Annotated in this window: 62 protein-coding genes and 1 tRNA gene (1 of these 63 running past the window's edge); 58 read left to right on the top strand and 5 right to left on the bottom strand. The window is 36.9% G+C overall.

Annotation, left to right across the window (positions count from 1 at the left end):
- From EGT49_RS04050 to EGT49_RS03975, 16 genes are all read left to right on the top strand, one after another.
- Positions 1-2,363, top strand: the 3' portion of a protein-coding gene (locus tag EGT49_RS04050; RefSeq protein ID WP_135371760.1) for a PolC-type DNA polymerase III. The gene continues 1,942 nt to the left of window position 1, outside the view; only the last 2,363 of its 4,305 coding nucleotides appear in the window; its start codon lies off the left edge, out of view; its stop codon occupies positions 2,361-2,363.
- A gap of 118 nt (positions 2,364-2,481) precedes the next feature.
- Positions 2,482-2,955 (top strand): ribosome maturation factor RimP, encoded by a 474-nt coding sequence (gene rimP / locus EGT49_RS04045; RefSeq protein WP_179949617.1) that lies wholly within the window; start codon positions 2,482-2,484, stop codon positions 2,953-2,955.
- A 10-nt stretch (positions 2,956-2,965) separates the two neighbouring features.
- Positions 2,966-4,168 (top strand): transcription termination factor NusA, encoded by a 1,203-nt coding sequence (nusA, locus tag EGT49_RS04040; protein WP_135371756.1) that lies wholly within the window; start codon positions 2,966-2,968, stop codon positions 4,166-4,168.
- A gap of 11 nt (positions 4,169-4,179) precedes the next feature.
- A complete protein-coding gene (gene rnpM / locus EGT49_RS04035; protein WP_179949616.1) occupies positions 4,180-4,488 on the top strand; it encodes an RNase P modulator RnpM in 309 nt (102 codons plus the stop codon).
- 3 nt (positions 4,489-4,491) lie between these two features.
- Positions 4,492-4,788: a L7Ae/L30e/S12e/Gadd45 family ribosomal protein gene (locus EGT49_RS04030; RefSeq protein ID WP_135371754.1), complete on the top strand. Its 297-nt coding sequence runs from the start codon at positions 4,492-4,494 to the stop codon at positions 4,786-4,788.
- 13 nt (positions 4,789-4,801) lie between these two features.
- Entirely contained in the window at positions 4,802-7,600 is a 2,799-nt protein-coding gene (infB, locus tag EGT49_RS04025) for a translation initiation factor IF-2 (RefSeq protein ID WP_135371752.1), read from the top strand.
- A gap of 9 nt (positions 7,601-7,609) precedes the next feature.
- Positions 7,610-7,969 (top strand): 30S ribosome-binding factor RbfA, encoded by a 360-nt coding sequence (gene rbfA / locus EGT49_RS04020; protein WP_135371750.1) that lies wholly within the window; start codon positions 7,610-7,612, stop codon positions 7,967-7,969.
- Positions 7,970-8,074: 105 nt separating this feature from the next.
- Positions 8,075-8,977 (top strand): tRNA pseudouridine(55) synthase TruB, encoded by a 903-nt coding sequence (truB, locus tag EGT49_RS04015; protein ID WP_135371748.1) that lies wholly within the window; start codon positions 8,075-8,077, stop codon positions 8,975-8,977.
- Positions 8,978-8,990: 13 nt separating this feature from the next.
- Positions 8,991-9,920: a riboflavin biosynthesis protein RibF gene (gene ribF / locus EGT49_RS04010; protein ID WP_135371746.1), complete on the top strand. Its 930-nt coding sequence runs from the start codon at positions 8,991-8,993 to the stop codon at positions 9,918-9,920.
- Positions 9,921-10,079: 159 nt separating this feature from the next.
- Complete coding sequence (gene hrcA, locus EGT49_RS04005; protein ID WP_135371744.1) at positions 10,080-11,126, top strand: heat-inducible transcriptional repressor HrcA; 1,047 nt, start codon at positions 10,080-10,082, stop codon at positions 11,124-11,126.
- 16 nt (positions 11,127-11,142) lie between these two features.
- On the top strand, positions 11,143-11,715 hold the full coding sequence (gene grpE, locus EGT49_RS04000) for a nucleotide exchange factor GrpE (protein WP_135371742.1): 573 nt from the start codon (positions 11,143-11,145) through the stop codon (positions 11,713-11,715).
- Between the two features lie 35 nt (positions 11,716-11,750).
- Complete coding sequence (dnaK, locus tag EGT49_RS03995) at positions 11,751-13,607, top strand: molecular chaperone DnaK (protein ID WP_135371740.1); 1,857 nt, start codon at positions 11,751-11,753, stop codon at positions 13,605-13,607.
- Positions 13,608-13,731: 124 nt separating this feature from the next.
- The gene (gene dnaJ, locus EGT49_RS03990; protein WP_135371738.1) at positions 13,732-14,868 is read left to right on the top strand and encodes a molecular chaperone DnaJ; all 1,137 of its coding nucleotides are present in this window, start codon (positions 13,732-13,734) and stop codon (positions 14,866-14,868) included.
- A 366-nt stretch (positions 14,869-15,234) separates the two neighbouring features.
- Positions 15,235-17,082 carry a translation elongation factor 4 gene (gene lepA / locus EGT49_RS03985; protein ID WP_135371736.1) on the top strand — a complete coding sequence of 616 codons (1,848 nt, stop codon included), beginning with the start codon at positions 15,235-15,237 and terminating at the stop codon, positions 17,080-17,082.
- A gap of 60 nt (positions 17,083-17,142) precedes the next feature.
- A complete protein-coding gene (locus tag EGT49_RS03980; RefSeq protein ID WP_135371734.1) occupies positions 17,143-18,447 on the top strand; it encodes a dihydrolipoyl dehydrogenase family protein in 1,305 nt (434 codons plus the stop codon).
- Positions 18,448-18,635: 188 nt separating this feature from the next.
- A complete protein-coding gene (locus tag EGT49_RS03975; protein WP_135371732.1) occupies positions 18,636-20,573 on the top strand; it encodes a hypothetical protein in 1,938 nt (645 codons plus the stop codon).
- A 233-nt stretch (positions 20,574-20,806) separates the two neighbouring features.
- Here EGT49_RS03975 and galE read toward each other — a convergent pair whose 3' ends face one another.
- Positions 20,807-21,796: a UDP-glucose 4-epimerase GalE gene (gene galE, locus EGT49_RS03970; RefSeq protein ID WP_135371730.1), complete on the bottom strand. Its 990-nt coding sequence runs from the start codon at positions 21,794-21,796 to the stop codon at positions 20,807-20,809.
- A gap of 164 nt (positions 21,797-21,960) precedes the next feature.
- Between galE and EGT49_RS03965 the strand changes: the two genes are divergently transcribed.
- The 4 genes from EGT49_RS03965 (at position 21,961) to EGT49_RS03950 (ending at position 26,377) form a co-directional block, all read left to right on the top strand.
- The gene (locus EGT49_RS03965; RefSeq protein ID WP_135371728.1) at positions 21,961-22,620 is read left to right on the top strand and encodes a class A sortase; all 660 of its coding nucleotides are present in this window, start codon (positions 21,961-21,963) and stop codon (positions 22,618-22,620) included.
- A 788-nt stretch (positions 22,621-23,408) separates the two neighbouring features.
- Complete coding sequence (recJ, locus tag EGT49_RS03960) at positions 23,409-25,715, top strand: single-stranded-DNA-specific exonuclease RecJ (protein WP_135371726.1); 2,307 nt, start codon at positions 23,409-23,411, stop codon at positions 25,713-25,715.
- Positions 25,716-25,737: 22 nt separating this feature from the next.
- On the top strand, positions 25,738-26,256 hold the full coding sequence (locus EGT49_RS03955; protein WP_135371724.1) for an adenine phosphoribosyltransferase: 519 nt from the start codon (positions 25,738-25,740) through the stop codon (positions 26,254-26,256).
- 31 nt (positions 26,257-26,287) lie between these two features.
- Positions 26,288-26,377, top strand: a tRNA-Ser gene (locus EGT49_RS03950).
- 251 nt (positions 26,378-26,628) lie between these two features.
- Here EGT49_RS03950 and EGT49_RS03945 read toward each other — a convergent pair.
- The 4 genes from EGT49_RS03945 to EGT49_RS03930 form a co-directional block, all read right to left on the bottom strand.
- Positions 26,629-27,768, bottom strand: coding sequence for a tyrosine-type recombinase/integrase (locus EGT49_RS03945; RefSeq protein WP_167849749.1), 1,140 nt, complete (start codon positions 27,766-27,768; stop codon positions 26,629-26,631).
- 223 nt (positions 27,769-27,991) lie between these two features.
- Complete coding sequence (locus EGT49_RS03940) at positions 27,992-29,086, bottom strand: acyltransferase (protein WP_135371720.1); 1,095 nt, start codon at positions 29,084-29,086, stop codon at positions 27,992-27,994.
- A gap of 137 nt (positions 29,087-29,223) precedes the next feature.
- Positions 29,224-29,658 carry an ImmA/IrrE family metallo-endopeptidase gene (locus tag EGT49_RS03935; protein WP_135371718.1) on the bottom strand — a complete coding sequence of 145 codons (435 nt, stop codon included), beginning with the start codon at positions 29,656-29,658 and terminating at the stop codon, positions 29,224-29,226.
- Entirely contained in the window at positions 29,648-30,016 is a 369-nt protein-coding gene (locus EGT49_RS03930) for a helix-turn-helix domain-containing protein (protein ID WP_135371716.1), read from the bottom strand. The genes EGT49_RS03935 and EGT49_RS03930 overlap by 11 nt, the downstream gene beginning before the upstream one ends.
- Positions 30,017-30,162: 146 nt before the next feature.
- Here EGT49_RS03930 and EGT49_RS03925 point away from each other — a divergent pair, with 146 nt between their 5' ends.
- The 38 genes from EGT49_RS03925 to EGT49_RS03750 all read left to right on the top strand — a co-directional run.
- Positions 30,163-30,429 carry a helix-turn-helix domain-containing protein gene (locus EGT49_RS03925; RefSeq protein WP_135371714.1) on the top strand — a complete coding sequence of 89 codons (267 nt, stop codon included), beginning with the start codon at positions 30,163-30,165 and terminating at the stop codon, positions 30,427-30,429.
- A gap of 87 nt (positions 30,430-30,516) precedes the next feature.
- Positions 30,517-30,999: a hypothetical protein gene (locus EGT49_RS03920; protein ID WP_135371712.1), complete on the top strand. Its 483-nt coding sequence runs from the start codon at positions 30,517-30,519 to the stop codon at positions 30,997-30,999.
- Between the two features lie 5 nt (positions 31,000-31,004).
- The gene (locus tag EGT49_RS03915; RefSeq protein ID WP_135371710.1) at positions 31,005-31,337 is read left to right on the top strand and encodes a DUF771 domain-containing protein; all 333 of its coding nucleotides are present in this window, start codon (positions 31,005-31,007) and stop codon (positions 31,335-31,337) included.
- Positions 31,338-31,571: a hypothetical protein gene (locus EGT49_RS03910; RefSeq protein WP_135371708.1), complete on the top strand. Its 234-nt coding sequence runs from the start codon at positions 31,338-31,340 to the stop codon at positions 31,569-31,571.
- Between the two features lie 12 nt (positions 31,572-31,583).
- Positions 31,584-31,790 carry a hypothetical protein gene (locus tag EGT49_RS03905; protein ID WP_135371706.1) on the top strand — a complete coding sequence of 69 codons (207 nt, stop codon included), beginning with the start codon at positions 31,584-31,586 and terminating at the stop codon, positions 31,788-31,790.
- Between the two features lie 61 nt (positions 31,791-31,851).
- A complete protein-coding gene (locus EGT49_RS12710) occupies positions 31,852-31,977 on the top strand; it encodes a hypothetical protein (RefSeq protein WP_281275446.1) in 126 nt (41 codons plus the stop codon).
- Complete coding sequence (gene bet / locus EGT49_RS03900) at positions 31,977-32,894, top strand: phage recombination protein Bet (protein WP_135371705.1); 918 nt, start codon at positions 31,977-31,979, stop codon at positions 32,892-32,894. Before EGT49_RS12710 ends, bet begins: the two co-directional genes overlap by 1 nt.
- Positions 32,824-33,720, top strand: coding sequence for a PD-(D/E)XK nuclease-like domain-containing protein (locus EGT49_RS03895; protein ID WP_135371703.1), 897 nt, complete (start codon positions 32,824-32,826; stop codon positions 33,718-33,720). The genes bet and EGT49_RS03895 overlap by 71 nt, the downstream gene beginning before the upstream one ends.
- Before the next feature lie 476 nt (positions 33,721-34,196).
- On the top strand, positions 34,197-34,514 hold the full coding sequence (locus tag EGT49_RS03890; protein ID WP_135371702.1) for a hypothetical protein: 318 nt from the start codon (positions 34,197-34,199) through the stop codon (positions 34,512-34,514).
- 9 nt (positions 34,515-34,523) lie between these two features.
- A complete protein-coding gene (locus EGT49_RS03885; RefSeq protein ID WP_135371700.1) occupies positions 34,524-35,285 on the top strand; it encodes an AAA family ATPase in 762 nt (253 codons plus the stop codon).
- An 11-nt stretch (positions 35,286-35,296) separates the two neighbouring features.
- A complete protein-coding gene (locus EGT49_RS12430; protein WP_167849748.1) occupies positions 35,297-35,587 on the top strand; it encodes a hypothetical protein in 291 nt (96 codons plus the stop codon).
- Positions 35,523-35,786 carry a helix-turn-helix domain-containing protein gene (locus EGT49_RS12805; RefSeq protein ID WP_135371698.1) on the top strand — a complete coding sequence of 88 codons (264 nt, stop codon included), beginning with the start codon at positions 35,523-35,525 and terminating at the stop codon, positions 35,784-35,786. Before EGT49_RS12430 ends, EGT49_RS12805 begins: the two co-directional genes overlap by 65 nt.
- 96 nt (positions 35,787-35,882) lie before the next feature.
- Positions 35,883-36,314, top strand: coding sequence for a RusA family crossover junction endodeoxyribonuclease (locus EGT49_RS03875; protein WP_135371697.1), 432 nt, complete (start codon positions 35,883-35,885; stop codon positions 36,312-36,314).
- On the top strand, positions 36,311-37,042 hold the full coding sequence (locus EGT49_RS03870) for a phage antirepressor KilAC domain-containing protein (RefSeq protein ID WP_135371695.1): 732 nt from the start codon (positions 36,311-36,313) through the stop codon (positions 37,040-37,042). Before EGT49_RS03875 ends, EGT49_RS03870 begins: the two co-directional genes overlap by 4 nt.
- The gene (gene ssb, locus EGT49_RS03865; protein WP_135371694.1) at positions 37,043-37,552 is read left to right on the top strand and encodes a single-stranded DNA-binding protein; all 510 of its coding nucleotides are present in this window, start codon (positions 37,043-37,045) and stop codon (positions 37,550-37,552) included. It abuts the gene before it with no gap.
- Between the two features lie 235 nt (positions 37,553-37,787).
- A complete protein-coding gene (locus EGT49_RS03860) occupies positions 37,788-37,973 on the top strand; it encodes a hypothetical protein (protein ID WP_135371692.1) in 186 nt (61 codons plus the stop codon).
- 9 nt (positions 37,974-37,982) lie between these two features.
- Positions 37,983-38,195, top strand: a complete 213-nt coding sequence (locus tag EGT49_RS03855; protein ID WP_135371690.1) for a hypothetical protein — start codon at positions 37,983-37,985, stop codon at positions 38,193-38,195.
- Positions 38,196-38,276: 81 nt separating this feature from the next.
- Complete coding sequence (locus EGT49_RS03850; RefSeq protein WP_135371689.1) at positions 38,277-38,717, top strand: ArpU family phage packaging/lysis transcriptional regulator; 441 nt, start codon at positions 38,277-38,279, stop codon at positions 38,715-38,717.
- 463 nt (positions 38,718-39,180) lie between these two features.
- A complete protein-coding gene (locus EGT49_RS03845; protein WP_135371687.1) occupies positions 39,181-39,420 on the top strand; it encodes a hypothetical protein in 240 nt (79 codons plus the stop codon).
- Positions 39,413-39,616 carry a hypothetical protein gene (locus EGT49_RS03840; protein ID WP_025025091.1) on the top strand — a complete coding sequence of 68 codons (204 nt, stop codon included), beginning with the start codon at positions 39,413-39,415 and terminating at the stop codon, positions 39,614-39,616. Before EGT49_RS03845 ends, EGT49_RS03840 begins: the two co-directional genes overlap by 8 nt.
- A 149-nt stretch (positions 39,617-39,765) precedes the next feature.
- A complete protein-coding gene (locus EGT49_RS03835) occupies positions 39,766-40,677 on the top strand; it encodes a terminase small subunit (RefSeq protein WP_135371685.1) in 912 nt (303 codons plus the stop codon).
- Positions 40,631-41,974, top strand: a complete 1,344-nt coding sequence (locus EGT49_RS03830) for a PBSX family phage terminase large subunit (RefSeq protein ID WP_135371683.1) — start codon at positions 40,631-40,633, stop codon at positions 41,972-41,974. Before EGT49_RS03835 ends, EGT49_RS03830 begins: the two co-directional genes overlap by 47 nt.
- 72 nt (positions 41,975-42,046) lie before the next feature.
- Positions 42,047-43,528, top strand: coding sequence for a phage portal protein (locus tag EGT49_RS03825; RefSeq protein WP_342772228.1), 1,482 nt, complete (start codon positions 42,047-42,049; stop codon positions 43,526-43,528).
- Positions 43,525-45,021: a phage minor capsid protein gene (locus EGT49_RS03820; RefSeq protein ID WP_135371680.1), complete on the top strand. Its 1,497-nt coding sequence runs from the start codon at positions 43,525-43,527 to the stop codon at positions 45,019-45,021. The genes EGT49_RS03825 and EGT49_RS03820 overlap by 4 nt, the downstream gene beginning before the upstream one ends.
- 1 nt (position 45,022) lies before the next feature.
- Positions 45,023-45,223 (top strand): hypothetical protein, encoded by a 201-nt coding sequence (locus EGT49_RS03815; protein ID WP_057815939.1) that lies wholly within the window; start codon positions 45,023-45,025, stop codon positions 45,221-45,223.
- 102 nt (positions 45,224-45,325) lie between these two features.
- Complete coding sequence (locus EGT49_RS03810) at positions 45,326-45,898, top strand: phage scaffolding protein (RefSeq protein ID WP_135371678.1); 573 nt, start codon at positions 45,326-45,328, stop codon at positions 45,896-45,898.
- 22 nt (positions 45,899-45,920) lie between these two features.
- The gene (locus EGT49_RS03805; protein ID WP_057815943.1) at positions 45,921-46,808 is read left to right on the top strand and encodes a hypothetical protein; all 888 of its coding nucleotides are present in this window, start codon (positions 45,921-45,923) and stop codon (positions 46,806-46,808) included.
- Between the two features lie 28 nt (positions 46,809-46,836).
- Positions 46,837-47,256 carry a head-tail connector protein gene (locus tag EGT49_RS03800; RefSeq protein ID WP_135371677.1) on the top strand — a complete coding sequence of 140 codons (420 nt, stop codon included), beginning with the start codon at positions 46,837-46,839 and terminating at the stop codon, positions 47,254-47,256.
- A gap of 22 nt (positions 47,257-47,278) precedes the next feature.
- On the top strand, positions 47,279-47,602 hold the full coding sequence (locus EGT49_RS03795) for a putative minor capsid protein (protein WP_135371840.1): 324 nt from the start codon (positions 47,279-47,281) through the stop codon (positions 47,600-47,602).
- Entirely contained in the window at positions 47,603-47,965 is a 363-nt protein-coding gene (locus tag EGT49_RS03790; protein WP_135371675.1) for a minor capsid protein, read from the top strand.
- Positions 47,949-48,344, top strand: a complete 396-nt coding sequence (locus EGT49_RS03785; protein ID WP_135371673.1) for a phage tail terminator protein — start codon at positions 47,949-47,951, stop codon at positions 48,342-48,344. The genes EGT49_RS03790 and EGT49_RS03785 overlap by 17 nt, the downstream gene beginning before the upstream one ends.
- A 12-nt stretch (positions 48,345-48,356) precedes the next feature.
- Positions 48,357-48,917, top strand: a complete 561-nt coding sequence (locus EGT49_RS03780) for a phage tail tube protein (protein WP_135371672.1) — start codon at positions 48,357-48,359, stop codon at positions 48,915-48,917.
- A gap of 83 nt (positions 48,918-49,000) precedes the next feature.
- Positions 49,001-49,396 carry a hypothetical protein gene (locus EGT49_RS03775; RefSeq protein ID WP_057815952.1) on the top strand — a complete coding sequence of 132 codons (396 nt, stop codon included), beginning with the start codon at positions 49,001-49,003 and terminating at the stop codon, positions 49,394-49,396.
- 10 nt (positions 49,397-49,406) lie between these two features.
- A complete protein-coding gene (locus EGT49_RS03770; RefSeq protein WP_057815953.1) occupies positions 49,407-50,039 on the top strand; it encodes a Gp15 family bacteriophage protein in 633 nt (210 codons plus the stop codon).
- A 32-nt stretch (positions 50,040-50,071) separates the two neighbouring features.
- Complete coding sequence (locus tag EGT49_RS03765; protein ID WP_135371670.1) at positions 50,072-54,853, top strand: tape measure protein; 4,782 nt, start codon at positions 50,072-50,074, stop codon at positions 54,851-54,853.
- Positions 54,853-55,680 carry a phage tail domain-containing protein gene (locus EGT49_RS03760; protein ID WP_135371668.1) on the top strand — a complete coding sequence of 276 codons (828 nt, stop codon included), beginning with the start codon at positions 54,853-54,855 and terminating at the stop codon, positions 55,678-55,680. The genes EGT49_RS03765 and EGT49_RS03760 overlap by 1 nt, the downstream gene beginning before the upstream one ends.
- A gap of 12 nt (positions 55,681-55,692) precedes the next feature.
- Positions 55,693-56,883 carry a phage tail protein gene (locus EGT49_RS03755; protein WP_135371666.1) on the top strand — a complete coding sequence of 397 codons (1,191 nt, stop codon included), beginning with the start codon at positions 55,693-55,695 and terminating at the stop codon, positions 56,881-56,883.
- A partial coding sequence (locus tag EGT49_RS03750) for a hypothetical protein (RefSeq protein ID WP_135371664.1) occupies positions 56,876-57,671 on the top strand: 796 nt, incomplete at its 3' end. The genes EGT49_RS03755 and EGT49_RS03750, both read left to right, overlap by 8 nt.

The following is a 57,671-nucleotide window of genomic DNA, read 5'->3' as shown; positions in this document are numbered from 1 at the left end:
AGTATCGTGAAGGAATTATTGTTGGTTCAGCTTGTGAGAATGGTGAAGTATTTACTAGTATGATGCAAAAGGGTTATGACGATACTCGTGAATTGGCTCAATATTACGATTATTTAGAGGTCATGCCTAAGACTTTGTATCAACATCTGATTGATATCAAAATTATCAAAGATGAAGATGCACTTGAACAGATTTTGAAAAATATCGTTAAATTAGGAAAAGAATTGAATAAACCAGTTGTAGCAACTGGGGATATTCATTATCTTGATCCACATGACAAAGTTTATCGTGATATTGTCATCAAAGCTGTTAAGAGTAACGCTTTGGCTCGTCGACCAGAGTTGCCAGATGTTCAATTTAGAACGACTAATGAGATGTTTGATGAGTTTAGTTTTATGGATCAACAGACGGAACAAGAAATCATTGTCGATAATCCCAAGAAGATCATGGATTCAATTGATGAAATGTCACCCGTCAAGGATAAACTGTATACTCCAAAAATGGAGGGTGCGGAAGATGAAATTCGCAGTTTGACGATGAATAAAGCACATGAATTATATGGTGATCCACTGCCAGAACTAGTTCAAAAGCGAATGGATAGAGAATTGAAGAGTATCATTGGTAATGGGTTCTCAGTTATTTATTTGATTGCTCAACGGCTAGTTTATAAATCTAACAAAGATGGTTATTTGGTTGGTTCCCGTGGTTCCGTTGGCTCAAGTTTCGTTGCGACGATGACAGGAATTACGGAAGTTAATCCTTTGCCACCACATTATCGTTGTCCTAAGTGTAAGTATTCAGAATTCTTTACCAAAGGTGAAGTAGGTTCTGGGTATGATTTACCAGACAAGAAATGTCCTAAATGTGGTGCTGAATTGGCCAAAGATGGTCAGGATATTCCTTTTGAAACTTTCTTAGGTTTTAAAGGTGATAAGGTTCCTGATATTGATTTGAACTTCTCTGGTGATTATCAACCTGTTGCCCATAATTATACGAAAGTATTGTTTGGGGAAGATCATGTTTTCCGTGCCGGTACGATTGGTACGATTGCTGATCGAACAGCGTTTGGTTACGTTAAAAATTATGAAGAGCTAACTGGTCAAAACTTCAGAAACGCTGAGGAAGAACGTTTGGCTATGGGATCGACTGGTGTTAAACGAACAACTGGTCAACATCCAGCTGGTATCATTGTTGTGCCAGACTACATGGATATTTTCGACTTTACGCCAATCCAATATCCAGCTGATGATCAAAGTGCACTTTGGAAAACGACTCACTTTGATTTCCATTCGATCCATGATAATATCTTAAAGCTTGATATCTTAGGACATGATGATCCGACGATGATTCGTATGCTACAAGATTTGTCAGGAATCGATCCAAAGGGTTTACCAGTTAAGGATCCTGGAGTTATGCAATTGTTTAGTGGTACCGAATCACTCAATGTTACGCCAGAACAAATCTTTTCTAAGACCGGTACACTAGGAGTTCCCGAATTTGGTACTAGATTTGTTCGAGGCATGTTAGAAAAGACTCATCCAACTACTTTTGCTGAATTGCTCCAGATCTCAGGTTTATCTCATGGGACGGATGTTTGGTTAGGTAACGCGGAAGAGTTAATCGACAAAGGGGTCGTTACTCTGAAAGATGTTATTGGTTGTCGTGATAATATCATGATGGATTTGATTCACTATGGAATGGATTCACAGATGGCCTTTCAAATTATGGAACATGTTAGAAAAGGTCGTGGTATTCCAGATGACTGGAAACAAGCCATGAAGGATGCCGATGTACCTGATTGGTATATTGACTCTTGTTTGAAGATCAAGTATATGTTCCCTAGAGCCCATGCGACTGCTTATATCATCATGGCGCTCAGAATTGCTTACTTTAAAGTCCATTATCCACTTTATTATTATTGTGCATATTTCTCAGTTCGAGCTGACGATTTCGATTTAGTTGCCATGACGACCGGAAAAGATGCTGTTAAGGCTTCAATGAAAGCTATCAACGATAAAGGGATGGACGCATCAACTAAAGAAAAGAACTTATTGACAGTTTTGGAATTGGCTAATGAATGTTTGGAACGTGGTTTTAAGATCAAGATGGTTGATTTAGAGAAGTCAGATGCGTTTGATTTCAAGATCATCGATGACAAGACGCTTCTAGCACCTTTCAATGCCATTCCTGGCCTAGGTGATAACGTTGCCAAGCAAATCGTTGCTGCCCGTGAGGAACAACCATTCTTATCTAAACAAGATTTAGGTACTCGCGGAAAAGTTTCGAAAACTATTATCGAATACATGACAGAAAATCATGTTTTAGATGGAATGCCCGACGAAAATCAATTGTCATTGTTCTAGGTATGGTTGTTATAAGTTGCTTTAATAGTTAAAATATGTTAAATTAACTACTAGTTAATTACTGATTAATGAGTGAGCAGAAATGCTCACTCTTTTTATTGCCGATTACTTTGGAGGAATGTCCTTGGATACAAAAGTTGAAGAATTAAAAGCCATTTTACAGCCAATCTTGGATCAACATGATTTCTTTTTAGTTGATCTTGAATTTGTACACGAACGTGGAGATTGGTATTTGAGAGTTTATGCGGATAAGAAGGGCGGAATCAGCATCGATGATTGCGCGCTTATTAGTGAGGAATATGGTGAAAAGTTGGATGAATTGAATCCAATTGAACCTGCATATTACCTGGAAGTTTCATCTCCAGGTGCAGAGCGCCCCTTAAAAAACGATGAGTCTCTTTTAGATTATGTTGATGACTACGTACACGTATCACTCTATCAAAAACAAGATGGTCAAAAAGCTTTTGAAGGAACCTTATTAGAAGTAACAGATGCGAAGATAACTTTAAATGTAAAAGTTAAGAATTTAAAGAAACAAGTAGAGATTAGTCGTGACAACATCGCTAAGATCAGACTTGCAATCGAATTCTAAGGAGAAAATCATGAGTAAAGAAATGGTTGAAGCACTTGATGCACTTGAAAAAGAAAAAGGTATCAAGAAAGAATATGTTATTGAATCATTGGAAGCTGCTCTAGTAGCTGCTTATAAGAGAAATTATAACCAAGCTCAAAACGTTGATGTTGAATTTGACGCAAAAAAGGGTAATATACATGTTTATGCAGTTAAAGAAGTAGTTGAAGAAATCGCTGATGAACGTTTAGAAGTTAGTTTGGAAGATGCACAAAAGAAGAGTAAGGGTTATGAAATCGGTGATCACATTAAAGAAGAGGTCACACCAAAAGATTTCGGTCGGATTGCTGCTCAAACAGCTAAGCAAGTAATCATGCAACGTGTTCGTGAAGCTGAACGTGACATTATTTACAATGAATATAGTCAATATGAGCATGAAATTATTCAAGGAACAGTTGAACGTTCTGACAATCGCTACGTCTATATCAATTTTGGTAAAATCGAAGCTGTTATGTCAAAAAATGATCAGATGCCTGGCGAAGTTTACAATTCACGCGACAGAATTCGTGTGTATGTAACAAAAGTGGAAAATGCTACTAAAGGCCCACAAGTATTCGTTTCTAGAACTGATCCAGGTTTGGTCAAACGTTTATTTGAACAAGAAGTCCCAGAAATATATGATGGAACTGTAGAAATCGTCTCGATTGCTCGTGAAGCTGGAGATAGAACTAAGATTGCCGTTAAATCAGATAACCCTGATGTTGATCCTGTTGGAACTTGTGTTGGACCAAAGGGTGCTCGTGTTCAAGCCGTTGTGGATGAATTAAATGGTGAAAATATCGATGTTGTTCCTTATGTCGATGATCCAGTTGACTTCATCGCCAATGCTTTGAATCCAGCTGAAGTGATTGCTGTTCAATTCGATGAAAATGATAAGAAACAATGTATTGTAATCGTGCCTGACTATCACTTGTCATTAGCAATTGGTAAAAAGGGTCAAAATGCTCGTTTAGCAGCCAAATTGACTGGCTATAAGATTGACATCAAACCAGAATCACAAGTTGAATTCGTTGATGACAGTGACCAAGATGTTGATATTGAAGACGTTGAAAGTGGCAAGATCGATATCGATAAGACTAGAGAAAATGCTGCCAATGCAGATGATGCACATAATCCCGCTGACGACATCCAAGATGATGACGACAATGGTGACGACAATACATCACAAGAATAGGGGTGATAGATTTGGCAACTCGTAAGATACCTATGCGTAAAGATATTTTAACGAATAAGATGTATCCAAAAAGAGAAATGGTTCGGATCGTTAAAGACAAAGAAGGTAATATTTCAATTGATCCAACTGGCAAGAAGCCCGGACGTGGTGCTTATGTCGGTCTAGATCCTGAAGCCGTTAAAACTGCAAAATCTAAGAAATCACTTGAGAAAGTATTTTCTCATGCAGTACCAGAAAACTTTTATGATGAACTATTTGAATTTGTTGATCATCAAAAGGCAAGAATGGATCTTTTTGGAGATCTAGGAAAGAAACATTAATTAATGGAATCATTTTTAAATTTATTAGGCTTAGCTGTTCGAGCTGGCAAATATATTAGTGGGACTGACTTAACACTTAATGGAGTGCGTTCCGGAAAAATCAAACTGGTTATTATGGCCGAAGACTGCAGTCCAAGAACTAAAAAAGATTTGCACAATAAGGCAAACTATTATAATGTACCAGTGATAGATACGATAAGTAGTAATTCATTAAAAATGGCTATAGGAAAAGACAGAAAAGTTATGGGAATAACAGATTTTGGATTTGCTAAAAGGTTAGAAGAAATTATGGACAATTAAGGAGAGTGATAGGATGGTCAAAAAGAGAATTTATACTATTGCAAAAGAAAACGGTGTTGAAAATCAAGTAGTTCTTGATGCCGCCGCAAAATTGGGTGTGGATGTGAAGAATCATATGTCATCAGTAGATGAGAATGCTGAAAAGAAAATCGTAAGTAATTTAAAGGGTGCAAAGAAGCCAAGTAAGCCTTCAACACCAAACAAAAACCAATCACAAAGTAATCATTCACAAAATAGTGGTGAGAAACGTGAAAATGGTAATCACAATTCAGGTGATCACAAAACAAAAATTAAGATCACCGCTGTAAGAAGAGATACTAATAAGGGTAAAGGTCACTTTGACCGTCGTAACAACAACCACAACTCCAATGGTAATCGTCCAAACAGCAACAATCACCGCCCTAACAACAATAGTAATAATAGTGGCAATACTAACAATCGCAACAATAACAATAGCAACCACAATAATCACAACAATGAGAATCGTCGCGACAATCGCAATTCTCAAAATCGTGATAACAGAAATAGAAACAACAATAGACGTGATCGTTCTACTGTCCAAGGTCAAGCTCCACGTCCAAGACAAAGTGCAGGTAATAAGTATCTAGAACAATTTAAGACGAATATTCAAGATGCTAGTCGTATTCCTAGTCACCCAACTAGAAATAACAACCACAACAATCGCAATGGTGAAAACAATAATAACCATAAGAACAATCACCGTCCTAACAATAACGAAAATCGTTATAAGAACAATAACAACCATAACAACGATAACCGTAACAACAATTCTCAAAACAGAAAACCCAATAACAATAACAACAACATTGCTGCTAAGGCTAAAGCCACTCCAAAAGCAACAATGAAACCTGTTGAAGTTCCAAAGCCAGAGTACAAGAAGTCAAAACCTACTAATAACAACCGTGACTTTGGTCACAAGCAAAACCTTGCTAATCCATTCGGAAGTCGTAAGAAGAAGAAGGAACGCAAGCGTCAACAAAGACAACGTACTGAACCTAAGAAGCCAATGCCACAAAGAAAGGAACGTCCATTACCAGAAACACTTGTTTACACAGTTGGTATGAACGCTCAAGACATTGGTAAGTTGATTCATAGAGAACCAGCCGAAATCGTTAAGAAGTTGTTTATGCTTGGTATTATGATCAATCAAAACAAGTCTTTGGATAAGGATACAATTGAATTATTAGCTGAAGATTACGGCATTAAAGCTCAAGAAAAAGTTCAAGAAGATGTTGCCGATATTGACAAGTACTTCGAAACAGAAGTTAATACAACTGATAATCTTGAAACTCGCCCACCAGTAGTTACTATCATGGGACACGTTGATCATGGTAAGACAACCTTACTTGATCATTTGAGACATACTCATGTTACTGCCGGTGAAGCAGGTGGTATCACACAACATATTGGTGCTTATCAAGTTCGTCTAAAGGACAGATTGATTACATTCTTGGATACTCCAGGACATGCTGCCTTTACTAACATGCGTGCTCGTGGTGCTGATATTACTGATATCGTTATCTTGGTTGTAGCTGCTGATGATGGTGTTATGCCACAGACAGTTGAAGCTATCAACCATGCTAAGGCCGCAAATGACCCAATTATCGTAGCTATCAATAAGATCGATAAGCCAGGTGCTAACCCACAACATGTTACTGAAGAATTAATGAAGTATGATCTTGTACCAGAAGATTATGGTGGGGATACTATCTTCGTTAATATTTCAGCTAAGATGGGTACAAACATCGACGAATTGCTCGAAATGGTTCTTTTGGAATCTGATGTTTTGGAACTTAAAGCAAATCCTAAGCAAAAAGCTGTTGGTACAGTTATTGAAGCTAAGTTGGATAAAGGCCGTGGACCAGTTGCATCACTATTGGTACAACAAGGTACATTGCATGTCGGTGATCCAATCGTTGTTGGTAATACCTTTGGTCGTGTTAGAACAATGACAAACTACAACGGTAAAGAAATCAAGAATGCTAAACCTTCAGAACCAGTTGAAATTACTGGTCTAAACGAAGTCCCTGAATCAGCTGATAAGTTTGTTGTCTTCGATGATGAAAAGACAGCTCGTGCTGCTGGTGAGGAACGTGCTAGTCGTGCCCTTCAAAAGGAACGTCAAAACACTAACCCAGTTACACTTGATAACTTATTTGAGACAATGAAAGAAGGAGAACTCAAGCAAGTTGACGTTATTATTAAGGCCGATGTACAAGGTTCTGCTGAAGCCATTGCCGGAAGTTTGAAGAAGATCGAAGTTAAGGGTGTTCGTGTCAATATCATCCATTCTGCTGTTGGTGCTATTACTGAAAGTGATGTTAACCTTGCTGCAGCAAGTAACGCTATCATCATTGGATTTAATGTTCGTCCAACTGCTCAAGCTAAAGTACAAGCTAAGGATGAAAATGTTGATATCAGACTTCACCGTGTCATTTACAAGGCTATCGATGAAATTGAAGCTGCCATGAAGGGTATGCTAGAACCAGTTTATGAAGAAAAAGTTATTGGTAACTTGACAGTCCGTGAAACATACAACGTTTCTAAGATTGGTACAATTGCTGGTTGCTATGTCAATAGTGGTAAGATTCAACGTGATAGTGGTGTTAGACTTATCAGAGATGGCATCGTTATTACTGAAGGTAAATTAGCTTCACTTAAACGTTTCAAGGATGATGTCAAAGAAGTTGGTTCTGGATTCGAATGTGGTATCACAATCGAGAACTACAATGACATCAAGATTGGTGATGAAATTGAAGCCTATGTAATGGAAGAAGTTCCAGTTAAATAGGAGGAGAATATGGTAAAACATCGAATTGGTCGAGTTGAACAAGAGATTCAAAAAGAAGTTAACGATATTCTTTTAAAGCGTGTGCGTGACCCACGTGTACAAGGCGTAACAGTCACAGGAGTCGAAATGACTGGAGACTTGCAACAAGCTACGATTTATTTCAGTATTCTTTCTGAAAAAGCTAGTGACGTTGAAAAGACTCAAGCTGGATTAGACAAAGCTAAAGGCTTAATTCGTCGTGAACTAGGTCAAAAGTTAACACTTTATAAAGTTCCTGAATTGGAATTTAAGCAAGATCAATCTGTTCGCTATGGTGAAAAGATTGATAAATTGATTGCTAAATTGCATCAGGACGAAGCAAATCGTTAAGCAAATAGGAAAATCCATTCGGATTTTCCTATTTTTTTTTGCTTTCTATTCGACAAAAAGACTAGTAGAATTATTCTTAATGATATTTTAGAGATGAGGATTATTATGGACGGAGTTATTCCATTAAATAAAGAAATTGGACAAACTAGTTCTGATTACGTTTATAAATTACGCAAAATTTTACATACGAGAAAGATTGGTCACACTGGAACTTTAGATCCATTAGTGAATGGTGTTTTACCAATTTGTGTTGGTCAAGCTACCAAGTTGGTTAATACTTTGACTGGCTCACCGAAGGAATATGAAGGCGAAATCACTTTAGGCAAGTCAACCACGACTGAAGACCGAGAAGGTGAAACGGTTGAAGAAAAGAAGTTGGAGAAAGCCTTTGAGGTTTCAGAACTAAATGAGATTTTCCAAAAAATGACTGGTGAACTGACTCAAATACCACCGATGTTTTCGGCAGTACGTGTGAATGGCAAAAAGTTGTACGAGTATGCTCGAGCTGGGATTGAAGTTGAAAGACCACAAAGACAGATTCACATTTACGATTTTCATATTATGGATGAACCAACTTTCGCTAATGGCTATCAAAAAATCAAATTTCACGTTAAATGTTCAAAAGGAACCTACGTTAGAACGTTAGCGGTCGAATTTGGAAGAATGTTAGGACTGCCGGCCTTTATGTCGCAATTAACTCGGGTTAAGAGTGCAGGATTCAGAATTGAAGAAACTTTTACCATTGGTGAAATCGAACAAATGTTGGATCAAAATGATCATAGTTTTCTAAAGTCGATCGACGAGGTACTACAGGATGTTCCGAGTCACGAGTTAACTGATGAGGAATGGGAAGTCAGAGTCCTTCATGGAGGCTTCTTAGAGCTTAAAGGACTAGATGAATCTAAACAGTTGCGGGTACTTCGTGACGGCGTTACCAAAGCAATTTATAAGTATGATAAAATACGGGGTATGTGGATTCCTAATTTAATGTTATTAAATAATAAATAAAAGAGATTTAAAAATGCAGATTATTAATGTCAAACATCCGTTAAGTGTTAAGGACAGACCTAAAGAAAAAATCGTATTAATTATGGGCTTTTTTGATGGTGTCCATTTAGGTCATCAAAAAGTGATTAAAACCGGGGTAGAGTTAGCCAAAGAACAAGGTTTGAAATCAGTTTTGCTAACCTTTGATCGTTCACCACGGACGGTTTATCAACATGAAAAAAATTATAAATACTTATCGACAACCCAACGTAAAGCTGAACTAGTTCAAAATTTAGGAGTCGATGCTTTGTACTTTGTCGAGTTTAGTCAAGATTTTGCCCAATTGAAGCCACAAGAGTTCGTTGATCAATACATGATTGATTTACAGGCAAAGTTTGTCGTGGCCGGATTTGACTATACCTACGGAAAAAAAGATGTCGCAAATATGCAAAACTTGCCTAAATACAGTCGTCAAAAGTTTGAAACAATCACAGTACCAGAACAGTTGATCGATGATCGAAAAATTGGTTCGAGTGCAATCAAGGACTTTATTCAAAAAGGACAAATTGAAGCAGCTAATCGTTTCTTGGGATATCGTTATCAAAATCAAGGTACAGTAATTCACGGATTGCAAAGAGGTCGAACCCTTGGTTTTCCGACGGCCAATTTATCGGTTTCAAACGATCAATTACTCCCTGGGATTGGTGTTTATACAACTAGAGTTGAAGTTGACGGTAAATGGTACGGAGCTATGACCTCAGTTGGTTACAACGTTACTTTTAAAGAAAATACTGGCATTACGGTTGAAACCAATATTTTTGACTTTAATCAAGATATTTATGGTCAAGAGATTCGTTTAGAGTGGGTCAAAAGATTACGTGGTGAAGTAAAATTTGCTGGAGTAGAAGGTCTGATTGCCCAATTGAAGCAGGATAAAAATGATTCTTTGAATAACTTAAAATAAAAAATTCATCTCATTAGCAGATGAATTTTTTAAGTTAGTAAAAAATTTTCATTAAAATACTAAAAATAAGCTTGCAGACTTGACACCATAAGGATAGATTGTTATATTTTACATTGTTAGCACTCAGGTATGAATAGTGCTAAAAAGGAGGACGGTATAATGCTATCACAACGTCAAGATGCAATCTTGAGAGAAGTCGTGCGCATTTTTACAGATACCGGCCAGCCGGTTGGTTCAAAAACATTGATGAATCAATTACCTTTCCATGTCAGTTCGGCAACGATCAGAAATGAAATGGCTGTTCTTGAAGAAGTGGGTTACCTCGAGAAAACTCACTTGTCATCAGGAAGAATTCCTTCAGCAATGGGATACCGCTATTATCTTGATCACTTGGTACAGCCAACTAGCGTACCGCAAGATATTGCACAAAGAATTGACGAAGATTTTGGTAAAACATATCATCAGATTGGTGATATCATTGAACAATCTGCCAAAATTTTATCTCATCTAACTAGTTACACAGCAATCACGCTGGGTCCAGAGAGTAGCACGATTCGATTAACTGGATTTCGGATCGTCCCTTTGAACTCGCATCAACTTATGGCAATCATTGTCACAAGTGATAATAATGTTGAAAATAATATTTATACAATTGATGATGACTTTGATAGTTCTTTGATTGAAAAAATCGTTAATATTGTTAATGATAAATTGGTTGGACAACCTTTACCAAAAGTTATCAAGATGTTGCATACAGATGTTCCAGCAATTCTTTCGGATTACATGTATTCAACTGATGGTCTCTTGGACATGATGGATACATTATTCAAAAAGGCTGGTTCGGAAAAATATTATGTTGATGGTCAATTGAATCTTTTAAATTATGCTAATAATGATGATTTATCACAAGTCCAATCACTATTCTCATTAATGAATCAAAGTACCGATTTAAGAAAGTTATTGGATCCAAGCATTTCTGACGATGCTATTAAAGTTCGTTTGGGAAGTGAACTTGGGAGTGATGCATTAAAGAATTACAGTATTATTACCGCTAGTTATGATGTTGGACATCATGGTAAAGGAGTAATTGCTTTACTTGGTCCGACTACCATGCATTATTCACAATTGATTGGTTTACTTGGAGAATTCAGAGTTGAATTAGCGAAGAGATTGATTGATTATTATTCAAGGTATGATGATTCTTGAAATTTAGGAGGAAGTAATGGCAGATAAGAACAAAGATCAAGATTTGAAGCAAAAGCCAACTAAAGACGAAGCTTCAAAGACTGATAAGAAAGCTGAAAAATCAGCTAAGGAAGAAAAAGCAAAGGTTGATCCTCGCGATAAAGAGATCAAAGACCTTCAAGCTAAGAATGCGGATTTGGAAGATAAATTCTTGAGAAGCCAAGCTGAAATTCAGAATATGAATAATCGTCATAAGAAGGAAGTTTCCGGAATTCTCAAGTATGATGGTCAAAAGCTAGCAACTGAGATCCTTCCAGTCTTGGATAATCTTGAACGAGCTCTTGATGTTAAAGCTGACGATGAAGCCAGCAAGCAACTCAAGAAGGGAATTGAAATGGTTCAACAGCACATGGTTAAAGCCTTAGATGATAATCATGTTACTGTAATTGACAATGTTGGTGAAGCTTTTGATCCAGCAGACAGTCAGGCCGTTCAAACTGTTCCTGCAGATAAAGATCATAAGAAGGATACAGTCGTTCAAGTCTTACAAAAAGGTTATAAATTAGAAGATCGTGTTTTACGTCCAGCAATGGTTGTCGTTGCTCAATAATTTAAATAAAAGAAATTAAAAAAAGAGGTTTTATTATGTCTAAAGTTATTGGTATTGATTTAGGTACTACAAACTCAGCTGTAGCCGTCTTGGAAGGTGGATCTCCAAAGATCATCACTAACCCAGAAGGTGCTAGAACTACTCCATCAGTTGTTGCTTTTAAAGATGGTGAAATTCAAGTTGGTGAAGTTGCCAAGAGACAAGCAATCACAAATCCTGACACAGTTTCATCAATCAAGCGTCATATGGGTGAAGCAGGATACAAAGTTTCAGCTGGTGGTAAGGATTATACACCACAAGAAATTTCTGCTTTCATTCTTCAGCACATCAAGAAGTTCTCAGAAGACTACTTAGGTGAAAAGGTTACAGATGCTGTTATCACAGTTCCTGCATACTTCAATGATTCACAAAGACAAGCAACAAAAGATGCTGGTAAGATTGCTGGTTTAAACGTTCAACGTATTGTTAACGAACCAACAGCTTCAGCACTTGCTTATGGTCTAGACAATGACAAGGGTGACGAAAAGATCCTTGTTTATGACCTTGGTGGTGGTACATTTGATGTTTCTATCCTTCAATTAGGTGACGGAGTCTTCGAAGTACTTTCAACAAATGGTGATACACGTCTAGGTGGAGATGACTTTGACCAAAAGATCATCGACTGGCTAGTTGCTCAATTTAAGGAAAAGAACGGCGTTGACTTATCACAAGATAAGATGGCTCTACAAAGATTAAAGGACGCTGCTGAAAAAGCTAAGAAGGACTTGTCGGGTGTTGCTCAAACATCAATCAGTCTTCCATTTATTTCATCAGGTGCTAATGGCCCACTTCACTTGGAAGAAACTTTGACACGTGCTAAGTTTGATGAATTAACAGCTGATTTAGTTGAAAGAACAAAGATTCCAGTTGACAATGCTTTGAAGGATGCAAATCTAACAAATGCTGATATCGACAAGGTTATCCTAAATGGTGGTTCAACACGTATCCCTGCTGTTCAAGATGCTGTTGCAAAATGGACTGGTAAAGCCCCAGATCACTCAATCAACCCTGATGAAGCCGTTGCTCTTGGTGCTGCTATTCAAGGTGGTGTTATCTCTGGTGATGTTAAGGATGTTGTTTTGCTTGATGTTACACCTCTATCACTTGGTATCGAAACAATGGGTGGTGTCTTCACTAAGTTGATCGATAGAAATACAACTATCCCAACAAGCAAGTCACAAGTCTTCTCAACTGCTGCTGATAACCAAAGCGCTGTTGATATCCATGTTCTACAAGGTGAACGTCCAATGGCTGCTGACAATAAGACCTTAGGTCGTTTCCAATTGACAGATATTCCTGCTGCACCTCGTGGCGTACCTCAAATTCAAGTTACATTCGATATTGATAAGAACGGTATCGTTAATGTATCTGCCAAAGATTTGGGCACAAACAAGGAACAAAAGATTACTATCAAGAGTTCATCAGGTTTGAGCGATGAAGAAATCGACAAGATGATGAAGGAAGCTAAGGAACACGAAGAAGAAGATAACAAGCGTAAGGAAGAAGTCGACGTTAAGAATGACGTTGAACAAACATTGTTCGCAACTGACAAGACTCTAAAAGACGTGAAAGGTAAGGTTTCTGATGATGAAATCAAGAAAGCCCAAGATGCTCGTGATGCTTTGAAGAAAGCTCAAGACTCAGGTGATCTTGAAGACATGAAGAAGAAACGTGACGATTTGAATAAAATCGTTCAAGATTTGTCTGTAAAACTTTATCAACAAGCTCAACAAGCACAACAACAAGCTGGCGGCGACGCTAAAGATTCAACTGATGGTAAGAAGTCAGACGACAACACTGTCGATGGTGACTTTTCAGAAGTAGATCCTGATAAAGATAAGGATAATAAATAATAATTGTGATAAAGAGCAGTCATTTAATTACTAAAACCAGTTATGGTATAGTAAGAACATAACTGCTCTTTTGAGCGTTAAAAAGGAATAGGACAAAATTGTCCTGTCATACAAAGGTGATTTAATGGCAGATAGAAATCCATATGACGTACTAGGCGTTGATAAAAATGCTTCTGATGATGATATCAGAAAGGCGTTTCGTAAACTTTCAAAAAAATATCATCCTGATTTGAACAAAGCTCCCGATGCGGAGGCTAAGTTTAAGGAAGTTAATGCAGCCTATGAAATCTTAAAAGACCCACAAAAGCGTGCTCAATATGATCAATATGGTTCTGCCGGTATGAATGGTGGCCAAGGTGGATTTGGTGGCTTCGGAGGAGCTGGTGGAGATCAGTTCGGCGGCTTTGAAGATATCTTTAGCCAATTCTTTGGCGGTGGCGGTGCTGCTCGTCAAAATCCTAATGCCCCAAGACAAGGTTCCGACCTTCAATACCGCATGGATTTGACTTTTGAAGAAGGAGTTTTCGGTAAGAAGACTAACATTTCTTATAATCGTGAAGAGGAATGTTCTACTTGTGGTGGTTCTGGTGCCAAGCCGGGAACACATCCAGAAACTTGTTCAAAATGTCATGGTTCAGGTTATGTTGAAGTTGATCGTCAAACTCCACTTGGCCGTATGCGTACAAGAGTTGTCTGTGATGTCTGCAATGGTACTGGTAAAGAAATTAAAGAAAAGTGCAACATTTGCCACGGTTCAGGTAAGGTAAATGAAAAGCATGAATTGAAGGTTACTGTACCAGCTGGTGTTGAAGATGGACAACAAATGCGCCTTGATGGTCAAGGTGAAGCCGGAACTAACGGTGGACCTTATGGTGATCTTTATATCGTCTTCCACGTTGCTGCAAGTAAGGAATTTAGACGTGATGGCTCAACAATTTACGCCTCAGTAAATATCAGTTTCCCACAAGCTACTTTGGGTGATGAAATCAAGGTTAATACGGTTCATGGACCAGTTAAGTTGAATATCCCAAGTGGTACGCAAACTGGTACAACGTTTAGATTACGTGGCAAAGGTGCTCCAGTTCTTAATAGTAAGAGTATCGGGGACGAAAAGGTCACAGTTAATATTGTTACGCCAAGAAAGCTTTCCGCTGAACAACGCAGTGCTTTGAAGAAATTTGCTGAAGCCGGTGGCGACAAAGTTAAGGAAAAAGATAGTAACTTTTTCAATAAAGTAAGAGACGCCTTTAAAGGTGAATAACAAAGAGAGTGGAACAAGCCGGTTAGACTCAGACAGATAGCCTAATTTCACGAATTGCACGCCGATCTTGCGTGTGATTTGGGGAATGTAACTATATGGCTGAGTCTGGCTTGTGCAACTCATTTCAGATAGAGAGTGGAACAAGAGCGCTCAGCTCCCGGAGGATAGTGGAACTTCATAAATTGTTCGCGCACTTTGCGAGCGGTTTGAGAAGTTTTACTATCTCGTAGGGAGTTGCTCTTGTGTAACTCGTTTAAGTTAAAAAGAAGGGGTAAAAAACCTCTTCTTTTTTGTTGTCTAGAAGATAGTAGTAGAATAGTGTAAAATAGAAAGAATGATAAATTTCTGATAGAAAGGAAATAATTTATGGGTTTAGATCTCGATAAGTTAAAAGAAAGACAAAAAAGGATTCGTAATTTTTCTATCGTAGCGCATATCGATCATGGTAAATCAACGATTGCTGATCGAATTTTGGAAAGAACAAAAACTGTAGCCAAGCGTGATATGAAGGCACAAATCCTTGATGATATGGATTTGGAGCGTGAACGTGGAATTACGATCAAGTTGAATGCGGTTGAATTAGAGTACGAAGCCAAGGATGGAAAAACTTATATTTTCCATTTGATTGATACTCCAGGACACGTGGACTTTTCTTATGAAGTTTCACGGTCACTAGCTGCTTGTGAAGGGGCCTTGTTGGTAGTTGACGCCGCTCAAGGTGTTGAAGCACAAACTTTAGCCAATGCTTATTTGGCAATTGATAACGATTTGGAAATTGTTCCCGTAATTAATAAAATTGACTTGCCATCAGCTGAACCAGACAAAGTCAAAGAAGAAATTGAAGAGATGATCGGAATTGATGCTGAATCATCAATTTTGATGAGTGCTAAAACTGGTATTGGTGTCGATGAGTTACTCGAAAGAATCGTGTCTGATGTTCCAGCTCCGGAAGGGGATTTGGATAAACCTTTAAAGGCTTTGATCTTTGATTCAGTTTACGATAGTTACCGTGGAGTTGTTTTGGATGTTCGTGTTCGTGAAGGCGTTGTAAAGGTCGGAGACACGATTGAATTGATGAGTAATAAGAAGACCTTTGAAGTTACAGAAGTCGGTGTGATGTCTCCTAAGGCCGTTAAACGTGATTATTTGATGGCTGGGGATGTTGGTTATATCACTGCTAGCATTAAAACTGTTAAAGATACACAAGTTGGTGATACGGTTACTTTAGCTGATAATCCAACTGATGCACCTTTGACAGGTTATCGTAAGAGTACACCGATGGTTTATGCCGGTCTTTATCCAGTTGATAACGCTAAGTATGAAGATTTGCATGAAGCACTCGACAAGTTGCAACTAAATGATGCCGCTTTGGAATACGAGCCAGAAACTTCCCAAGCTTTAGGCTTTGGATTCCGGGTTGGTTTCTTAGGATTATTGCATATGGATGTGGTCCAAGAACGTTTGGAGCGTGACTTTGATCTTGATTTGATTACAACTTCACCATCAGTTGATTATCACGTTACAACAACTGACGGTCGAGAAATTATCGTTGATAATCCGGCTGAGTTACCAGATGCTTCAGAAATTAAAGAAGTGCGTGAACCGTTTGTGCGCGCAGAAATTATGGTTCCAGAAGACTTCGTTGGTCCAGTAATGGAATTGTGCCAAAGAAAACGTGGTGAGTTCGTAACCATGGATTACTTGGATAAATATCGCGTGAACGTTATTTACAAGTTGCCACTACTCGAAATTATCTTCGATTTCTTTGATGATTTGAAGTCAAATACTAAGGGATATGCATCTTTGGATTATGATGTTGATGATTATGAGCCAAGTGAATTGGTCAAGATGGATATTCTCTTGAATGGTGAACCGGTTGATGCTTTGAGTTTCATCGTTCACAAGGACTTTGCTCAAAAACGTGGTCGTGATATCGTGGCTCGTTTGAAGGAAGTTATTCCAAGACAAATGTTTGAAATTCCAATTCAAGCTGCAATTGGTAATAAAATCGTGGCTCGTGCCAATGTTAAGGCTTATCGAAAGGATGTTACGGCTAAGCTTTATGGTGGTGATCGAACTCGTCGTGATAAGTTGTTGAACAAGCAAAAAGCTGGTAAGAAGCGAATGAAGGAAGTCGGTAAGGTTTCGATTCCTCAAGAAGCGTTCATGTCAGTCTTGAATCTTAACCGAGGCAAAGAAGACACTAATAATTAAGGAATTGCTTATAATGAGTTTATATACTCGTTATAAGCTTTTTTATTTGGAGGTCTTGTTATGGAAAAATTTGATACGATTATCATTGGTGCTGGCCCAGGTGGATTGGCGGCTGGGTCGAAGTTAGCTGCGGCCGGTCAAAATGTTACTATTATTGAAAATAATCTCTGGGGCGGAACTTGTCCTAATCGTGGCTGTGATCCAAAGAAGGTTTTCATAGCTGCCGTTGAAGCTCGAGACAAAGTGGCTCAATTAAAAGGCAAAGGTTTTAGTGATGTACCATTTGTTAATTGGTCCGAAATTGAAAAATTTAAGGAGACCTTTACTGATCCAGTATCTAAAGGTAGCAAAGACGGAGCTATCAATGCTGGTATCACAACGATCGATGGTGAACCTAAGTTTATTTCGGAAAATGAATTAGTCGTCAACGAAGCAACATATTCTGCTGATCATTTCATCATCGCTACTGGTCAACGTCCTAGTTATTTGGATATCAAAGGAAAAGAAAATTTGCTTTCGAGTACTGATTTCTTATCGTTGAAGCAAATGCCTAAAACGGTTGCTATTATTGGTGCTGGTTATATTGCCTTTGAAATGGCAACGATTGCTAATGCAACTGGAGCAAAGGTCCATGTGATCCATCATAACGGCCATCCATTGAAGGCCTTTGATCAAGATTACGTTAATGAATTAGTTAAACAGCTTGAACAAAAAGGAGTGGAATTCCATTTCAACGTTGATACCAAAGAGATTGTTAAGGATAACGATCAATTCACGATCAAAGCCGACAATTTGAATTTGCCAACTGATTTGGTGATTGGCGCAACCGGAAGAATTCCTAATACTGATTTCTTAGATTTAACCAAAGCTAATGTGAAAACTGACAAACACGGGGTAGTTGTGAATTCTAAATTGCAATCCAGCAATGATAAGATTTTTGCTATTGGGGATGTTGTTTCAACTAAAGCTCCTAAGTTGACTCCGGTAGCAGGCTTTGAAGCTAACTACGTCAGTGAAGTTATTTTGCAAGAGACTACTGAAGATCTTCAGTTGCCACTTATTCCAACTGTTGTTTACGGCAGTCCTAAACTTGCCAAAGTTGGTGCACAAACTGGCAGTAAGGTGGTTGACCAGGACGTTACCGGTTGGTTCTCATATCGTCACAGCAATGAACCTGTCGCTAAAGTGAAAATCTTTTTAAATGAACAAGAACAAATTATTGGGGCAACTGTTTTGAGTCAAGAAGCTGATAGTTTTATCAATCTATTAACTAAAGCGATTGAACAAAAGATGACGCATCAGGATGTTCAAAAAGAAATTTTAGCTTACCCAACTGCAGCTAGTGATTTAGAATATTTATTTTAAAAAATATTACTATATTTTGATTGTCAAATAAAATGTACTGGTAATAAATCTATTTATTTAAAAATATTTTGTTAAATTTGACTTTTGTACATATTTTTGGATGATATAATCCTTATAGAATGAAAGAAAGGGTATTCATAAATATGCGCAAATCAACTAATTTTAAAAAATTCCTTATTTGCATAATTATGTTTTCTTTTTTTGCAGGACGCTTAGTACTCAAGAAAAATAAAGAAATTGAAGCCGCTGAAATTGCTACCGAAGTAATTGATAACCGTGACGAAGTTAATATCGTTCCCAAACACGAACCAACTGGCGATGTTAAAAAGTTTTTAGGGATGTGGATGACTTCTGGTTACAGCCTTCAACCGGAAGAACATGTCTATACGATTGAAGGAAACCCAGTGACGCTATATACCGATGCTGGTCGTGCGCTAGTAACAAAGATTTTAACGTTTACTTCTTGGCAGCATTATCAATGGTATGAAAGTTCCGACGGAAGAACTTGGAGCAAGGTCAGTGATAAAAATGGCGGAAGTAATCGCAATTTAACTGTCACGCCTAAGCAGGTTGGAGTGAAGTATTATCAGTTGAGAACGGCCTGGTATATGTTACTTGGACCTTCTTTTTTAGATCCACAGGTTTGGACTAAAGTTGCTACTGTCCACGCTTTAGATAGCGATGTTGATATACAAGATTTAAGTGTAACGACTGATGATGACTACATTTATAATTTAGAGAATGAAATCACTACGACTTCAACTTATGCTAGAGCAAAAATTTCTCCAGCGGATTTCACTGGTACTGTAAAGTGGAGTATTGATAAACCTGAAATTGCTACCATTGATGAAGATACCGGTTTAATAACCGCCAATAATCGAGCTATTACTGGTGAAGTTAAGGTTACTGCCACTGCTATCAATAGTTCTGATGGCAGTACTAAGGAAGCAAGTACCACGGTAATGGTTGGTGGCGGTCTTGATGACCAAACAGTTTATGCCGGAGAGAGTGCTACTTTCAAGTTGCTAGGAAATATTGGTGAATTTGAAGAACAAGAAGATTTAGTTTATTCGATTCGTTGGTTCAAAGAAGATCCAATTAATCATGAACAATCTGAAATTGAAATTGGTAATAATTCAGTTTCTCACACCACGCCAGTGACAACTCTAGATGACGATGGAACTGAAATTTTCGCTCATATTGAAGTTAAAAGTGGTGGTAAAAAGTATGAATATGACACTAACAAAGCTAAATTGACCGTTTTATCAAAAGATGGACCAGAGATTGATATTGAAGATACTTTAACTAATCAAACTGTGAGTGATCGCAATGATTCGCCAACTATGTTGTTCGACGTAATTGGGGATGACAATGTAGTTTATAACACAGAAATTGCTAACAAGAGTACTGGCAGCCGGTTAAAGAATGCGACTTATTATTTGCCAATTCGTAAGGGTAGCAAGGTTAACGAAGTTTTAGTTGATGGAACTGCAGTAGATTTTAAAATCAATACTGATAGTAAATCTGAAGATGTGGTGGAAATTTCTGATTTGAATTTTGGCATCAATCAGAGTCACGCTATCGAAGTAAGTACCACGATTAGTGACGTCAATAAGCGTGAAACTTATCGTTCAACCGGATACGTGCATGGTGTCGATGACAATGGGTCTGCATATCAAAAATTTGGTGACACGAGAACAATTAATTTAATTACGAATAAATTGGAATATTCAGTCAACGATATTGATTACGGTAATATCAAACCGATTGCCAATGAAAAATTGATTTATCGGCAAGCAGAAACCAATTGGCCAAACAATATTTTAGAAATCGACGATATGAGACGCAATAAAACCGCACTGAAGCTCTTTTTGTCACAAGAAGCTCCACTAAAGGATGACCAAGAAAATGAGCTCCAAGGGCATCTAAAATACATTAACGACGATTCTGAACTAGACCTGTTGGGAAATACAGCCTTAGTTTCCGAAACAGCTGGTGGTCAGATGATGAATTCACTTTCCTGGCGGACTGATAAAGGCGTTTTGTTAGAAATGAATAATAAGTTAAATAAATCAGGTACCTATCACGCAAAGTTAGATTGGACTTTCGTTGACAGTGTAGAATAATAAAAAAAGCTTACCGGAATTTTCCGATAAGCTTTTTGTGTCCTGTTCTAATTGAAACGAGTAGGCTATCTGTCTGAGTCTAACCAGGCTTGTTCCACTCTCTATCTGAAACGAGTTGCACAAGAGCAACTCCCTCCGAGATAACAAAATTTCATGAATCACTCGCAAAGTTCGACGAGCAATTCCTGAAATTACGTTATCCTCCGGGAGCTGACCGCTCTTGTTCCACTCTCTTAGTCTTCATAGCCATTTAAGTGTTTTGATTTAAAGTTCCAAGCGTCAGTGATAACTTTTTCAACGTCATCATACTTAGGTTGCCATTTCAAAATAGTTCTAGCTTTTGTAGAATCAGCAATCAAAGTACTTGGATCTCCAGCACGTCTTGGACCAATCTTGGCAGGAATTTCTTTACCAGTAGCTTTGCGAGCTGCTTCGAGGATTTCCTTGTTAGAAAAGCCTGTTGAAGAACCGAGGTTAAAGACATCACTGTCATTACCAGCACGCAAGTACTCCATAGCTAAGCGATGTGCTTCGGCTAAGTCTTCAACGTGGACGTAATCACGAACGTTAGTACCATCTTTTGTATCGTAATCATCACCGAAAATTGTCAATTCATCACGTTGTCCAGCAGCAACTTGAAGTACAACCGGAATCAAGTGAGTTTCGGGATTGTGATCTTCACCAATAGTACCATCTGGTTTGGCACCACCAACGTTGAAGTATCTCAAAGCAACAAATTTGATGCCATAAGCAACGTCACACCAGTGCATGATTTTTTCCATGGCGAGTTTACTTTCACCATAAGGGTTAGTAGGTACGGTTGGATCAGTTTCCTTAATTGGAATTTGTTTAGGTTCGCCGTATGTTGCGGCTGTTGATGAGAAGACGATGTGTTCTACACCAAAATTGTGCATTACTTGGAGTAAAGAAATCATCCCACTAGTATTGTTGTCAAAGTACTTGAGTGGGTCTTTCATTGATTCTGGAACAACTGAGAAAGCCGCAAAGTGAATTACATCAGTAATATCTTCGTTTTGGAAAAGTTTGATCAAAAATTCCTTATCACGGACATCGCCTTGATAAAACTTAGCTTTTGAATTAACAGCTTGTTTATGTCCTGTTGATAGGTTATCTGCTACAATGACGTCGTAACCTAGTTCACACAAGTGATCAACTGTATGTGAACCGATGTAACCGGCACCACCTAAAACAAGAATGCTCATAAAATTACCTCCAGATTTGTTTATAATTATATTATAACTTATTTATTAAATTTGACATTGCTTTCTAAAGAACTCGCAAAAAATTAAAAATCTTAACTTTATTACTTCAATGCATTAGTATATTAACTATATTGCATAATTTAATGTGAAACGGAATGGAAAAAATGAAGAAATTTTTCTCGATTTTTGGAACGATCCTCTTACTATTGGTTGCGTTAGTTTTGATATTTAATCAACCAATTAAGGAATACGCAGTTAAACAGATTGCACACAAAAATTATACTTCACTGACAGTCGAAAAAGTGAAAGCTAATCAGAAAAAGAAGGGTGAATTCAACTTTAAAAAAGTTAAACCAATCTCAGCTGGACAAGTAGCAAAAGCTGCCGTTAATAACGATGCTGCCGTAATTGGAAAAATGGCAGTCCCTTCAGTTAATTTGAAATTACCAATCGTCGTAGGTCTGAGTGATAATGCTCTTTCAACCGGTGGTGGCACGATGAAGGAAGACGAAAAAATGGGTAAACAAAATTATGCGCTAGCTGGTCACTATATGACTAACAAGGGCGCCTTGTTCTCACCATTAGAAAATGCCAAAATTGGTGATTTAGCCTACATCACTGACATGAAACGAGTTTATACGTATAAAATTTTCTACAAGAAAATTGTTCCACCAACAGCAGTTTATTTGTTAGACGATGTTGAAGGTCAAAGTTTGTTAACATTAATTACTTGTGCAGACGGAGGTACCAATCGCTGGGCCTTGCAAGGTTCACTAGTCAGCAATAAGCCAGCGAATGAGCAAACATTAGCAGTCTTTTCTTAATTAAGGCTTATAAGATTTGATAGCTAAATCTGTAGTTTGGATGGTGGTTAGCTGCCGTCTTCCGTAACAGCTCTGGGAAACGCCGGAACGCTGTGGGCGGACTTGGAGCCAATTCCAAAATCGGGAATTGTCTTCAAGCTCCACCTTTGACTAGGCGCTAAAGCGCCAAGACAAATTTCGCAGCTGAATTTCCCAGATCTGTTACTCCAGACTAGAGGTCAAATCTATGCAATGTTTTGGTGAACTTTGAATGGAATGCTTTTCTATTCAGGATAAGTATAAAATTACTTTATGGCCTGGATACATCATGATTATTTGATTTTTAGTTAGTAAAACTTTATAAAAAAAACAATAGAAGACATTACTAGAAATGCAGGATATTGCAGTAAATTAGTAGTGTCTTCTTTTTTGTACTGTTTATATTTCTATTCTGAATGGGAAAGTAATTCAACTATAAAAATACCAAGCACCGCATATGAATAGAATTAGTATCCTTAAATGAATGGAAAGTAAATAAAATATAGATCCGTTATTCAGTCCGGAATAGCAAAGCCGATTTGGCTCAGATGTGAAATTATTCTTAGCGCTTTAGCGCTTAGAATAAGGCCAAGCTTTGAGATTTTGCGCACTTTGCAAAAGCTCAAAGTTGTGCCCACATCGTTCCAGCCAAAATCGGCTTTGCTATGGAGGACGGCATACTACAAAAACAACAAAAACAAACATAATCCTGTCAAGACTTTTTTTTTACACTCGATAATTGATATAATTAGTTGTTAGTAGGTGATGGATTGACATTAATTAATTGGGAGAAACGTAAGAATCCCACAAAACAAGAGATAGAAAAATTTGCTTCCGAAAAACACGTGAATGAGATAGTGGCACAACTATTGATTCAAAGAGGCATTACCGATAACTTAGAAATCGAATCTTTTCTACACAGTAATGTAGATGAATTACAAGATCCGTTCGGTTTGCATGACCTCGATAAAGCTTTGGAAATTATTGATGATGCCGTCAGCAATCAACAAAAAATTGCGATTTATGGCGATTACGATGCCGACGGTGTGACAAGTACTTCGATTATGAAGTTAACTTTGCAAAAATTAGGGGCTAAGCCGATCTTTTATGTTCCGGACCGTTTTAAAGATGGCTATGGTCCAAATCTTGACCGTTACAAGGAATTGGCTGACAAGGGAATTGACTTATTGATTACAGTTGATAACGGTGTTAGTGGTAAAGAGCAGATCAAGTATTTAAAAGATCGTGGCATCAAAGTTATCGTAACTGACCATCATGATTTGCCAAAAGAACTGCCAGAAGCCGATGCAATCGTTCATCCTAGTATTCCTGGTTCAGAGTATGTTTGTCCATACTTATCCGGCGCCGGAGTGGCTTTTAAGATTGCTGATGCGTTATTAGGCGATGAAGCTTTGGAATTGATTGACTTAGCCGCTATCGGAACGGTTGCCGACTCGGTGGCTTTAAAAGGTGAAAATCGTGTCATCGTCAATGTCGGTTTACAACAGATGCAAAAAAATCATCACGTTGGTTTAAGCGAATTGATCAAGAAATGCAAGATCAAGTTGAGTGATATCAATGAGGAGGACATTGGTTTCAAAATAGCGCCAAGAATTAATGCGTTAGGACGCTTGGACAATGCCTCTTCAGGAGTTGAATTGTTGACGACCGGTGACGCCAGCTTTGCTAAAGAAATCGTCAATGAAACTGAGGATATTAATGCCAAACGTCAAGATTTGGTCAATTCGGCTTTTGTCGACGCTCAGAGTCAAATTGCTGCTCAAAAAGATCATGGTGTGATAGTTTTAAAAGGTAACGATTGGCATCAAGGTGTTTTAGGAATCGTTGCTAGCCGGGTGATGGATCAAGAGAATAAGCCAGTGCTGGCTACCCAATTTGATAAAAATAGTGGCGTGATGAAAGGGTCTGGTCGTAGTCCTGAAGGCTTCAATCTGTTTACTGCTTTGCAGCAATATCAGGACTTATTTACGGCCTTTGGTGGTCATGCCCAAGCTTGTGGTTTTTCAATTGAGGAAAGTCAATTGGATAAATTAACCGAATTGGTGCAAACAGAACCTCAAAAGCAAGGCTATGATTATCAAGCACCAGTCGTTAAAAATTATGATCTTGATTTGTCGATTGCGGATTTAAATTTTGACTTGATCAAAGATATTAATCAGTTGGCACCGTTTGGGATGGGTAATCCGAAGCCAGTCATTAAGTTGACTAATGTCGAGTTGGCACAAATGCGTTCGATTGGAAAAGACGGCAGTCACCTGAAGACCTTTGTTGAAGACAACAATCATCAAATCGATGCGATTGGCTTTGGCATGTTCGAGCAAGCTCAAGAAGTTAAAGACGCACCTTGCGATGTTTATGGCGAACTGAGTATCAATGAATGGGCCGGCCGAAAAAATTTGCAATTGATGTTAGATGATTTGCAAGTGTCACCCGAAGCTAAAAAGATTCAAGCTTTGAAAAAAGTTTACTTAGATTACCGTCATAAACGAATATCGGCTTCGATTATGGAACATTTCGACGCTTTGGTTTTCTTCAATGATGCTTATTATGAAGCTGCTAAACGTTCAAAGGTCAATGTCAAAATGGTCAAGTATGATGAAAAATTCGATGGTGAAAATATTTTAGTTTATGATCGACCACATAACTTACAATTGTTTGAAAACTTTTTAAAGACGAATCAAGCAACACATACGGCATTATTTTTCCATACTAATTTAACTAGTGGTTATTTAAAACCCGATATGACAAGAATGAAAACGCTCTTGAAATATTTGTATACCCATCAAAACATTCGTGAAGACAAAATGGATTTAGTAGCTAAATATTTAAATTTTGAAAAAAATGACGTAGATTTTTATTTAAAAGTGTTTTTTGAGTTAAATTTTGTTAAAATGGTAAATGGCTTTGTTGAAAAGGCTGATGCTCAACAACGCAAATTGATTGAATCTCCGACTTACATGAAGAGATTACAACGCAATGATGTTGAAAAAATATTAATTGAATCCAACTTTGACGATCTCTTATCTTGGATGAGTGATTTTGATTGCCACTGTTAGATTGAATGGGGAATTTAAAAAAATGGATATTGATTTTAAGAAATACGTTGCTAATGTTCAAGATTTTCCAGAACCTGGTGTACTATTTCGAGATATTTCACCATTAATGGCTGATGGCAAGGCATACGCTGCAGCAACCGATAAGATTGTTGACTATGCTAAAAGTCGTGGTGCAGAAATGATTGCAGGACCTGAAGCACGTGGATTTATTGTAGGCTGCCCAGTAGCATACAAAATGGGGATTGGCTTTGCGCCCGCACGTAAAAAGGGCAAGTTGCCTCGTGAAACGGTTTCGGTCACATATGACCTCGAATACGGGCAAAGTTCATTGTATATGCAAAAAGATGCCATCAAACCAGGTCAAAAAGTTTTAGTAGTTGACGATTTAATGGCAACAGGTGGCACATTAGCTGCTACAATCAAGTTAATTGAAAAATTAGGTGGGGTAGTTGTTGGAACGGCCTTTCTAATTGAGTTAACTGATTTGCACGGACGTGATAAAATAAAAGGGTATGATATGTATACCTTGATGCAATATTAATTATAAAGGGGTCTGAGAAGACCTTTCTTATGGAGAGTTGGCAGAGTGGTAATGCATCGGACTCGAAATCCGACGAACCTGTTTTATAGCAGGCGCGCAGGTTCAAATCCTGTACTCTCCTTTTTTAGAATAAAAGAGAATGAAAGTTCTCGAAATAATTAAGAGGAACACCGTTAAATCGGTGTTCCTCTTTTTTTGTTTTATATAAAATGCAAGAGAAGTTAAAAGTCCTTTGCGCAAAGTTTTGCGCAGGAATGATATTTTGATGATTTTTAGAGGTATACCAATTTCAATAAAAAAAGCCTGCGCAAAGAGAAATTGTCGAAAAATAGGTTTGCGCAAAAAATACTATTTGTCGTTGGTATCATTAGGTTAACGCTCTTTTGTTATGTTATCAAAGATATCCTTCAGCTCATTATTTTGCTCAAGAGCGGTCTTATTGAATAAATGGGTATAATACTTCAAAGTGGTTTTTAACTCCTTGTGGCCTGCATGTTGCGATACGAATTTCGGATTCATACCGCTGTCCATTAGATAAGATATGTGAGTATGTCTAATATCATGAAAACTAACCATCTTTTTAGCACCGATCAAAGTCAATAAATCTTTAAGGGAATCGTTAACGGTTTTAGATTGAACCAGGGTTCTATATTTTGTCCTAAATACAAAGTTGCCCTTATCAATGTAGCCAATTGATTTGAAATAAAGTTGCTGCTCAAGTTTGTAGTTTTTTAGTACATCTAAACATTCATCGGATATAGTGAGTGTTCTTACACTAGAAGGTGTCTTAGTCTTTTGAAGCTCTATTTCATCACGCCTGTAGGCTTTATCAACTCTAATAGTAGAATCATCGAAGTTAATCTTGTCCCATGTTAGGGCAGTTATTTCCTCATATCTCATACCAGTTTCGGTAGCAAGATAGATCATAGTTGCCGAAATGTTTGAATATCCAGATTTGGCTTTTGAGATCTTTATCAAATTGACATAATCATCAGGCTCAAGAAATTTATCAGATTCTTTTTTTGAATCACGTCCTGCAATTAATTCAACGCTCCTAGTAAAATCTTTGTGGATAATGCCTTCCTCGATTGCTTCAACAACCATTTGATGTATAAAGGATTGATACTTCTGCATAGTAACCAAAGTTCTTTTCTTTCCGAATTTATTCATGAATGTTTGGTATTCTTTTTTGGTTACATCAATAAGCCGCTCATCAGGAAAGTTCTCTTTAATTACTTTATGTGTGAAGTAATATCGATTAACGGTAGATTTAGATCGTCCTTCAATCTTGTATGTATCGACCCATTCTTTAAAGTAATCAGAGAAGAGGACTTCTTTTTTAGATAAGTTTACATTGTTTGATTTGTCCATTTCGATTATTCGGGCAGCTTCCTCACATTCTGTTTTCCTGACGAACCCACCCTTTGTTCTATTTCTATATTTGCCAGTAGTAGGATCTTTATAGGAAACACGATATTCCCACTTGCCATTACGTTTATGTATTGAGGCCATAAATTGACAGTTTCCTTTCATTGGTAAACTTTTAATTGAGCTTTACCTAGTATTATTGAGTATTTAATTATTAAATTGACAGATAATGAATATTCGTCAATATTCATGGGCACGTATGTTCTTTAAGAACTAAAAATAAAAAGCCAATTTAGGCTTTTACTAAATTATTTCAATCATTAGCATATTTTCTTCTTGGGTAGAATTGTATTTTTCTTAATGCTGTTTATTTTTTTATGTTATTTACTTTCTTCTTTTTACTCTTATTGCCTAGCAATGCATAATTGATAACAGGAATTAGATTCAAAATCCAGATAATTCCAATTGAAAGAACTGCCACAATGAAATAACGCATCAATGTAGCAATGACACCATGAATTGTAATAGTTTTCATAAGCAAGGGTTCAACGTTAATGATCACTAAATCATGAAACAAGTAAATGCCAAAGACTAATGGTGATAAAAATTCAAAAAATTTAATAACCGAGAGGTTTGTAATTTTATTGCCCAATTTCCTTAATAGAATAAATGCTGTTGTTGACATAATTGGAATCCAAATTGAAGTAACATAGTATCCGTTATTGGAGTCAAAGACATTTGGGATGACCTGTGAAACAAAACTACCAGTTAAACCAGTTATTAAAAATACAAACATCAAAATTAAATTATTTATTTTTTCAGGTTTTAATTTTGTTAGCAAATATCCTAAAACAAAATAACCCGTAAAACCCCCTACTAAAAGAAAGCTGGCTACTGGAGATAATGTTAGAATTTGCTGGTAGTTTTTTGGTAAAAGAACAGCAATTGACGGTAGAATTGAACAAGTGATTAACCAAATGAAAACTGTATAAATCAACATTTGCATGTTGGCACTCTTTATAAAGGTTTTAATAATTGGAGAAAGAATATAGACTCCAATCAAAGGATACATAAACCAAAGTATAGGAGAAGTGGGATGATTTAAGATGTTTCGAATAGTTATGAAGATATCATTAAGAGAAAATGAATTGGTAGATATACTGGCAGCAAAAGGATAGATGATTGACCATATAAGGAAAGGAATCATTATCCGTGGAATACGATGTGACCATGTATAGCTTAGTGAACTTGTCTTCCTACTAGTTAAAAGTAATGCACCAGAAATCATAAAGAAAAGCGGGACACTGATATGGGCAAAGTAATTTAAAATTTTGATTATTTGCCATTGACCAGTTCCGATATTAAGTGTGGTATCTATTGCAGATACGTGGATAAACATAACTAAAAAAATTGAAATAACGCGTATAAAATCCAAATAAAAAATTCGATAGTTTTTATTCATAAAACCTCCTAAAGCTTAATTATCATCAATATTTGGGTATTGGGTAACTATAAATTCAGAATCTAATTTTTCCTGTACTTGCAAAATAACTCCCTATTTAGAGTATTGAAAAATGATATATGTATACAATATATTAATTATACGTTGAAATCGCTTTCGGAACGAGACAATAGACTTTTTGTTTCCTTTATTACAATGTCTTCAAGATGATAAGGGATATTAAAATAGCTCATGAAATTATGAATGTTCACGCTCATAGTATCCTTGTCAGCTAAATATAGTGGAAGAAGCAGTTTAATTGCATATTCGTTGGCTTCTAACTCCATGCCATACTTATATGGAGTAAAATAGAGGATTTTAGTTGATTGTTGACCGGATAAAATATGTCCCAATTCATGAGCCAGTTGAAATGGGATTTCCGATTTGTTATGCCATCTTGAGTTCATAGCAATTCTTCTTGTCTCCACATCCGAGCCTGGTGGCGTATCGGGATCTAAATTATCAAAAAAGTTAATAACTATCTTATTATCAAAAGCAATATTCATTAAGTAAGTAATTACATCATTGTCCATTATTCTTTCCACCTCTTAGAAATCTACGCATAACTTCTAAATCCTCAGGGGGAATGGGTTTCCCTTCATATGACATAACAACGTCGTCATCAGCCAAGTCAACATGCTTATTTTCTTTGTTATTATTGTTCGATGTATCTAAGCCAGCAAGTTCCAGTATTTTTTCCTTTGGTTCACGCAGTCCATGAGCCATTTTCTCTAGCGTTATAGGTTTAGGAATATTTCTTTTACCATTTTCTACTAATGACCAAAAGGACGAGGATATCCCAGCTTGTTGAGAAACTTGTCTGACTGTAAAATGGTGTTTATTACGAAGCTCTTTTATCTTTAAGCCAAATTGAATTTGTTTTTCTGACATTGCTGCTTTCACGCCCTTTCTACAAGAAAAGTATAACAAAAGTTAAACATTAAATTAAAAAAAGTAAAATAAATCGGTAAAAAGTGTTTACAAAAGTAAAACAAAAGTGTACTATATTACTTGTAAACAAGGAGGTGATCAAAAAAATGCGAGTAAAAATGAAAGTAATTAGTTCAAAGAATTTAAGAGGATTAATTGCAAGTAAGGGATATTCTATTCGCGATTTTTCCAATCATATAAGTATTTCTGGCGCATATATGTCTGATATAGTAAATGAGAATAAACAACCTTCCGCAAGGATTGCATGGAAAATTGCCCAAGGATTGGATGTTAAAATTAGTGATATTTTTTTTACAGTTTATGATGACAAAAGTGAAACAAAAGAATTTAAAAGATCCTTGACAACACCTTAATTCTACAAAAAATGCAATTAACGCATCTATATCAAAATGATAACTGAAGTTAACGAATAGTTATCAAGAGTAAGGAGGTGATAACTGATGGGTGATATAAACATCGTTAAGGAAGTTTTAGATATGCAAGATCGTCAAAATTTCAATGATACTGATTTGGCAGCAATAGCAGGAACGTCAAAAACAACTGTTGGTAAATGGTTTAAAGGAACTCCGATCAAAGATGAATATTTAGTTAATCTTTCAAATGGAATTGATGATACTAGATTCTCATTAGCTGTTGATTGCTATTTATTTAATTTTCCAGCAATTCTGTTAAATATCGTAAATGAATATAACTCAGAAACATCATCATTGCTGATAGGTACGCAGATTGAAGATTTGAATAGTGATAGTGCAATCGAAAATGCACTTAAAGAAATTAGCAAGAGTAATCCTGATGAAAATATTATCAAATTTGGAATATTCAAAATGTTCAGAACGAGTTCAATTATGCGTGCCTGTGCAACAGCAATGTCACATAGGTACAACATATCACTTAAACAAGCTGCATTAGGTGAAAGAGGGTGAAATAAATGCAAGAACCAGCAATCGAACCTTTCAAAGGAATACCAGAACGTGATGGATATGTGCTTACTTGGATTCGTAAGGATAAGTTGAATGAGTTAACGAATACAACCATTGATGAAGGTCTGGAGTTACTTCCATGGGCATGCAAAATTGCCGGATGTTCAGCTCCTACATTGAAGAAAAAACTATTTAGGTATCGTGATGTATTGGACATGGATAAAGGCGGTTGTGTTAGATATTCTACTGGTTCTGGTAGCCCTTGGAAATTTCAAGCACCCGAATTTAAAGAATTTGTTTTAACGCACAAAAGAGAGTTTATGAAATCGGAGGAAATTTAAATGTTTGATCCAGAGGAATATAAGAGACAAAGAAAACTAGCAAAGAGCTCTTTCAAAATTGAGCAAGTACCAGAAAAGACACTATTGATGATTAAACAAGGCTTTAACAGTATGGAAGAAACTTTTGATAGTGAGATACCCGAAGAAATTATTTTTGAATGGTCCGAAGGAGATCTCAATGCAAAGCTAATTCATTGTGACCGTGACAAATATACATATCGATTCACATTTTAGGAGGTGATTTAAATGACAAGTATTGAACTAGCTGGAGCATATCTTTTATTTTTGGCCAGCGGGTACATCCTGGGATTTGTTTCCGGAAGAGCTGGAGGATTTCTAAACCTGTTTGATATTGATAACTCAACCATCAAGAAAGTGAGAAACCTTAACAGCAAGGCTGACGGCTTCCTATTTGGCAGCAAGACAAAAAAAGACTCACTATCCGAAAAATAGTGAGTCATAGGATTAAAAAATAACTTATACATATATTTTATCACTTAACGAGGTAATTGAAATGGGAACTTTTAATTATGACAACGAACTAGCAGATGAGGATGCTGTTATCACCGAAAAGAACTTAACAGAGTCCAAGAAAGCCGAACGTGAATATAAAGAAAATCTTACGGAGGAATTTGAATAATGACAAATGAACTAAGCAAAAAAGACGACAAGATGGAAGTTGAATACAAGGTCAATGGTCAAAGCATTAAATTGACCGGAAACATGGTCCAAAACTTCTTAACAAATGGTAACTCTAAAATCACTCCACAAGAAACGATGATGTTTTTATCACTTTGTAAATATCAAAAATTAAATCCGTTTATCAATGAAGCATACATCATCAAGTATGGATCAGCACCAGCACAAATTATTGTTTCCAAAGAGGCCTTTATGAAAAGGGCTGAATCGAATCCAGACTATGACGGTATTGAAGCAGGTTGTATTGCTATCAATGAAGATGATGACGATCCTAGATATACCAAGGGTGCTTTTATTCTTCCAGATGAGACCTTAGTTGGTGGTTGGGCACAAGTTTATCGCAAAGATAGAAAAATACCTACAAGAATTGAAATTTCATTAACTGAGTTTCAAAAAACAAAAAATGGACGTCCATCATCAACCTGGGCTTCCATGCCGGCCAATATGATTAGAAAAACAGCTATGGTAAACGCACTACGTGAAGCATTCCCACAGGATTTAGGAAACATGTACACAGAGGACGATAAACAAGAAGCTAGTGAAACACCTAAAAATGCAAGTCAAGCATCTCAAGGCAATATAACAAATATCAATGATTTGACAAAGACCAAAAAGGAACAAATTAAAGTAGCTAACGACCCTAAGGATGTCACCCCTAAAGCTGAAGATAAAAAGCCTGTTCAAAAGGTTCAAGTACGTAAGCCCGTTAATCTAAATCAACTAGAAAAGTTTGAAAAAGAACAAAAGGCATTTTTGAAACAAGCTAAAGAAGGAGAGGACGATAGCAATGCTGAAACAGATGAATCAGAACCAATTGAAGAAAACCCAAACCAAACAGAGCTCTTTGACACAAAGTAATTATTACGATTTAGCAACTGATATTTCGTGGCAGTCCCCAACATTCTTTAAAAAGTTTCTGTCTTGTGAAGCAGAGACAATGGCTGAAATAAATGGAAATTACAAGCCGGATTTTAAAGAAGCACTTTTGGTTGGGAATTATCTTCATTCTTATTTTGAAAGTCCTGAAGCTCATCTGAGATTTGTGGCCGAGAATAAATGGGACATTTTTGCTAAAAAGAAGGCTACTAAGAAAGAAACAGCAGAAGGCTTATCAAAGAATGGACAAGCTTTAAAAAATAACCTCACAGCTCCATTTGAACAAGCTGAGAGAATGATAAGCACTTTAGCTAGTGATGAAGGCTTCATTGAAAATTATCAAGGTGATAAAGAAGTTATCGTTACAGGTCAAATTGACGGTGTTAACTGGAAGGGCAAAGTTGATTGTTTAAATCTTGATAAAGGTTACTTCATTGATCTAAAAACTACTCAGCAACTTGATAAAAAATATTGGAATGTTGAGGAACATGGATGGGATTCATTTGTAGCTCATTGGAATTATCAGCTTCAAATGTACGTCTATCAACAGCTAATACTTCAAACGTATGGAGTTTTATGTACACCATACATAATTGCCGTAACTAAAGAAAAGATTCCTGCCAAGGCTATTATTTCGATTCCAGAAGAAAGAATGCTGGAAGCTGAAGATCAGATTTATGAAATGCAGGACCATATTGAAGATGTTAAAGCTGGGCGTGTTGAGCCAACAAGATGTGGTAAATGTGATTATTGTAAGTCCACTGCTAAATTAGGAAAGATTGTCAGCATGGATGACTTAATAGACTAGGAGGTGACTTTATGAATTACCTAAAACAGTTACAGGCGTTTAGAGATTACCAACTGTTTGAAACCAAATTATCCAGTGGGCAAGTTAGTTTGTATTATGCATTGCTTCAAGTGAACAACAAATGTGCATGGATAGACTGGTTTGACGTAAGTAATCAAATGCTTGAAACACTTTCGGGATTGAGTAGGCAAGGCATCAACAAAAACAGAAATGTTTTGATGCAATTAGGGCTTATCAATTTTAAAAGCAACGGAAAACAAAAAGCCACTTCATACAGCATATGTAAACTATATGACGAAGAAAGTGTACAAAGTAGTTTACATAGTAGTGTACATAACAGTTTACATACTAGTTTACATAGTAGTGTACATAACAGTAGCACAATAACTAAACATAAACATAAACAAAACAAAACTAATAATACTAGTCACGACTCGAAACCCGCAAAGCGTGTTTACGACTCGGACGATATTAATTTGAAACTAGCCAATTACTTGCTAACTAAGATACGTGAACGTAACTCTAACATCTATCCGGCTGATTCCAAGAACCCACCTGATACACAGAAATGGGCTAATGACATCAGACTAATGCACGAACGTGATGCACGTTCTTACGACGATATCAAACGAATTATTGAATGGTGTCAACAAGACAGTTTCTGGCAGAACAATATCTTATCTGCTTCAAAACTTAGAAAACAGTTTGGCAAGTTGATAGATAAAGCAGACGCACCAAATAATTTTAATGGCAACAAGGGTGGTAGAAAGCCACTCTATGACTTGCCGTACTAGGGGGTAGCTATGGAATCAATGTTTGGATTGGATAAAGTTTCCCGTAAAATAGCCTTAAAACACGGTGTTGACTATTCAGGAATTGACTTCAAAAAAGTTATTTCTGAGCGTGATAAACGAGAACAGCAACGATCTATCGAATTCACTAAAAAAAATATTCAAGTTAAGCGTAAGGGAATATTTAGAAGCTCGCTAGTGAGTGATTTCAACGACTTACAATACAATTTTGCAGATTTTAAGACTGATACACCTAACCAAGCGAGTGAGCTTAAACAGGCTAAGAATATCGCTAATAGGATCTATGTCGGTGAAACGGGCAACTTTCTTTTCACTGGTGAGCCAGGACTTGGTAAATCTATGTTAGCTGTTAGCATTTTGAATGGTTTGAACAGTCAAGATACCTCACTATCATGTTATTTCTTGAGTTTTGCAATGTTCGTCAATAATTCTCAAATGGCATTTAAGGACGAGTTTTTAAAACGTGATAACTACAAGGTGGAAGAATGTGTTAAGAACTGTGACGTGCTTGTTATTGACGACTTGGGCAGTGAATCATCGCTAAGATCCGAAACGAACGAAGCAACTAACTATGCTCAGCGAATACTTTTTAGGTTTGCTGATTATCGAAAAAATAAAACAAATATTATAACTACGAACAATACAGGACGTGAGCTACAGCAATTATACGATCCAAAAATTATTAGTCGCTTAATGACAAAAAAAGCCGCTAACACAATCAAGTTTAGCGGTAACGATATGAGAAATAATTAGGAGATATTAAAATGCTACAAATTAACTCAAAAAACTTGTTATATAGGCGTTCACAGACACCTGTTTCAGATGATAGACAGACAGTTATAGACGAAATATCCAGAGAAAGCGTGTATTTAGAAAGAGTAATCGACAATTTACAACATCAATTTGAGCACATGGATTATTTGAGAAAAAATCATTCTGATTCATTTTCAAGTCCATTTCTTATGTTGAAACTTGAGAATTCACTTCTCAATGCTTACAGCTTACAAAAATGCTACGATGCCGAGCTTAGAAAGCTGGTGGCTGAAAATGATTAAGTTTGATCTAAGAAGTTTACTAGCTCCAAGAAATTTGACATTAAGAGAATTTTCTGAAATATCTGGCGTCAATTATTGGACAGCAACACACATGTCACAGATGACGTATAAGTCAATAAAAATTACTGATGTTGATAAAATCTGTAGGGCTTTAGACATCACTCCAAATGAATTATTCGGATATGAAAGCGAACGGTGATTATCATGAAAGCAATTGTAATATTAGCAATACTATATATTATCGTTTCTGGCTTTTTTAGAAAAAATGAATAACAGCACAAGAGAGGATTAGCAAGTGAGTAATCAATTGAAACTAATAATCGACGGTGAACCAGTACCAGCCTCACGTCCTCGTTTTAGCTCACAAGGTGGCAAGAAGCGGGGATATACAGACAAAAAATACCGGATTTACAAAAATGGAATCAAAGTGCTGTATTGGGATAAGTACCATAACAAACAGCTTTTTGAAAAAGGTGCTCCTCTCGTTGCACACATACACTTTTACAGAAGGATCCAAAAAGGATTATCCAAAGCAGAGTATAAGAGACGTGCTAATCATGAGGTAAAGCCGACTGTGAAGCCCGACTTGGACAACTACGAAAAAGCTGTTTTTGATGGCTTAGCAAAGGCTTGGTTCGATGATGGGCAAATTTGGAAACACGATACCGAAAAAAATTACGATGAGCACCCACGTACTGAAATTTTAATTGAGGAGTGGAAAAAATGAATAACTTAGTAATTATGAAAGATCAACAAGCAGTAACTAGCAGTTTACAAGTAGCAGAGACATTTAATAAAAACCATCGAGATGTATTAAGAGCAGTTGATGATTTAAAAGAGGGGGTTGCGCAAAATTGGGCAGACCTATTTTACGAAGATACATATACTCATCCTCAAAATAAACAGCAATATCGAATTATTTATATGAATCGTGATGGATTTACGTTATTGGCTATGGGGTTCACCGGCAAAAAAGCAATGAAATTTAAGCTTAAATACATTGAAGCCTTCAACAAAATGGAAAGTCACATTAAAACTGGCGGTTTCAAAGTTCCATCAACAATGGCTGAAGCATTGCGTTTAGCAGCAGACCAGCAGGAACAATTAGAAGTTATGAAACCTAAGGCAATATTTGCCGACTCGGTAGCCACATCACACACAACAATTCTAGTTGGAGATCTAGCAAAGATTATCAAAGGTAATGGTGTTGACACAGGTACAAAACGCTTATTTAAGTGGATGAGAGACAACGGTTATCTGATTAAACGAAAGGGCGCAGATTATAACTCACCAACTCAAAAATCAATGGAATTAGGCTTATTCAAGATTAAAGAATCAAGCCATGTTAACTCAGACGGAGTCACGGTTGTTACTAAGACTCCAAAAGTTACTGGCAAAGGTCAAAATTATTTTGTTAATAAATTCCTATTAAAAAATGAAAGGTTGGAAGCATAAATGATCAATAGAACTGTTTTAGTGGGACGCCTGACACGCGATCCAGAACTTAGATACACCACCAGTGGTAATGTGGTTGCCAGTTTCTCAATCGCTGTAAACAGACAATTTACTAATTCTCAAGGTGAACGTGAAGCCGATTTTATCAATTGTGTTATTTGGAGGAAAGCTGCCGAGAATTTCACCAATTTCACTCACAAAGGTTCTCTTGTGGGTATTGATGGACGTCTTCAAACACGTAACTATGAGAATAAGCAGGGTAACAGGGTTTATGTAACAGAAGTTGTCGTTGATAATTTCTCATTACTTGAATCTAGAACTGACAGAAAGCCAACAGATGGCCAGCAAAGTAAATCAATCAACAGCAACGATTTTAGCGGTAAAGGTACAGATGGCCAACATAAACAAAACGAAAATCAAACGTATTCGAACGCAAATCAAACAAATAGCGATCCGTTTGCTGACAACAGTAAACCGATTGATATTTCAGATGACGATTTACCATTTTAATATAGATGGGAGCAATTATTATTTGAATTTGGGGGCAAAATAATGAATTATGAGCAGATCTATAAGTCTTACATGAGATCAGTGTTTAGTGATGAATGCCACAATATCGTTCGGGCTATTATGTATATCCAAAAGCATTTTTATGCCATGCCAAAGGAGTTTAGAAATGCTGATAGAGAACTTAGCGATGAGGCTAAGAACAAAATAATTCAATCAATTTTGCAGGAGGATGAATTTGCTAACAGATATAAATTGTGCCGTATATGAGATGAGGCGTAATAAGTATTTATCTATTGAAATTGCCGATGCTTTACACATTAGTGATGAGGACGTTGAACTTATTGATAAAGCTAATCAAGAACATTTGGCAAAATTAGAAATGATTAGATTAGGAAGGTTAAATCTTAGCGATTTTAATTAGATGATGAAAATGACAGATGATAATTTAGCAGTCTATCAAATGCGAGAAAATAGATATAAGAATAAAGAAATAGCATCTGCTATGCATAAAGAACTTTTTTATATAGAAGACATAATACGTCAAAATAACAGGATTGGTAAAAGGCTATATAGAGAAGACGATGAGTGGCAGCGATTGAATGCCAAAAGGAATAAACATAGGAACGACAAGGCAGATAAATAGACAACAAAAAAGCCACCCACAAAAGTGAGCAGCTAATTGATTCCGACAAGTCAATTATATCACTAAGTGGGGGCTGTATTAATGGGATTATTACCAGAGTTAGATGAGCAACAAACAATTGATAACGTCAAATATTATTTTGAAAACGAGTTTCCAAGACTAAAAGCTCGTTCACATATGAATATTAGCTCTATTCAGTCCCCAAGCTTTGACACAGTTGGAACTGGGAGCAATGTTAGAAATTCTCAAGAGGATAAGGTTATGAGCCAGTTGTGGGCTATAGATCTAGTTAAGGCTACTTATAAGATTATTAACAATATTCCTGATGAGCCTTTCAGGTTTCAAACCATTTTGAAATATTGCTACTTGTACGGCAAGGGGAACGAGGTGGCAATTGAAATGTCTAATTATGAATCGTCCAGGTATTTCGAATGTAAGAGAAATGCGATGTTGTATTTTGCTGAAGCATTCGGGAATTACTATGACATGGAAGTATACAAAATGGAAAATAATGGAGTTTGAATGGACTTATAGCGGAGTAACGGCGGATTGATTCTGACTAATATTGATATTGTAGAAAACATTGAATACGGTTACTCTACCGCTCAAAAGGAGCATCTTAGAAGGAAAACTAAACAACCAAAATGGATTAAATTTCGATTGCTTGACCAGCGTAAAAGGTCAAAAGTTTAACTCTCATGTAACTTGTGATGATAAAGCAAGTTACTGCTATGCGGATAGTGTAAGGACACATACAAATTGGTATCACTAATAAAATTACCCCTAACTACAAAGTCATTGATAAATTCATAAATAAACCTTCATTTCGATTTCAGAAGCATTTCTGATTATAAGTATTCCGGTTCGATTCCGGATGTCCGCTTAGATAATTGCTGTAGGGGCTAATTATCGTATAGATCACTCGTATGAGTGGTCTATTTATTTTGAATAAATATGTGGTTGGCAACATAAAAGGAGGATTCAAATGAATAGCAATAATAATGAAACAGTACAGAAAGGGTTGGGATTCTCATCAATTTTGACTCTTATTTTTGTGGTTGCGAAGATTTTAAATCTTATCAAATGGTCATGGTGGCTTGTATTTAGTCCAATGCTAATTGCGTTAGGGCTATTTATTTTGTGCTATGGAACTGCTGGAATCGTTATGCTAGTTAAAAAACACAAAGCTAAGAAAGAGCTTAGAAGGATGTGCAAACATGATTAATATTACAGTTTACAAAGAAGCGGAATCAGGAGAAGGATATGAATATAATGAAATGCTAGTAAATCCTAAGCAAATTGTTTCGATAGGATCACATATGGTTGATGACCAGCTTTATCAATTAACACTTCCTAATATTGATGATTGTTATTTAACGGATGAGGAAGGAAAAGATAAGATTGTAGGTGCCTTGAGATGATTCACACAAAGGCTGGTTACATGACTAAGGAAGAAGCTAAGATGATTGGTGATCTAGATCGTGATTTGAAAAGAAATAAAGCAAAGTCTAAAACTAAACCAATTAAAAAATAAGTAATTAATATCTCAAAAGGAGGTAGGTGCCATGTAATGAAAAAATGGGAAGAAGCTGAGAAAGATTACTTAGCTGGAATGAAGTACAAGGATATTGCTACTAAGTATGATGTTTCGGTTAATACGGTTAAGTCTTGGAGAAGTCGACACGGTTGGGCAAGAGGTGCACCAACTAAAAAAAGTTTGCACCCTAAATCCAAAAAGTTTGCACCCAAAATTGTTGATGAATTAGAGGAAAATGGTGAGCTTAATGATAAGCAAAAACTGTTCTGTTTGTACTATTTACAACGTTTCAATGCTACTTGGGCGTATCAAAAAGCATACGAGGTGGAATATAGTGTTGCCAATGTAAATGGTTCAAGGATGCTAGTAAATGCTAGTATTCAAAAGCAATTATCCATTTTGAAGAAACAGCAAGCGTCTGATCTCTATTTTGATGTAGCTGACATTATTCAAAAGTATATTCAGCAAGCTAATTCAGATGTTACAGATGTTGTGGATTTCAAAACAGTTAAGAAATTGGCTTATACGAAGATTCATGATAAAAAGGGTAAATATGAGGATGATTACGGTAATTATCGTTACACGCCCACTATTGACCCCGAGACAGGTAAACAGGCTTATTACTACGAGCATATTATCAACATGAAAGATAGTAGTGAAATCGATACTTCGAGTGTCAAATCGGTCAAGATTGATAAGGGCGAAGCAGTAGTTGAGATGTATGACAAGCAGAAGGCACTTGATTCATTGATGAAATATTTCAAAGATGATGACATCATGCGTAAGGCTAGATTACGTAAGATTAAGGCTGATACTGATATTGCCCGTGCTAAAGCTGACATTTTAACTGGCGACAACGGAAGCAATGAAAGTACAGTTATCATAGATGACATTGGGGATGATAAAGACGACAACGAAAACAAAGACAAACAAGACAATAATTAAGATGTCGGACTTAATCAATCCACATTTTAACAAGTTATGGAGAACATCAAAGCCTTATGTAATTGCAAAGGGTGGACGTGGTTCGTTCAAGTCTTCAACCATTAGTTTGAAACTTGTAACCATGATGAAGAAAGAAATTCAACAGGGACATGAAGCCAATATCGTGTGTGTTCGTGAAAATTCGGTAAACCTTCGGGATTCAGTTTATAAACAGATCCAGTGGGCAATTAGTATGTTGAACATGGCAAATGAATTTACATATCAGGTATCGCCAATGCGGATTATCAATAAGCGCACAGGCAGTGCCTTTTATTTTTATGGTGGGAATAATCCTGAACGTTTGAAATCTAATACAGTGCAGAATTTAATTGCATTGTGGTATGAAGAAGCTGCCAACTTTGATAGTGCAGAAGTATTCGACCAAGCCAATCCGACCTTCATTCGGCAGAAGTCCCCATTCGTGAATGATGTGAAAATCTTTTATTCTTATAACCCACCACGTAATCCTTATGATTGGATTAATGAGTGGATAAAGCAGTGTGAAGACGACCCAGATTATTTCATTGATACATCAACGTACCTAGATGATGAATTAGGTATAACAACGAATCAACAGTTGAAATTGATTGATAGATATAAACACAATGACCTAGATTATTATAAATGGCTCTATTTGGGCAAGGTCGTTGGATTAGGGGACAATATTTATAACATGAACCTATTCCATTCGATTGATGAAATACCAGAAGATGATGAGCTATGGAATATCTATTTTTCAGTGGATTCAGGACACGAAACATCAGCAACCACAGAAGGTTGTTATGGTTTAACAGCCAAAGGCAGAGTTATATTGCTTGATACGTATTATTATTCTCCTGCCAATAAATCGCATAAGAAGGCACCAAGTGATTTGGTCAAGGATTTATACGAGTTCGAACAGAAGAACATTGACAGGTGGGATATGGAGCCTTACAAGCGTTCTGCCGATAGTGCAACAGCTGATTATGCGTTAGATAATGAATTTTATAAGGATTATGGAATCCAATGGCACCATGTCGCTAAGACCAAAAAAGTACAGATGATTGACCACGTTCAGGACTTGCTCGCACAGGGCAGGTTTTTTTATTTGGACACGGAAGCCAACAAGATATTCATTGAAGAACACAAGCAATATCGTTGGGACCAAGACACATTGGAATCAGACGACCCGAAAGTTATCAAGGTTAAAGACCACACATGCGATCAACTACAATATTTCATTTTGGATAATAGACGAGATTTGGGCTTGAAGTGGTAGCCAACAAAGGTAGGTGGAAACATGAACTTGCTAGACAGTATAAAGAGATTATGGCAGAAAGGACAAGTTGCAGTGGGAGAAAGAAAAGAACTCAATAAGATTACAGATGATAGCCGTATCAATATTGACGAACACGAATATGAACGTATTCATAGGGATTTCAGATATTACAGAAACCTATATCCAGTCAAGCATTACATAGACGCTTCTGGTGTTCGCCGTAAGAGAAAATATAATACATTGAATCTAACTAAAAGGGCGAGCCAAAGAATCGCTTCAATCGTGTTTAATGAGCAATGCAAGATTAGTTTTGATAATAAGAATTTAAACGAATATCTTAATCAAGTATTGACCGACAATGATTTTAAGAACCAGTTCGAAATGAACCTAGAAAAAGGAATCGTTGCAGGTGGTTTTGCAATGCGACCTTATGTGGATAATGACAAGATAAAAATTGCATGGATTCGTGCCGATCAATTCTATCCATTGCGTTCAAATACAAATTCGATTAGTGAAGCGGCAATCGTAAGTAGAACAAGCAAGGTGGAGAATAACCAGACAGCATATTACACGTTGTTAGAGTTCCATCAGTGGGTCAATGGTAATTACGTTATAACCAATGAATTGTATCGCTCAACACAACCAGAAATCATTGGCATGCAAGTAAGTCTTAAAGAACTATATCCAGATATAGAACCACAAGTCGTTTTGAATGGTTCAGGAATGGTACACCCATTGTTTAGCTATTTCAGAATGCCGGGGGCTAATAATATCAGTCTTGAAAGTCCGTTAGGCATTGGGATTGTAGATAATAGCAAATCTACATTGGATAATCTCAATCTTACTCATGATAGTTTCATGTGGGAGATTAGAAACGGCAAGAGAACAGTTGCAGTACCTGAAAGCATGTTGAGATTCGATAATAGAACACACAAGCCAATGTTTGATACAGACACAGATGTCTATTTGAAGATGTTGAGCGAAGACAATGGCTCAGGTATTCAGGATTTGACACATGATATTAGAGTTCAACAATTTACCGATTCAATGAATGCGTGGTTACGTGAGTTTGAAAGTAATATCGGTATGGCTCAAGGGACTTTCAGTTATAACGCCAATAATGGATTACAGACAGCAACAGAAGTCGTTAGTGAGAACTCAATGACATATCAGACGAGATCCAGTATATTGACGAATGTTACATCATGTATTGAACAGTTATGCCAAGCTATTTTGGAAGTCGCAAGTGTACCAGAGTTTTTCAGTGATGGAAAAGCTCAATTTACTATGACTGATGAGATGAACTTGAATGATATTGGAATCCATGTGCAATATGACGATGGTGTGTTCGTTGATAAAGACAAGCAGATGGAAGAAGACCTGAAAAATGTCGTTGCAGGTGTATTATCCAAGCGAACATTCTTACAACGTAATTATGGTTTGTCTGATTCAGATGTTAAGAAAGAATTGAAATTGATCCAAGAAGAAACACCGAGCCAAGATACAGTTAGCGGTAGAGAAAATGCACTATTCGGTGGTGGCGATGGAGATTGATTACTCAAGATTATATGCAGGACAAGGCAGATGATATTAATAACCTTTATTCGAACCTGCAAAATGAAATTTTTAACAGGATTATCTTTTATTTAAGAGATTCAAACTACAAGAATGTTGGTAAGGATAATGTCTTATCGTGGCAGATAGAGCAGTTGTCTAAAATGGGCATGCTTAATAGTGATGTTGTTAAAATGCTCTCACAAGTCACAGGAGTGGCTGAAAAGAAGATTAAAAGCATGATTGTTGATGATGGCATTACCATTCAAGATGAAATGACTGCACAGCTTGTAGGAATGACACATAAATCGAATGTTAAACCAGACAATGAACAGTTATTGAATGGATTACTGCAACAGACATATTCAAATTTGAATAATGTAGTAAACCAATCTTTAATCAGCAGGAATGCGGAAGATAATGGAGCTCTAAGGGCATATCAAGACATTGTAAATAAATCAACAGTAGAAACAATTACAGGTCTTAAAACACATGAGCAAGCCATATTAGATAACGTTCAAAAATGGGTTGATTCAGGATTGAAAACGAACCTAGTTGATAAGGCAGGGCACAGGTGGTCGTTAGAAGGATATAGCCGAATGGTTATCAATTCGACGGCACATAGTACCTTTAACCAAGTTAGAATGTCGACCATGAGCGAATTTGAAGTAACACTTGCGTCAATGAGTTCACATGCTGCTTCACGTCCTGCATGTGCGCCAATTCAAGGAATGATAGTAAATACAGTTCCAAGGACTGATAAACATTTCAATCCACGTTATCCAACAATTTACGATCATGGTTATGGTTATGCGTGGGGTACACAGGGTGCTAATTGTAAGCATGAATTATATCCATATATTGAAGGTGTCAATACGAATCCATTCCACCACCCTAATACTAAAAAAGCCATTAAAAATGGCAAGATTCAGCAGAAGCAACGTGGATTAGAAAGATTAGTTAGACAAGACAAGAAGATGATTGCCTATGCTGAAAGTCAGGGCGACGAGTTCGGGGTATCTCATTACAAAAGTTTATTGAGTGGACACCGTGCCAAGATACGTGAAATAGTTAAAGACCATGATTTCTTACATCGTGATTATAGCCGTGAAAAGGTAATAACCAAGGTAGATAAACACATCATGCCTGACGCAAAAAATGCTGTATTCCATAAAGAAAAATTAACAAAGTATGCACTAGACCCAACAGCCATAAAAAGTGGTGGAGCTTCTAAGGCAAAAGTCTTTCAAAGCGCCTTAGGTTATAATTTAAATAATTATACAGATCTAATGGACAAGGTTTATAATGGCGTTACGAAATACGAAGCCATTCCACAAAATGACACGGAACATGGTCAAAAATACAGAATCAATATGCCAATAAAGGGTCCAAATGGTAATACAAGAAGTGTTAGAACGGCTTGGATTAAAGACCCTAAAAATGGGGAATTAAGGCTTACAAGTATTTTTGTTAATCATAGGAAGAAGGGATAGCATGACACCAAAGAAATTATTACCCGAATTTAGTTGGATTAAAACGAAAGATGGTATCACTGGTGCAATTCTTGAAGTGTACGATACAAAGCCAGATTATTTGGCTGAATATTACCCACATTCTCAAGTTGGCGAAGATGATGATATTACATTTTCCGTAAATAATGAAGATATAGTCGAATATGAAGTACCAAAGCATTAAATAATTATTGTCCTGAACATGACATTAAACCGTTCTTTTTTTATGCAAAAAAATCCGTCGTGGTCGTTACCACGTACAAAAAAATGTTAGGAGAATTTAAGCATGGAACGTAAAGCATTAAAAGACTTAGGATTATCAGACGAACAAGTAAATGGAGTAATGAAGGCTTACAATTCTGATATTGACCCAATCAAGAGTGAACTCGAATCAGTAAAGACAGAACGTGATTCATATAAGCAAGGCGTTACCGATCGTGATTCTCAATTAAAGGATTTAAAAGAAAAATCAGGCGACAATAAAGAATTAAAGGCTCAAATTGCACAATTACAAGATGATAACAAGAAATCGAGTGATGATTTTAAGGCTCAACTCGCAGGCGTTAAGAAGGATAATGCAATCAAATTAGCATTGCGTGACAGTAAAGCTAAGGACGCAGACTTGGTGTTTAAAGATTTAGACATGTCAGGTATTGAATTAGGCGAAGATGGAAAATTGACCGGTCTTGATAAGCAAATCAAGGATTTAAAAGAAAGCCATGATTACTTATTTGAAAATGAAGAACCTGAACCTAATAATCATATCAATGCGTTTAAAGGTGGCAATCCTTCTGGAAACAATGGCGGGCAAGAAGATTCATTAGTTAAAAAGATTGCCGATCGAATGAGCGGTAAATAACAAATAGGAGTGTGGAGACATAATGACAGTAGTATTAGATTCAAAAGACATGGCAGAATTAGACAAAGAATATCAAGCCGATTCACAAATTTGGCAACCATTAACAGGTGGTGCAAAGAGTGTTACATCAGCTGATTTTGTCGGAACTCATGAAGTTCGTATTAATAAAATGAGTGGTTTAGTTCAACCATCAGAATATAAACGTAATCAAGATAATGTACGTTCACAAGTAAGTATGGATAAAGAAACAGTTAAGCTAACACATGAAGATTGGTTCTCATATGACCTTGACGAATTAGACATGGACGAAAATGGAGCATTAACAGTAAGTAATGTAGTTGCCGAACATAATCGTTTGGTTACAATTCCACGTCGTGACAAGGTTGCTATGCAAGTTCTTTATGATAACGCAGGCAAGAAAGTAACAGACACAATCGACGCTAAGAATGCTCTTGACGCATATGACCAAGCCGAAGCATATATGACAGATAACCAAGTTCCCGGTGGTTATGTATTGTTCGCTTCAAGTGGTTTCTATACAGCATTGAAGAATGCAAGTGGTGTTTCTCGTACATTCTCAACCAACCAAATGGGAATCCAAGGAATCAATCGTACAGTTGCGCAAATCGACGGTTCAGTACCTATTTTGAGAGTTGCTAAAGACCGTTTGGCAGGTCTATCAATCAAAGACACAGTTCAATTTGCATTAGCACCATTGACAGCAGTTGCACCAGTTATCAAGTATGACAATGTTTCTGTAATTGACCCATCAACCGATCGTAATGGTAACCGTTACACAATTAAGGGATTATCATATTATGACGCAATCGTTCTTGATAATGCCAAGTCAGGTATTTACATGAGTGCAGTTCCTGCAAGTTCAAGCACAAGTTCAGGTTCAAAAGCCTAGTTAATACCCACAGATAGGGGTGTAACACATGAAGCAAATGGAATTTGCAAGATATACAGAATTAGGATTCAAGAAGTTAGACAATGATTCATTCAATAAAGTTATAGCTAGTTCGCAGTTATTGGTCGGTAATCTCGTTAAGGATTATTACGAATTTCATGATATTCAAAAAGATTTAAATTCTGATGATGATTTCATCAAGTTCAGAGCAAACCAATTTCAAAAAGCAATTTGCGTACAGTGTGAATTTGCAGATGATTTAGGGGCTTCAAGTCTGGTAGAACAACAGAAGGCAGGTATTACAGACGTTCAGATAGGCAGGACACATCTTCAACAGTCAAGTAACCCAGTAAATGCGGTTACCTATGGCAAGTCGGGTGTATATTTGCCTGCATATGAATTGTTAGTACATACAGGACTTCTTTATCGTGGGGTTGATAGTCATTAAGTTACCAACGATTCCCAAAGAGATGGCAAACCAATCAGTTGTGTTAAAGCTCAAGACAGGCGAAGTGAATAATTGGGGCAAAGAAGAATATGAAAAGATTTCTATTGAACATTGTGTAGTTCAACCACAGACAATCTATTCAGGAAGTAACAATAACAGGCAGATCGTTGCCAATGCTATTGTATTTTTTTATGCCAAAATCACTAGTCCAATGCCAGTTTTGAACCCTAAGCATGTTGGTTCGACATTGAATTTTGAAGGAAAAGACTACTCAATCACTCAAATTACAGATAATCGTGACCCATACAGCAATGAAGTATGGTCTTATGAATTGGAAGTGTTATAAATGGCAATCAATGTATCAATAAACATGAAGGGCATTAATGATATGCCTAATCGTGTAAAAGCAGGGCGAAAAGCGGCGGCTTCTCAAGCACAATCAGAGATGGAGAAATACGTGCCTTACAAAGAAGGGGATTTACGTGATGATTCTTACGTTACAGATGATGGCAGAACCATCAGATATACCCAACCATATGCTCATGCTCAATTTATTGGATTGATAGACAATCAATATCCAATCCATAATTATTCGACACCGGGGACTGGTAAACGTTGGGATTTAAGGTTAAAGGGTAATAAATCGAAAATGAGACATGTTAAAAGAGCATTAATCAATGGAGCCAAGTTATATGGACCTAATAGATAGATTATGCGAAGCCTTGAATACAGTTCCAGATTTACCAACCAGAGTAAGAATAGGGTACATGCAAGCTGATGATTCGATAGGATTATATCCATTGCCGGGGTCTTCTATAATTGACCAAGATTGGGCAGGAAACCAGACGAAGCGAATCAATTATGAAATTGCAATCAGAACAAAAGACCAAGAATTAGCGAATGATTCATTATGGAAAATCTCAAATTTCCTAGAACAGTTGAATGATATTGAAAGTAAGAACGACAGCTTTCAATTTGACGAAATCGAGCAAACAGGATTGCCCAGTGTGTCTGAACAAGATACGCAAGGTTATTCAGTGTACATGCTCGATTTTTTTGTAGATGTCGTTACAAATATTAAGAAATAGGAAGTATAAAAAATGCCAACAAAAACATTAACAAGACCTGAAAACTGGGTCAATAAGTTTGAAGTAGATTTAAATGGCGGTCAAGACCCAAGCACTGACGCTGAAAAAGCGCAATGGGCAGAGATTTCTCAAGGATTGCAAACAGCAACACCTGCTGCCAATGAAACAGCCGATACACAATCATTCTGGAATGATAAAGGATTTAGTGAAACAGATGTCACAGGTAAGCGTGTCACATTTGCAATGACATTCCAAAGAGTGGTAGGGGACGAAGCACAAGATTATATTGCTTCTAAGTTCTTATCCATGGGAGATTCATTGCGTACATTGTTCCGTTGGATCGATCAAGCAGGAAACACAGTAATTGCTAATGCAACCATGACTGCAATCGTTCCATTTGGTGGTAATGCCAATGCACGTCAAACAATGTCTGTTACATTCTCATTGAATGGCGTTCCAGTTCTAGGTACAGGTGGCAAAAATAATGATGATGGCGACGGCGAGAATGGTACAACATCAGGCTCAAGCCAAGCATTAGGAGATAAAACAGCTTCTGGAGACACTGGAAAATAATAAATAATCATGTATAAAAATCGCCTAAGAAATAAACAGTATTCGGTAGACGAAGGCGGTAAATTAGAAGGGAATTTTTAATAATGGCAATTAACGTAAATATTGATAATCAACTAGCACTAAAATACTCATTTATGATTGGTGGCAAAAAGCGTGAGCTTACATTTGATGACCAATGTGCATTAGATATGGACAAGGTTCAATTTAAGGTGCAAAAGATTTCTGACAAGGTCAATAGAATGCAAGAAAACGTTGTAAATAAGAAGTCCACTGATGAACAAGTGAAAATGATGTCAGGATTATATAAAGAAATCCGCAATGCAATCATTCCATTCTTTGACAAGTATTTTGGCGACGGTCAAGGAACAGAAATTTACCAATACTTCAATGAATCAACAAGAGCATTAGCAACAGTATTCGGCAAGGTCAATGAATGCCTTGATAAAGTTGAAATCAATACTAATACCAAAAAGAAATAGGGTGTAAATATTGTTATCTCTAACCAATGGGCTAGATGATAGAGTAAGCACTGAAATTGGAGATTTGAAAGTAAATCTTTCATTCAATAATGTTTTGAAATGGTATGAACTCCTTGATAAAAACGACGTTGCTCTTACCAAGAAATTGGTTATTGGTTGGAATATCTTTCTCGGTGCTGATACGTTGAGTTTTAATGATATGGAAGATTACGAAGTGTCGGCTGACGCTTTAAAGAAAATCACAGAGTACATATCACAAGACCCATACCAACCTGAAAGTCAAATAGGGATAGGAAATAATCAACCGAATATCGAACCGACAAAATGGTTCAGTTACCAACAGGACGCAGAAGCAATTTATGCGTCTTTTTTGTTTGATTATGGAATTGATCTAATTGATTCAATCGACAAAATGCGTTGGGAGAAGTTCAGGGCGCTTTTTAATAACCTTTCAAGTAAATCTCCAATCATGAGAATCATTGACATCAGGCAAGCAAATATACTCGATTATCAAGGACAGGCGTTAGCTGACCTTACAAGAGCTCAAGAATATTATTCCCTTGAAGATTCAAGTGTAGATACACTCAATCAACAAGTAGGAGACATGTTCACTATGCTAAAAGGCATGGCTGAACAGAAATAGTTCAATTTAGACGAGAAAGGGGGTGTAATTAAATGGCAGATGGAACAATAGACATTGATTTAGTTTTGAATAAAGACAAATTCACGCCTGATTTGGAATCCGCAAAGCAATTAATTCGCAATTTTGGCGATAATGCAGGGGATAAGATGGACGAATCGTTCAAAAATAACTCGTCCAAGGTATCTAATAAGGCAAAGGAAACCCACGAGAAGGTAAAGTCCGAATTAGGCGATACCGTAACACAAAAAATCAAGGCTCAGACAGAAGATGTAAACAGCAAGGTCAATCGTATTAAGAAAGAAGAAGAATCGCTTAAAAAGCCTGTTAAGACGAAATTCAAGGCAGATTTTTCTAATTTCAACCACAATATGGGTTCTGCAATGGATAAAGTTCGAGATTTGAAAGAACAATCGGGCAAGATTCGGGGCGTATTCAGTGGTGCATTCTTTGGTGGCATAGCTTCTAATGCTGCAATCAGTGGATTCAATGCGATCAAGTCAGCAGTGACTGGTGTAGTTGGTGCAGGTATTGAATATAACAAGCAAATGCAGACAATGAACGCTACATGGACGACATTAACCGGTTCATCTAAAAAAGGTAAACAGATGGTCAAAATGACGACCGACATGGCGGCTGCGGCTGCTAATTCGGTTCCCATGGTTCAGGATTTAAATTCTAAGTTATACGCTGTTACGAATAATGCCGAAAGAACAGGAAAATTGACCAAAGCAATGTTGACGTTGCAAGACGCATTCGGTCAAAGTGACGCTTCTGTTCAAAATTTCGCAACGCAATGGTCACAGATGGAAGCCAATGGAAAAATTTCCGCACAAGACATGATGAGTTTCGTTAACGTCTTTCCAAAGATTCGTACCGAGTTATTAAAGACAATGCAACAGCAAACGAATAACAGTAGTTTAACCATGAAGCAAATGAACGACATGATGTCGGCGGGTAAAATTTCTTCTAAAACAATGGACGAAGTTCTTATTAATATGCAGAAGAAATATAAATCGGCTACCGAGAATTTTGGTTCTACGTCCGAAGGTATGGTTCGTACAATCAAGGGTAGATTACCTGCATTGATTGGAGAAATAACAGAGCCATTCTTCAAGATGTCGAATCCATTATTTAAGAGTGTTTCCAGTTGGGTTTCTGATCCAAAGACTGATGATGTATTCAAGCAAGCCAGTAAAAAGGTTAGCAATGGAATGAATAACGTAATGAGTGCTTTCAGCAATCAAGTTGGAAACACAAATATGCCTAATGTATTAAATGGCACAGTTAATAAAATCAGTAAAGGGCTAACAGATTCTCTTAATTGGGTTGCTGACCATGCCAAGTCAATCACAGGAATATTCAAGAGCGTTGGCTCAATCGGTAGTAATTTGACGATTGGATATATCGACGGTTTAGCAAGTCTGTTTAAGATTTTTATTGGTGCCAAAGGCGATGGAGTAAATGCTATTGCTGATGGATTAGAAAGAATCGCAAAGCATAAGACGGCTATTCAAGTTATCGGTGGTGTACTCGCAGGAATGTGGGCAACATCAAAGATTACTAATTACATGTTGAAGATCCAATCATTAATCAAATTGTTTAAAGGATTGAAGACCATTGCATTAGGCACAGATTTAGCAAAAGGTGCAGAAGGTGCAACGGCTAGTGCAAGTAAAGGCGGTATTCTATCTAAAATCTTAGGCTCAAGCAAGTTAAGCAAAGTTACAAGTGTTGGTAAGTCAATCGGTGGAAAATTAGTCTTAGGGCTAAATATGGCGTTTGACGCATTCGATATATTCAAGGGTATTACATCAAAGAGTAAGGACGAAAGATTCACACGAACAGGTAAAGGTATCGGTGGCTTAATTGGTACCGGTATTGGTGCAGTGTTCGGTGGTGGTGTCGGCGCTACGATTGGTAATATCATTGGTCGAATGGCAGGAAAATGGGCAGGAAAAGCTACCCTTAATTTCTCCAATGGTTGGAATGATTGGGCTAAAGGATTCAAACCTAAAGGAATCATAGCCAAGATTGGTTTCAATACTCATGAAGCAATGCATAATTGGAATAATATTATTGCTAAGATTGAAAAAAAGCACCCTGTTATTGGTTTTGGAATTAGAGCACTAAAAAGCTCAATAGAGACAGAATTTGACATGGTCAAAGATATGTTCAAGGTAGCATTTGGCATTAAGTCTTCAATTTGGGACGTAGTTTCTAATGCTTTCATGGGTAGATTCGACAAGATTATACCTGCATTAAAGAAACGTTGGTCCAATTTGTTTAAAGGTTTCAAAGATGATTTTGAGAATGTAAAGAATACCTTTACGAGTGATAATTCGGAAACCAGAAGGGGTCAAAAGAATACTCATGCAAGTAATAAGGCTGTTACGACAGTTGGGTCAAATCCAATGCGTAATAACAACAGTTCTGGTGGATTCAATCCAAACATTGATTTAGGTACAGCTCCAAGAAAGACAGTCAAAGCCAGTCCAAAGACAAAGGCTCCTAAGAAGAATCAAGGGGCAAGTACACAGAAGACGATTGAAAAGGTCGCAAGCCAAAAGACAGTAACAAGTAAGGACGTTGCCAATATCAAGGCTATGGCGAAAGCTATTGGTGGTTATGATTCAGCTGTTAAGAAGTTAAAGAAGACAGTTAAGAAGTTCCCTACGTTAAAGATTGGTAACAGTAAGAAACAGATCAATAAGCAGATTTCATCAATAAAGAAATATGATGGTCAAATCAAGAAATCCGATAAGACCATGAAGAAGTATTCCAAGACATTTTCTAGTTTGAAGAAGTCGCTTAAATCAATCACTAAGCAATTTGATTCTTTGGAGAAATTCAATAAGTCGTTAGGCAAAAAGGATTCATTCAGTAAGTTAAATACTGATTTCAAGAAGTTGCATAAGACTTTAAAGAAGAATGATATTGTTAAAGATTTCAAGAGATTAAATACTGGATTAAAGAAGAATGACCCAAGTAAGCGAATCAATAAGATTGATAGAGAAATCAAGAAGAGTACGCCAATTTGGAGACAGTTTGCTAAACAAGTAAGGGTCGTAAATAGTGCATTTAAGACCTTGAACACATTCAGTAAGAGAATGAGCAAATCAGACCCATTCAGCAAGCTAAATAGAGATTTCCAACGTCTATCTAAGACATTGAAACGTGAGAATATCGGCAAGGAATTGCAAGAACAAGTAAGTCTTGCCAATAAAGCCACGAAGAACAGTAAATTTGCTACTCAATTCGATAATTCAGTAAACAAGATTATTAGACGATTAAGAAGTTTTAAGAAGACGTTTAACAGTGATTGGCGTGATGTCTGGAATAAAGCCAACAGTGATGAAAAATCAAAGGTCGGCAAATTAGACAGTACATTCGTTGATGAAACAAACAAAGTTCTTAATTCTGAAAGTAAATTCTCAAGTAAGTTTCTTGATACATGGAGTTCATGGCTTACATCTATGAAGAAATCGTTCAGAAGTGCATTTAATAGTCTACCGGGTATTGCTAGCAAGGATATGGGCAAAGTCATTGCTCAAATCAACAAGGGTATTGGTGGCGTAAACACAGTCATTGGTGCATTTGGTGGTAAGAAGTTAGGACTTGCACAGTTTGCAGGTGGTACATCAGGTTATGCAGGCGGTTTGGCAGTCGTTGGCGAACAGGGTTACGAATTAGCATATGATAAGCGCCATGGTATTTATCCAGTTGGTACTAAAGGCGAAGAAATTCGATACCTTGACCAAGATACGTCAATCATGCCACACAGTATGTCTAAGCAATTTATGTCAATGGTTGCAGGATTGCCACATCATGCAAATGGTAAAGGCGACGCAAGCAATGACATGATGGATTATCTAATTACACATATTGATACGATCAAGAAAGACCCAATGCCTTTATTGAGAAAGTCATTCGATAAGAAGGCTAAATTTACGGGCAGTCTATTTGAAAGACAGTTTGGACCCGCATTAGAAAATGGATTATTGAAGTCAATTTCTGAACCATTCAAGAAAGAATTATCCGATATGGATTTCAGCATGGGTGGCAATTACGACCCAAAGATGATTAAGGCTGCTGCTTTAATGATGAAGGTAAATCCTAGTGATTCATTCATTAAGATGTTGCAATCGGTTATTCAGTCCGAATCAGGTGGCAGAAACATTGTTCAACAAATCCAAGATATGAATAGCGGTGGTAACGAAGCTCGTGGTATTTTGCAATACACACCACCAACATTCAGTTATTACGCTGTTCCGGGACATACGAATATTATGAATCCATTCGACCAATTACTTGCATTCTTTAATAACAGTGATTGGCAAAGTTCAATCGGTCCAACATCAATTTGGGGGACATCTAAGATTGACTGGTTGCATTCAGGACCACAAGGACGTCCAAGATTCGGCAATGGTGGTTGGTCTGATAAAGAAGCTATTTTTGGCGAGATTCCGGGCGAACCAGAAGTAGCAATCAATCCAAACAGAGATAGTGCCGATCAATTAATCATGGAAGCAATCAAGAAACGAGTTGAAAAGAATCCTAATGGAACCATGGCTAAAGCATTGAAGACCATTCATAATTCAAGGAACCAAGCTCATGAATTTACAGGCAAGAGCATTTCAAATGCTAATGCTTCAATCGGTCGTGGCAATGTTGGAATCAATTCAAATAATTTAGGTAATATCACGGTAAACACATTGCTTGATAATGGTGTAATCGTACAAGGTACATATCCATTAATGAAGGCAATGCAAGCCAAAGAAATTAGTATTCAATCCAAGAAAGGTGGGCTTCACTAATGAGTGAAAGCATTTTAATTCAACGGTTAGATGGAACAACATATAACCTTGATGATTTAGGCATTCGGGTTATTAGTTTTGACCCACCAAGTCCAAATTATCAATTTACATACACACAGATTCATGAAACAAGAGCAACATTGACTGATACGCAGGTTCAACAGACAACGGCTCCGTTAGTGATTCGTGTGAAAGCTAAGAATGTTTATGATTATGAGTTAATGCGCCAAAGAGTGTTGAAGATATTCGCAAGTTACGAAGATTTTTATGTAATCAATATGCGTATACCTACAATTCGTTGGAAGGTACGTGCAGAAGCATTTGATTTTCCAAGACAAGGCAGTTTCTGGTATTCGCAACCAATAACTATCAATTTAGTTTATGGAGAAGGATTCGCAGAAACAGTATTTACGACAGCCGAGAATGATTTCACAGTTCCAAGTAATTTGATGAGTTGGGGACTTGGTGTTCCGAGTGATGAAAAAATTTCATACAAATATAGCAATCAAAGTAACTTCGACATTTGGAATTTGGGACACATTCCACTCAAAGCTGATGAAAGACCAGTATTGATTGAATTTACAGGGAATGTTGGAAGTCAATTATCAATAGAAAATAAAACCACCGATCAAACGCTAACGTTTAAGAAAGCATTGAATGGTGGCAATAAATTGCAGGTTTATGGTTTGAAACCTGTTTTAGACGGTGTTTCAGCATTTCAATATAGTAATCATGAATTTCTAGACTTTGCAGTAGGCAAGAATGAAATCGTAGTAAGTGGTGCAAGTAATTGGACGATAAGTTTTACAACGAGATTTTATTATTAAGGGGGTGTTCGTATGTTGTATATATCCGATTTGACAGGTAATCAAGAACCGTTGCTTGTAAGTGATGTTCATATTACCCAACAGTTGAATACGGTCGAACAGTTGGACTTTACAACGATAAACATTCCCGATAATGAATCGGCGTATAAAATGCTTCAACCAAGGTCAATAATTACAGTTCCAGAGACAGGCGAACAGTATCGAATATCCGAGAATGATGGAACGACGTTTGGTAATAATTATCAAAGGACGATTACAGGGTTGCAGGTATTACAAGACCTTGACGATCATTTAATCATGGATAAATTGACAGGTTCCCAGAGTTTGGATAGTACCATGCAATTCTTGACTAAAGGAACGAAATTCACGTATACGAGTCATGATAGTTTTGATAATTTTGATTTTGGCGAAGATGGAATCGGACAAGAAAAGGCATTAGGATTATTTACCGATACAGTCATGAGTGATTTTAATTTTGAGTTTAAAGCACACGGGTATCACATTGATATTTATAAATCGTTGGGAGAACACAATGCGTTTGTTTATGTATCAGGAAGCGACATTTACACGCTTGCAGATACAGGGGATTATACGCAGATTAGAACACATATTTATGGAGTAGGTAAAACTACCGAGACGACAACAGAAAATAGCTCTGACAGTTTGCAATCGTCCGATTCAGACGATTCAAGTGATGATACAGACAGCACGACAACATCAAGCACAGTTAAGGCAGAATATACCAGTCCATTTGCAAAAGTCTATGGAGTGATTGACGATGATTTATTTACAGATGATAATGCGACTACCGAAGACCAATTAATTCAAGAGATGAAAGCAAAGCTCAAAGATTATCCATCAATTCAGTACACGGCGAACGTAAATAAGTTTGAGACTAATAACCCAACCGACAAATTAAATGACCCGACAATAGGTAATTGGGGTTATCTAAAAGATAGAAATGACATTGATGTTGAAACTCGTGTTATTCAGAAGGATTTATACCCACAGAGTAACCAAGAAGATACATTAACATTTGGTAATTTTATGCTTGATCCAAATAAACTGATTGTCGAAATGCAATCTAATCGCAATAGTGATAATAACGTTATCAAGAAATTAAAAGAAAAGATTTCACAAGGTGGCAGTGGAGATATAGAACAACAATTTACAATTAAGAAAGTAGGGGAAGTTAATGACTGAAATTGTTCAAATGTCGAAAGGTGGAGAAGATTTCTATCCACAGACACATACACAAGCCGTGCTCGGACTTAGTGAGTTCGTAAATGGGCTTGTAAATGCTGATGTTGATCTAACCAAATATATGACCACAGATCAAGTCAAGAGTGCTATTTCAAACGCTATAGAAGGTTTAAACTCAGAAATGAGTAATTACCTTACTAAAGATGAAACGGTCAAGGAAGTTACGTCTATCGTCAATAAAGCGATTGCAGATTCGAAGCCAGATTTATCGGGTTTCCAAAAAGCTAACGATGTGCAGGCTAGTATTAAGTCAGCACTGGCAAATTATCTTGATTCTGATGGAGTAAAGGCAGAGATAGCCAATCAGATAAAAGCAAACCAGCCCGATTTATCGGGCTTCCAAAAAGCCGGTGATGTTCAAACAGCTATTTCAACTGCAATTAAAGGAATTAAACCAACAGATTTAAGCAACTATCCTACTAAAAGTGATGTAACAACTGAAATAAGTAATGCTGTATCTGGAGCAAAACCAGATTTAAGTATCTATCCTACTAAAAGCGATGTAACAACCGAAATAGGTACTGCTATATCTGGAATTAAACCAACAGATCTAAGCAATTATCCTACAAAGCCAGAGATGACTACGGCAATTGCTAGTGCAAAGCCAGATGTATCTAAGTTTGTTACTATGGCACAGGTTCAAAGTGAAATAGATAAAACTAAGATTGACATCAATAAAGCGGGCGAGGTTGATGTGCAAAATGCTATTGACGATGCGATTAAAAAAA

Source organism: Companilactobacillus suantsaicola (assembly GCF_004745525.1).
Lineage (GTDB): Bacteria > Bacillota > Bacilli > Lactobacillales > Lactobacillaceae > Companilactobacillus > Companilactobacillus suantsaicola.
The sequence above is the reverse complement of the archived record's forward strand: the minus strand, read 5'-3'. Positions and strand labels throughout refer to the sequence as shown.

Coding starts and splice junctions, on each gene's coding strand:
- EGT49_RS03800 (WP_135371677.1), top strand. CDS start 46,837: ATGAAGCAAATGGAATTTGCAAGATATACAGAATTAGGATTCAAGAAG.
- EGT49_RS03755 (WP_135371666.1), top strand. CDS start 55,693: ATGTTGTATATATCCGATTTGACAGGTAATCAAGAACCGTTGCTTGTA.
- EGT49_RS03905 (WP_135371706.1), top strand. CDS start 31,584: ATGACAAGTATTGAACTAGCTGGAGCATATCTTTTATTTTTGGCCAGC.
- EGT49_RS03785 (WP_135371673.1), top strand. CDS start 47,949: ATGGACCTAATAGATAGATTATGCGAAGCCTTGAATACAGTTCCAGAT.
- EGT49_RS03920 (WP_135371712.1), top strand. CDS start 30,517: ATGGGTGATATAAACATCGTTAAGGAAGTTTTAGATATGCAAGATCGT.
- rbfA (WP_135371750.1), top strand. CDS start 7,610: ATGGTAAAACATCGAATTGGTCGAGTTGAACAAGAGATTCAAAAAGAA.
- infB (WP_135371752.1), top strand. CDS start 4,802: ATGGTCAAAAAGAGAATTTATACTATTGCAAAAGAAAACGGTGTTGAA.
- EGT49_RS03935 (WP_135371718.1), bottom strand. CDS start 29,658: ATGGACAATGATGTAATTACTTACTTAATGAATATTGCTTTTGATAAT.
- ssb (WP_135371694.1), top strand. CDS start 37,043: ATGATCAATAGAACTGTTTTAGTGGGACGCCTGACACGCGATCCAGAA.
- EGT49_RS03830 (WP_135371683.1), top strand. CDS start 40,631: ATGATAAAGACGACAACGAAAACAAAGACAAACAAGACAATAATTAAG.
- EGT49_RS03975 (WP_135371732.1), top strand. CDS start 18,636: ATGTTTTCTTTTTTTGCAGGACGCTTAGTACTCAAGAAAAATAAAGAA.
- EGT49_RS03780 (WP_135371672.1), top strand. CDS start 48,357: ATGCCAACAAAAACATTAACAAGACCTGAAAACTGGGTCAATAAGTTT.
- EGT49_RS03965 (WP_135371728.1), top strand. CDS start 21,961: ATGAAGAAATTTTTCTCGATTTTTGGAACGATCCTCTTACTATTGGTT.
- truB (WP_135371748.1), top strand. CDS start 8,075: ATGGACGGAGTTATTCCATTAAATAAAGAAATTGGACAAACTAGTTCT.
- EGT49_RS03885 (WP_135371700.1), top strand. CDS start 34,524: ATGGAATCAATGTTTGGATTGGATAAAGTTTCCCGTAAAATAGCCTTA.
- lepA (WP_135371736.1), top strand. CDS start 15,235: ATGGGTTTAGATCTCGATAAGTTAAAAGAAAGACAAAAAAGGATTCGT.
- EGT49_RS03915 (WP_135371710.1), top strand. CDS start 31,005: ATGCAAGAACCAGCAATCGAACCTTTCAAAGGAATACCAGAACGTGAT.
- EGT49_RS03835 (WP_135371685.1), top strand. CDS start 39,766: ATGAAAAAATGGGAAGAAGCTGAGAAAGATTACTTAGCTGGAATGAAG.
- EGT49_RS03840 (WP_025025091.1), top strand. CDS start 39,413: ATGATTAATATTACAGTTTACAAAGAAGCGGAATCAGGAGAAGGATAT.
- galE (WP_135371730.1), bottom strand. CDS start 21,796: ATGAGCATTCTTGTTTTAGGTGGTGCCGGTTACATCGGTTCACATACA.
- EGT49_RS03805 (WP_057815943.1), top strand. CDS start 45,921: ATGACAGTAGTATTAGATTCAAAAGACATGGCAGAATTAGACAAAGAA.
- EGT49_RS04030 (WP_135371754.1), top strand. CDS start 4,492: ATGGAATCATTTTTAAATTTATTAGGCTTAGCTGTTCGAGCTGGCAAA.
- dnaJ (WP_135371738.1), top strand. CDS start 13,732: ATGGCAGATAGAAATCCATATGACGTACTAGGCGTTGATAAAAATGCT.
- EGT49_RS03760 (WP_135371668.1), top strand. CDS start 54,853: ATGAGTGAAAGCATTTTAATTCAACGGTTAGATGGAACAACATATAAC.
- EGT49_RS03870 (WP_135371695.1), top strand. CDS start 36,311: ATGAATAACTTAGTAATTATGAAAGATCAACAAGCAGTAACTAGCAGT.
- EGT49_RS12430 (WP_167849748.1), top strand. CDS start 35,297: ATGCTACAAATTAACTCAAAAAACTTGTTATATAGGCGTTCACAGACA.
- EGT49_RS03980 (WP_135371734.1), top strand. CDS start 17,143: ATGGAAAAATTTGATACGATTATCATTGGTGCTGGCCCAGGTGGATTG.
- dnaK (WP_135371740.1), top strand. CDS start 11,751: ATGTCTAAAGTTATTGGTATTGATTTAGGTACTACAAACTCAGCTGTA.
- EGT49_RS03945 (WP_167849749.1), bottom strand. CDS start 27,768: ATGGCCTCAATACATAAACGTAATGGCAAGTGGGAATATCGTGTTTCC.
- EGT49_RS03850 (WP_135371689.1), top strand. CDS start 38,277: ATGGGATTATTACCAGAGTTAGATGAGCAACAAACAATTGATAACGTC.
- EGT49_RS03925 (WP_135371714.1), top strand. CDS start 30,163: ATGCGAGTAAAAATGAAAGTAATTAGTTCAAAGAATTTAAGAGGATTA.
- ribF (WP_135371746.1), top strand. CDS start 8,991: ATGCAGATTATTAATGTCAAACATCCGTTAAGTGTTAAGGACAGACCT.
- EGT49_RS12710 (WP_281275446.1), top strand. CDS start 31,852: ATGGGAACTTTTAATTATGACAACGAACTAGCAGATGAGGATGCTGTT.
- EGT49_RS03940 (WP_135371720.1), bottom strand. CDS start 29,086: ATGAATAAAAACTATCGAATTTTTTATTTGGATTTTATACGCGTTATT.
- EGT49_RS03810 (WP_135371678.1), top strand. CDS start 45,326: ATGGAACGTAAAGCATTAAAAGACTTAGGATTATCAGACGAACAAGTA.
- rimP (WP_179949617.1), top strand. CDS start 2,482: ATGTCCTTGGATACAAAAGTTGAAGAATTAAAAGCCATTTTACAGCCA.
- grpE (WP_135371742.1), top strand. CDS start 11,143: ATGGCAGATAAGAACAAAGATCAAGATTTGAAGCAAAAGCCAACTAAA.
- EGT49_RS03790 (WP_135371675.1), top strand. CDS start 47,603: ATGGCAATCAATGTATCAATAAACATGAAGGGCATTAATGATATGCCT.
- EGT49_RS03855 (WP_135371690.1), top strand. CDS start 37,983: ATGACAGATGATAATTTAGCAGTCTATCAAATGCGAGAAAATAGATAT.
- EGT49_RS12805 (WP_135371698.1), top strand. CDS start 35,523: ATGCTTACAGCTTACAAAAATGCTACGATGCCGAGCTTAGAAAGCTGG.
- EGT49_RS03955 (WP_135371724.1), top strand. CDS start 25,738: ATGGATATTGATTTTAAGAAATACGTTGCTAATGTTCAAGATTTTCCA.
- bet (WP_135371705.1), top strand. CDS start 31,977: ATGACAAATGAACTAAGCAAAAAAGACGACAAGATGGAAGTTGAATAC.
- EGT49_RS03845 (WP_135371687.1), top strand. CDS start 39,181: ATGAATAGCAATAATAATGAAACAGTACAGAAAGGGTTGGGATTCTCA.
- nusA (WP_135371756.1), top strand. CDS start 2,966: ATGAGTAAAGAAATGGTTGAAGCACTTGATGCACTTGAAAAAGAAAAA.
- EGT49_RS03910 (WP_135371708.1), top strand. CDS start 31,338: ATGTTTGATCCAGAGGAATATAAGAGACAAAGAAAACTAGCAAAGAGC.
- EGT49_RS03795 (WP_135371840.1), top strand. CDS start 47,279: ATGGCAAACCAATCAGTTGTGTTAAAGCTCAAGACAGGCGAAGTGAAT.
- EGT49_RS03775 (WP_057815952.1), top strand. CDS start 49,001: ATGGCAATTAACGTAAATATTGATAATCAACTAGCACTAAAATACTCA.
- hrcA (WP_135371744.1), top strand. CDS start 10,080: ATGCTATCACAACGTCAAGATGCAATCTTGAGAGAAGTCGTGCGCATT.
- EGT49_RS03765 (WP_135371670.1), top strand. CDS start 50,072: ATGGCAGATGGAACAATAGACATTGATTTAGTTTTGAATAAAGACAAA.
- EGT49_RS03930 (WP_135371716.1), bottom strand. CDS start 30,016: ATGTCAGAAAAACAAATTCAATTTGGCTTAAAGATAAAAGAGCTTCGT.
- EGT49_RS03815 (WP_057815939.1), top strand. CDS start 45,023: ATGACACCAAAGAAATTATTACCCGAATTTAGTTGGATTAAAACGAAA.
- EGT49_RS03895 (WP_135371703.1), top strand. CDS start 32,824: ATGCTGAAACAGATGAATCAGAACCAATTGAAGAAAACCCAAACCAAA.